This is a genomic window from Alteromonas sp. G4i13 (genome assembly GCF_054960505.1).
The window spans coordinates 1-57671 of record NZ_JBHNYX010000008.1; the positions used below are offsets into that span (position 1 = coordinate 1).

At 45.5% G+C, this 57671-nt stretch carries 46 protein-coding genes (1 of these 46 running past the window's edge); 7 read left to right on the forward strand and 39 right to left on the reverse strand.

Annotated features, from left to right (window positions below; genetic code table 11):
• Window positions 1-52: 52 nt before the first annotated feature.
• The 29 genes from tldD to ACFI6J_RS05450 form a co-directional block, all read right to left on the reverse strand.
• Window positions 53-1495 carry a metalloprotease TldD gene (gene tldD, locus ACFI6J_RS05310; protein ID WP_348670412.1) on the reverse strand — a complete coding sequence of 481 codons (1443 nt, stop codon included), beginning with the start codon at window positions 1493-1495 and terminating at the stop codon, window positions 53-55.
• On the reverse strand, window positions 1488-2306 hold the full coding sequence (locus ACFI6J_RS05315) for a carbon-nitrogen hydrolase family protein (RefSeq protein WP_049588411.1): 819 nt from the start codon (window positions 2304-2306) through the stop codon (window positions 1488-1490). The genes tldD and ACFI6J_RS05315 overlap by 8 nt, the downstream gene beginning before the upstream one ends.
• Entirely contained in the window at window positions 2299-6294 is a 3996-nt protein-coding gene (locus ACFI6J_RS05320; protein WP_348670413.1) for a YhdP family protein, read from the reverse strand. The genes ACFI6J_RS05315 and ACFI6J_RS05320 overlap by 8 nt, the downstream gene beginning before the upstream one ends.
• 26 nt (window positions 6295-6320) lie before the next feature.
• Window positions 6321-7787 carry a ribonuclease G gene (gene rng / locus ACFI6J_RS05325; RefSeq protein ID WP_014947913.1) on the reverse strand — a complete coding sequence of 489 codons (1467 nt, stop codon included), beginning with the start codon at window positions 7785-7787 and terminating at the stop codon, window positions 6321-6323.
• Window positions 7784-8374, reverse strand: coding sequence for a Maf family protein (locus tag ACFI6J_RS05330; protein WP_348670414.1), 591 nt, complete (start codon window positions 8372-8374; stop codon window positions 7784-7786). Before ACFI6J_RS05330 ends, rng begins: the two co-directional genes overlap by 4 nt.
• A 36-nt stretch (window positions 8375-8410) precedes the next feature.
• Window positions 8411-8887: a rod shape-determining protein MreD gene (mreD, locus tag ACFI6J_RS05335; protein ID WP_014978011.1), complete on the reverse strand. Its 477-nt coding sequence runs from the start codon at window positions 8885-8887 to the stop codon at window positions 8411-8413.
• Entirely contained in the window at window positions 8880-9782 is a 903-nt protein-coding gene (gene mreC, locus ACFI6J_RS05340; RefSeq protein WP_014978010.1) for a rod shape-determining protein MreC, read from the reverse strand. Before mreC ends, mreD begins: the two co-directional genes overlap by 8 nt.
• Window positions 9783-9819: 37 nt before the next feature.
• Window positions 9820-10863: a rod shape-determining protein gene (locus ACFI6J_RS05345; RefSeq protein WP_014947909.1), complete on the reverse strand. Its 1044-nt coding sequence runs from the start codon at window positions 10861-10863 to the stop codon at window positions 9820-9822.
• Window positions 10864-11218: 355 nt separating this feature from the next.
• Complete coding sequence (locus ACFI6J_RS05350) at window positions 11219-14917, reverse strand: H-type lectin domain-containing protein (RefSeq protein ID WP_348670415.1); 3699 nt, start codon at window positions 14915-14917, stop codon at window positions 11219-11221.
• Complete coding sequence (locus ACFI6J_RS05355) at window positions 14917-15405, reverse strand: agglutinin biogenesis protein MshP (RefSeq protein ID WP_348670416.1); 489 nt, start codon at window positions 15403-15405, stop codon at window positions 14917-14919. The genes ACFI6J_RS05350 and ACFI6J_RS05355 overlap by 1 nt, the downstream gene beginning before the upstream one ends.
• A complete protein-coding gene (locus ACFI6J_RS05360; RefSeq protein ID WP_348670417.1) occupies window positions 15395-16138 on the reverse strand; it encodes a type II secretion system protein in 744 nt (247 codons plus the stop codon). The genes ACFI6J_RS05355 and ACFI6J_RS05360 overlap by 11 nt, the downstream gene beginning before the upstream one ends.
• A complete protein-coding gene (locus tag ACFI6J_RS05365) occupies window positions 16138-16659 on the reverse strand; it encodes a type IV pilus modification PilV family protein (RefSeq protein WP_348670418.1) in 522 nt (173 codons plus the stop codon). The genes ACFI6J_RS05360 and ACFI6J_RS05365 overlap by 1 nt, the downstream gene beginning before the upstream one ends.
• Window positions 16649-17110: a type II secretion system protein gene (locus tag ACFI6J_RS05370; protein WP_281716045.1), complete on the reverse strand. Its 462-nt coding sequence runs from the start codon at window positions 17108-17110 to the stop codon at window positions 16649-16651. The genes ACFI6J_RS05365 and ACFI6J_RS05370 overlap by 11 nt, the downstream gene beginning before the upstream one ends.
• Window position 17111: 1 nt before the next feature.
• A complete protein-coding gene (locus tag ACFI6J_RS05375) occupies window positions 17112-17612 on the reverse strand; it encodes a type II secretion system protein (RefSeq protein WP_014975389.1) in 501 nt (166 codons plus the stop codon).
• A 22-nt stretch (window positions 17613-17634) separates the two neighbouring features.
• A complete protein-coding gene (locus ACFI6J_RS05380; protein ID WP_156077752.1) occupies window positions 17635-18222 on the reverse strand; it encodes a prepilin-type N-terminal cleavage/methylation domain-containing protein in 588 nt (195 codons plus the stop codon).
• Window positions 18223-18266: 44 nt separating this feature from the next.
• Complete coding sequence (locus ACFI6J_RS05385) at window positions 18267-18761, reverse strand: hypothetical protein (RefSeq protein WP_014975387.1); 495 nt, start codon at window positions 18759-18761, stop codon at window positions 18267-18269.
• Between the two features lie 27 nt (window positions 18762-18788).
• Window positions 18789-20024, reverse strand: coding sequence for a type II secretion system F family protein (locus tag ACFI6J_RS05390; protein WP_156085771.1), 1236 nt, complete (start codon window positions 20022-20024; stop codon window positions 18789-18791).
• On the reverse strand, window positions 20024-21736 hold the full coding sequence (locus ACFI6J_RS05395; RefSeq protein WP_156085770.1) for a GspE/PulE family protein: 1713 nt from the start codon (window positions 21734-21736) through the stop codon (window positions 20024-20026). The genes ACFI6J_RS05390 and ACFI6J_RS05395 overlap by 1 nt, the downstream gene beginning before the upstream one ends.
• Window positions 21736-22962, reverse strand: a complete 1227-nt coding sequence (locus ACFI6J_RS05400) for a tetratricopeptide repeat protein (protein WP_462585768.1) — start codon at window positions 22960-22962, stop codon at window positions 21736-21738. Before ACFI6J_RS05400 ends, ACFI6J_RS05395 begins: the two co-directional genes overlap by 1 nt.
• On the reverse strand, window positions 22959-23861 hold the full coding sequence (locus ACFI6J_RS05405) for an ExeA family protein (protein ID WP_462585769.1): 903 nt from the start codon (window positions 23859-23861) through the stop codon (window positions 22959-22961). The genes ACFI6J_RS05400 and ACFI6J_RS05405 overlap by 4 nt, the downstream gene beginning before the upstream one ends.
• A gap of 2 nt (window positions 23862-23863) precedes the next feature.
• Entirely contained in the window at window positions 23864-25612 is a 1749-nt protein-coding gene (mshL, locus tag ACFI6J_RS05410) for a pilus (MSHA type) biogenesis protein MshL (RefSeq protein WP_377948672.1), read from the reverse strand.
• Window positions 25596-25916, reverse strand: coding sequence for an agglutinin biogenesis protein MshK (locus ACFI6J_RS05415; RefSeq protein ID WP_101563273.1), 321 nt, complete (start codon window positions 25914-25916; stop codon window positions 25596-25598). The genes mshL and ACFI6J_RS05415 overlap by 17 nt, the downstream gene beginning before the upstream one ends.
• Before the next feature lie 9 nt (window positions 25917-25925).
• Window positions 25926-26573, reverse strand: coding sequence for a type II secretion system protein M (locus ACFI6J_RS05420; protein ID WP_061439059.1), 648 nt, complete (start codon window positions 26571-26573; stop codon window positions 25926-25928).
• Window positions 26548-27174 carry a PilN domain-containing protein gene (locus ACFI6J_RS05425; protein ID WP_061439056.1) on the reverse strand — a complete coding sequence of 209 codons (627 nt, stop codon included), beginning with the start codon at window positions 27172-27174 and terminating at the stop codon, window positions 26548-26550. The genes ACFI6J_RS05420 and ACFI6J_RS05425 overlap by 26 nt, the downstream gene beginning before the upstream one ends.
• Complete coding sequence (locus ACFI6J_RS05430) at window positions 27171-28085, reverse strand: type IV pilus biogenesis protein PilM (RefSeq protein ID WP_156085765.1); 915 nt, start codon at window positions 28083-28085, stop codon at window positions 27171-27173. Before ACFI6J_RS05430 ends, ACFI6J_RS05425 begins: the two co-directional genes overlap by 4 nt.
• 166 nt (window positions 28086-28251) lie before the next feature.
• The gene (locus ACFI6J_RS05435; protein ID WP_239240361.1) at window positions 28252-28755 is read right to left on the reverse strand and encodes a hypothetical protein; all 504 of its coding nucleotides are present in this window, start codon (window positions 28753-28755) and stop codon (window positions 28252-28254) included.
• Between the two features lie 135 nt (window positions 28756-28890).
• On the reverse strand, window positions 28891-29475 hold the full coding sequence (locus ACFI6J_RS05440; RefSeq protein WP_462585773.1) for a phosphoglycerate mutase family protein: 585 nt from the start codon (window positions 29473-29475) through the stop codon (window positions 28891-28893).
• Window positions 29476-29583: 108 nt separating this feature from the next.
• A complete protein-coding gene (glpD, locus tag ACFI6J_RS05445) occupies window positions 29584-31131 on the reverse strand; it encodes a glycerol-3-phosphate dehydrogenase (protein ID WP_377948678.1) in 1548 nt (515 codons plus the stop codon).
• A 304-nt stretch (window positions 31132-31435) separates the two neighbouring features.
• The gene (locus ACFI6J_RS05450; protein ID WP_377948680.1) at window positions 31436-32194 is read right to left on the reverse strand and encodes a DeoR/GlpR family transcriptional regulator; all 759 of its coding nucleotides are present in this window, start codon (window positions 32192-32194) and stop codon (window positions 31436-31438) included.
• A 160-nt stretch (window positions 32195-32354) separates the two neighbouring features.
• Here ACFI6J_RS05450 and glpK point away from each other — a divergent pair, with 160 nt between their 5' ends.
• The 4 genes from glpK to ACFI6J_RS05470 all read left to right on the forward strand — a co-directional run bounded on the left by glpK (window position 32355) and on the right by ACFI6J_RS05470 (window position 40849).
• A complete protein-coding gene (glpK, locus tag ACFI6J_RS05455) occupies window positions 32355-33839 on the forward strand; it encodes a glycerol kinase GlpK (RefSeq protein ID WP_014947887.1) in 1485 nt (494 codons plus the stop codon).
• Between the two features lie 305 nt (window positions 33840-34144).
• Window positions 34145-36889, forward strand: a complete 2745-nt coding sequence (locus ACFI6J_RS05460; protein ID WP_014947886.1) for a TonB-dependent receptor — start codon at window positions 34145-34147, stop codon at window positions 36887-36889.
• Between the two features lie 66 nt (window positions 36890-36955).
• Entirely contained in the window at window positions 36956-38410 is a 1455-nt protein-coding gene (locus tag ACFI6J_RS05465; protein WP_075177610.1) for an SLC5 family protein, read from the forward strand.
• Window positions 38411-38719: 309 nt separating this feature from the next.
• Window positions 38720-40849, forward strand: coding sequence for an alpha-galactosidase (locus ACFI6J_RS05470; RefSeq protein WP_014947884.1), 2130 nt, complete (start codon window positions 38720-38722; stop codon window positions 40847-40849).
• Between the two features lie 78 nt (window positions 40850-40927).
• On the opposite strand, the gene ACFI6J_RS05475 is transcribed toward ACFI6J_RS05470, so the two are convergent.
• The 7 genes from ACFI6J_RS05475 to ACFI6J_RS05505 form a co-directional block, all read right to left on the reverse strand.
• Window positions 40928-42253 carry an alpha/beta hydrolase family protein gene (locus tag ACFI6J_RS05475; RefSeq protein ID WP_014947883.1) on the reverse strand — a complete coding sequence of 442 codons (1326 nt, stop codon included), beginning with the start codon at window positions 42251-42253 and terminating at the stop codon, window positions 40928-40930.
• Window positions 42254-42393: 140 nt separating this feature from the next.
• Window positions 42394-43347 carry a hypothetical protein gene (locus tag ACFI6J_RS05480; RefSeq protein ID WP_014975375.1) on the reverse strand — a complete coding sequence of 318 codons (954 nt, stop codon included), beginning with the start codon at window positions 43345-43347 and terminating at the stop codon, window positions 42394-42396.
• Between the two features lie 208 nt (window positions 43348-43555).
• The gene (locus ACFI6J_RS05485; protein ID WP_014947881.1) at window positions 43556-44140 is read right to left on the reverse strand and encodes a single-stranded DNA-binding protein; all 585 of its coding nucleotides are present in this window, start codon (window positions 44138-44140) and stop codon (window positions 43556-43558) included.
• 267 nt (window positions 44141-44407) lie between these two features.
• A complete protein-coding gene (locus ACFI6J_RS05490; protein WP_014947880.1) occupies window positions 44408-45970 on the reverse strand; it encodes a sodium/sugar symporter in 1563 nt (520 codons plus the stop codon).
• Between the two features lie 356 nt (window positions 45971-46326).
• Window positions 46327-47466: a galactokinase gene (gene galK, locus ACFI6J_RS05495; RefSeq protein ID WP_014947879.1), complete on the reverse strand. Its 1140-nt coding sequence runs from the start codon at window positions 47464-47466 to the stop codon at window positions 46327-46329.
• Window positions 47459-48514, reverse strand: a complete 1056-nt coding sequence (locus ACFI6J_RS05500; protein WP_014947878.1) for a UDP-glucose--hexose-1-phosphate uridylyltransferase — start codon at window positions 48512-48514, stop codon at window positions 47459-47461. The genes galK and ACFI6J_RS05500 overlap by 8 nt, the downstream gene beginning before the upstream one ends.
• A gap of 172 nt (window positions 48515-48686) precedes the next feature.
• The gene (locus tag ACFI6J_RS05505) at window positions 48687-49706 is read right to left on the reverse strand and encodes an aldose epimerase family protein (protein WP_462585777.1); all 1020 of its coding nucleotides are present in this window, start codon (window positions 49704-49706) and stop codon (window positions 48687-48689) included.
• Between the two features lie 328 nt (window positions 49707-50034).
• Between ACFI6J_RS05505 and ACFI6J_RS05510 the strand changes: the two genes are divergently transcribed.
• On the forward strand, window positions 50035-51036 hold the full coding sequence (locus tag ACFI6J_RS05510) for a LacI family DNA-binding transcriptional regulator (protein ID WP_014947876.1): 1002 nt from the start codon (window positions 50035-50037) through the stop codon (window positions 51034-51036).
• A gap of 411 nt (window positions 51037-51447) precedes the next feature.
• Here the strand turns inward: ACFI6J_RS05510 and ACFI6J_RS05515 are convergent, their stop codons facing one another.
• Window positions 51448-52311, reverse strand: coding sequence for an alpha/beta hydrolase family protein (locus tag ACFI6J_RS05515; RefSeq protein ID WP_014947874.1), 864 nt, complete (start codon window positions 52309-52311; stop codon window positions 51448-51450).
• Between the two features lie 232 nt (window positions 52312-52543).
• Between ACFI6J_RS05515 and ACFI6J_RS05520 the strand changes: the two genes are divergently transcribed.
• Complete coding sequence (locus ACFI6J_RS05520; protein WP_462585779.1) at window positions 52544-53158, forward strand: hypothetical protein; 615 nt, start codon at window positions 52544-52546, stop codon at window positions 53156-53158.
• Between the two features lie 74 nt (window positions 53159-53232).
• On the opposite strand, the gene ACFI6J_RS05525 is transcribed toward ACFI6J_RS05520, so the two are convergent.
• Both ACFI6J_RS05525 and ACFI6J_RS05530 read right to left on the reverse strand, forming a co-directional pair.
• Window positions 53233-53817 (reverse strand): HAD family hydrolase, encoded by a 585-nt coding sequence (locus ACFI6J_RS05525; protein ID WP_014977981.1) that lies wholly within the window; start codon window positions 53815-53817, stop codon window positions 53233-53235.
• Between the two features lie 65 nt (window positions 53818-53882).
• Window positions 53883-55220, reverse strand: coding sequence for an MFS transporter (locus ACFI6J_RS05530; protein ID WP_061439035.1), 1338 nt, complete (start codon window positions 55218-55220; stop codon window positions 53883-53885).
• A 344-nt stretch (window positions 55221-55564) separates the two neighbouring features.
• On the opposite strand from ACFI6J_RS05530, the gene uvrA reads away from it, so the two are divergent.
• Window positions 55565-57671, forward strand: the 5' portion of a protein-coding gene (gene uvrA, locus ACFI6J_RS05535) for an excinuclease ABC subunit UvrA (protein WP_014975365.1). 725 nt of this gene lie beyond the right edge of the window; the window shows 2107 of its 2832 coding nt (coding positions 1-2107); it begins with the start codon at window positions 55565-55567; the stop codon falls past the right edge of the window.

Consider the following 57671-nt stretch of genomic DNA (forward strand, 5'->3'; position numbering starts at 1 on the left):
GGTGCCTAGGCCCAACCTTTTTTAATTTTCCAGTTTACGGGTTTGAGCTGAATTAAGCCGTACCACCCACCGTCAACTCGTCAATTTTAAGCGTAGGCTGACCTACACCCACCGGCACGCTTTGACCGTCTTTACCACATACACCCACGCCTTTATCTAGGGCAGTGTCGTTGCCAATCATTGAGATTTTTTGCATAACCTCTGGACCGTTACCAATTAAGGTAGCCCCTTTCACCGGTGCGGTAATTTTACCGTTTTCAATTAAGTAGGCTTCCGCGCTAGAAAATACAAATTTGCCAGACGTAATGTCTACCTGTCCGCCAGCAAAGTTCGGCGCGTAAATACCTTTGTCGATAGACGCGATAATTTCCTGCGGTTCATGTTGGCCTTCCAGCATATAAGTATTCGTCATGCGGGGCATAGGCAAGTGTGCATAAGATTCACGACGACCGTTACCGGTAGGCGCAACGCCCATAAGCTTGGCGTTATGTTTATCCTGCATATAACCTTTCAAGATACCATCTTCAATAAGCACGTTGTGCGCTGTTGGTGTGCCTTCATCGTCTACCGACAACGAGCCACGACGGTCGTTTAATGTGCCATCGTCAACAACCGTCACGCCTTTTGCAGCAACGCGCTGACCAATACGGCCACTAAATGTTGATGCACCCTTACGGTTAAAGTCGCCTTCAAGACCGTGCCCAACCGCTTCGTGAAGTAATACACCAGGCCAACCGTTACCTAATACTACAGGCATAGCGCCTGCCGGTGACGCCACTGCCTGCATGTTTACGCGTGCCATGTGAAGGGCATCTTCTGCCAAGGTTTCGTAATACGGTTTTCCGTTTTCGTCTTGCTTAAAGAACGAGTAGGCATAGCGACCACCAGCCCCCGCTGAACCACGTTCACGTCTATCGCCTTGTTCTAGCAATACCGAGCAGTTCAAGCGCACCAGCGGGCGAATATCAGTTGCTAAAGTACCGTCACTGCCTGCAACTAAAATTTCTTCATACACACCGCTTAAGCTCACCACTACCTGATTGGCGGACGGCTCTTGTTTGCGGATATAGGCATCTACTGCTTTTAAAAGCGAAATTTTTTCAGCGTCTTGCATCGCAAGAATAGGGTTATTTTCGCTGTATCGCGCTTGCACTGGTTTTTGTCCAAGCGAAGCAACTTGTTGTGAACCGCCGCTTGGCGCAATGCCGCGAGCCGCTTTACACGCTTTGGTCAACGCTTCTTCGCTTATTTCGTCTGAATAAGCGAACCCTGTTTTCTCGCCGCTAATTGCACGCACGCCTACGCCGCGCTCTATGTTATAGCTGCCTTCTTTAATAATGCCATCTTCCAACACCCAGCTTTCGTGCTGGCTTGACTGAAAATATAAATCGGCATAGTCGGTATCGTGACGATGAATAGTCGCTAAAGCACGCTCTAGCTTAGAGATATCTAGCCCTGAGTCAGATAATAAATGACGCTCAACAGATTTAGACAAAGTGACTCCTGAACCGGTTATGTTCGGCAACCGGCATATTCTGTTTAATGGTTTCTCTTTCTGCAATATCTACTTTTGCCGAAACTAACCCTACGTCGGTTTTGCGTTCGGCAAGGGTCTCCCCCCAAGGCGACAGTACAAGACTGTGACCGTATGTTTCACGGCCATTTGCATGCACGCCACTTTGATTTGCAGCTACCACAAAGCACTGCTTTTCAATGGCTCTGGCTTGCAACAACGCATGCCAATGCGCTTCTCCGGTGCGCTGGGTAAAGGCCGCTGGCAACACCAAAATATCGATATCGCCCATTGCAGTAAATAATCCTGGAAAGCGTACATCATAGCACACCGCAAGACCAATGTTGCCTATTGGCGTTTCAACAGTAACCACCTTGCTGCCCGCTTCGGTTGTCGCCGATTCACGATAACTGCCCGTGTTGTCGTTAACTGATACATCGAACATGTGAATTTTTCGGTAGTCTGCCAACACATCACCATTGGGGCCAAACAGCATGCAGGCTGCGGAAAACTTCTCTGGGCTATTGGTTTTCACTGGAAACGTACCCGAAACCAGATAGCACTGATATTGTGCAGCAAGCGCTGACAAACGTCGCTGAATCTCACCTTCGCCCTTTGTTTCTGCCACAGCAAGTTGGCCTTTGTCTTTACCGCCGAAATAAGCAAAACACTCTGGAAGCACAACTAAACTGTTTTTCTCAATCTTTGCCGATGCCATTTCGTTTGCAACGGTGTCGAGATTTTCTTCCACGCTTGGCGCAGATGTCATTTGTAATGCAACTAAATTAACCATCGATCACCTCCATTTTAAGCCTGCGTACGTCATCTTCCGTTAATGGCCTGTCTTGCGGGTTGGCCGGTACAGGCGCATTTTGCGCAGGTAAGCTGATGTCTTTGCTGTTGCGCTCAACTTCGTCGAACTTAGGATCTTTTATGGTGCCTGTAACGCGATAGTTCACATTCGAAATAACTTTCGCAGAGGTCAGCACCTGGTCTATGGCAAGAGCAGCGAGTGCAGTAGGCGGCGTAGCCAAGAAATACACTAAAAACGGTAAGTTCCCGGTTACGTTCGGTGCGAACGATACGTTGTAATTTAATCCACCGGTATTGAGATCGGTGAAGCCCGTGATCTCTATTTCACCAGCGCCGCCGTCAATTTCAGTATCGTCGGTATACGCTTTGCCATCAACAATACTTAACGTGCCGCCCATATCGTCGTAGAAAAAACCCTTAGCAAAAACGTCTCGAAAATCGAGGCTGAGCTTCCGCACTAACGAGTTCAAGCTAAACAGGGTAAAGATACGTGACCCCTTATCACTCAACTCAGTTAGATACCCATCTGAGAGCGACCACTCAACATTACCGTTTAGCTGTTCAAACCCGAAATCCATCGGCGCATTTGGCCAGTTGATATCAAACGCCACATTTGCGCTAGAATCTTTTATACCTGATTCAACACCGTACTCTTTTAGCATCTGCCCAACGTCGGGAGACGTTAATGTTCCGTTTAACGCGCTTTGAATCTCGCCTCCCATGTGCTTCCAATAACCCGTTGCGGTAACGTTAGTTTCATCAGATTTCACTAGAAGCTGGCGAATGGCTAAACCATTCTCTTCCTTCGCGATGTCTAAGGTAATTTCACCTAAATCGATGCCGTGCACGCCACAGGACTGACAATAAAAATAAATGGGCGGTAGCGTATTTGGGTCAATATTGTAGGGCGACTCGCCTTCCTCACTTGGCATAGCACTATTCGTAGCTAACTCAACGCCGCTCTCTGAACCGGTTTTTGTCGCCCCCCCGGCTTGAGCAGGCTTCTCTAGTGATAAATAGTCGGCATTTATCTCAATGCCCTGCTCGTCTAAATCACTATTAATACGAATAGTGGCTCTTGCCTGAGGCGACGCTAAGTCTAGGATCCAATCTTTATTGCGTTCTGTTGCACTGAGCTGCGCATCTTTAATACTGTGGCCAGCAAAATTTAGCTTGTCGGCTTTGGCGAATATCCGCGAGGGAGTGCCAAACAAATTCGCTTTTTTACTTTCGTTTGACTGGATACTCGATTGAGCATTTGTTTTTGCAACGGCGGAGCTAGTGTCTTTCCCTTTACCGGAAAGTAACATATTTATAGTGGTAAACCATTCTTGCACATCAGCTTGAGGTAGATTCGCACTGATACTAAAACCTGTACCAATGTTGGCTATATCGCTTTCGCCAAGTGCCAAGTGCGCACGTGAAAACTGCATTTCTTTGTGCGGTAGTACGCCATCAAAACGAATGTTATCACCAAGTGACGCCTCCACATTTGATGCTTTGCTATCGCCTTTACTGGTAATAAGCAGCGGTAAACTGCTGCCCGCTGGCGTATCGAAGGGAGCAGGCAATACACTTTGTGTCGCCGTCAAATCTGCAGTTAAATTGGCAGTATAGTTAAACCCACTGTTTGAAAGCGACAGTTGAACTGTAGTGTTCCAATCACTTTCGCCGTCGATGTATTCGGTGAGATCCGTGTTCACATAGTTAGCGAGCGGATGTACATGCCACCGTCCACCTAACTCTACATTTAGGTCGTACGTGTCGCCCTGCCTACCGGATAGCGACAAGTTCACCGGCTGTTTAAGAAACTGCGCCTGAAGCCCACTTGCGTCTATATCGCCATTAGCAAATGACACCTCTCCCGATGCCTTATCAAATAGCATATTTGTGGTCGCAACAAAAACGGGGTTATTCGACAAGTGCGCCGTTCCCGATGCCACCACATCTTTGCCTTTAAACGGGATATCAAGCTTTATATCGGCAGATAGAGGCCCGCCAATTTGCACGTCTTCGTTAAGTACTTTGCCCAGAGATTTTTTGAGGGACGAATCCATCATTAACGCGGTTAGCGCGTCCCCAGTGCCAGTACCATTGGCATAAATAATCAGGCGGGCATCTGGACTAAAGCTTGGAATGGCAGCCGACATATCACTGATTTTCATACCAGCAAGCGTCGCACTAGGGCTCTCCATCACTAATGCATTATTCACAAAATACAAAGATAGGTCTAAGTTATTAAGTGCCGGCCAGTCTGGCGCAAAAAGAAAATCCCCCTGCTCAATATCGACATACGCCTGAAAAATGCCTGTGTTGTCGTCAAACGGGAAGTCACTCGTGCGACCGTGCCACAGCACGCGCGCATTTGCGATTTCACCTTCTCCTGTAAACGCACGAGTAAGGTATTTGTCGGTATTGGCCCCCATTAAAGAAGGGGGAAATAAACTGCTCACCTCATTTAGCGCCAATGGGCTTACATCCACATAAAGCGACATAAACCCTGTCGACGTATTCAGTTTAAACTGCGGATGAAGAGTAACGGCATCACTATCAAGCAGCATATCGCTGCCTTTTACTACCCACTGCTTGTCTTCACTATCTATCTGCTCTGGGTAAATATAAAACTGAGATTTAAACAGCTTTATATTGACGTCTTTCTTAATTACGCCGTTGGCACTGAGTAAGCTATCCGCACTCTCTAAGTAGATAGCGCCATTATTTTTATACCAGAAAAAGTCTGCGTCTAGCGACGAAAGACCTGGTACCTTATCTGTTTTGTCCCACTGCAAATCTAGCACTTTAGCAGCTAAAGAAGGCTGACCGTTGTGCCATTGAATCTGCAACGTGGCCAACTCGCCTTTTGGATTAAGCCCGCGTATTTCTTCTTCACTGGTATCATCCATGAAAAGCGGCAACAGCAGCAGAAAGGGGTTAATTTGCACCGGCTTTACGGTGTTTATCAGCGCATCACCATTTGCACTTATACTGCCAATTAGGTCTGTTGTAAGGGTCTCGTTGCTTGAATTAAGCACCAATTGATCCACTCGGACATTCCAGCCTCCCTGTCTGTTCTCATCGTTAGGCAACGCCTGAAGACTACCTCCGCTGATACCTGTTACCGTTTTCGCGCGGCCACTGCCCCACTCTAAAAGGCTTTCACTAAGCTCGGCTTGTACGCTAGTGACTTCACTTTGAGAAAAGTTAGTCCATACTTCAAAGTTTGCGCGGCTTTGCGCTAGTGGACGCTTGGTTTTGATGAGATCGCTAACCCACGGAGAAATATCGAGCTCTTCTGCTTTGGCGTAAAACACGCCGTCAAAGTCTTCCCGCGTGCCCGTGATATCAATGATAAACGACGCCGAGTTAGCCGCTAAATCTGCAACCTTAAGCTGACCTAAACCTTGGTGTCGCTCTTCATGGTTGTTCCACGATAAACTTTCAATATCAAATGAATTGGTTTCATTAAGATGAGTGACAGATACCACCCCGTCTTCTAACGAAAAGCTTTGAAGCTGCTCTAAAAACAGACGCTCTAGCGCATTTACTACAGGGAAGTTATTCTTGTCGCCTCCAGAAAGGCGATCGGCGTCAATATCAAGCTTAAGACCACGCAGCTCGAAACGGGTAGATGAGATAAGTTGGTGGCGTAGCGATTCCCAAAAATCTAGCTCGACGTAGATTTGCCTGATATCCAATGCAACAGGGGAAGCATCGTTTTTAGCCAACGACACCGAATTGAGCACAATACTTGGACCATTGCGCTGCCAAACAGCATGCACACTTTGGATGGATAGGTTTACGCCATACTGCTCATTAATATAATTTTCCAACAGGTGTTTGTTGTGCTCAATATGCGGCAGAGCATAGCGTGCAGCGCTTAAAACAAGCGCGAAAAGTACAAGCAATACGGCGAGTAGCAGCCAAAACTTCTTAAGTAGATAAGCGGCTACCGACGAAAAATTTGTCACATTTTGCCTTTGTATACGTTAATGCATTACATCATGACGACGTCGTACTTATCCTGATTGTACAATGTTTCTGTTTGAACCTTGATTTGTTTAGACACAAATACTTCCAGTTCTGCCAGCATATGAGACTCTTCACCCATTAAGGCTTCCGCCACTTTTGGTGAAGCGTAAACCACAAACTTGTCTGCGTCGTAGGCGCGATTCACCCGTACAATTTCACGCATAATTTCAAAGCAAATGGTTTCAATGGTTTTTACCGTGCCTCGCCCTTTACACACCGGGCATTCTCCGCACAATATATGCTCAATGCTTTCACGGGTGCGCTTACGGGTCATTTCAATTAGCCCTAGCGCAGTAAAACCGTGAATATTTATCTTGGCTCTGTCCTTGTTCGTCGCCACCTCTAATGAGTGTAAGACACGTCGTTTATGGTCTGGTTCAATCATATCGATGAAGTCGATAAGGATCATCCCACCCAAGTTGCGCAATCTTAACTGACGGGCAATTGCCTGCGTCGCCTCAATATTGGTGTTAAAAATTGTTTCTTCTAGGTTCCGGTGGCCAACAAAAGCGCCCGTATTAATGTCGATTGTGGTCATCGCTTCGGTTTGATCGATGATCAAATAGCCGCCAGATTTTAAATCGACACGGCGTTCCAAGGCTCGCTGCGCCTCGTTTTCCACATCGTATAAATCAAAAATAGGTCTATCACCCGGGTAGTATTCGAGCTTGCCGTTCATTTCAGGCACGTACTCTTTGGTGAACTGGTGAAGTTCATTGAATGATAGTTTCGAGTCGATACGAATTCTGTCGAGCTCTGTACCAACAAAGTCGCGTAGCACTCGTCGTGCTAGCGGTAAGTCTTCGTAAAGCACGTTCGACTTACGCTTTTTCATACGCGACTGAATTTTATCCCACAGCCTTCGCAAAAATGCTGCGTCGGACTGCAGTTCGTTTTTGCCCACACCTTCAGCCGCAGTACGCAGAATGAAGCCACCGTTTTCATCACAAAACTCTTGCACCAGCGACTTTAAGCGTTCTCTTTCTGCTTCTTCTTCAATGCGTTGAGATACGCCTACGTGAGTGACCGAAGGCATAAATACAAGATAACGGCTGGGGATAGTAATGTCTGTGGTAAGGCGTGCGCCTTTGGTACCGATAGGATCTTTCACTACCTGAACCACAATATCTTGACCGTCTCGCACCAACTCGCGAATGTCTTGCTTTTGAATATGGCTTGCCGAGACTTCTTCAGCAATTTCATTGTGAATGACAATGTCAGATGCATGTAAGAAGGCGGCCTTTTCTAAACCGATATCAACAAATGCTGCCTGCATTCCCGGTAATACACGGCTAACTTTACCGCGATAGATATTGCCAACCAAACCGCGTTTGGTATGACGCTCTACGTGAATTTCTTGCAGTATTCCGTTTTCAATAAGCGCCACCCGTGACTCTGACGGGGTAACGTTAATAAGCAGTTCAGCACTCACGACACAACTCCAAATGCATTAAGTAATTGGCGGGTTTCGTACAGTGGTAGGCCTATTACGGCACTTGCACTGCCGTTAATGGAAACTACAAACTCACCACCAATACCTTGAATAGCGTAACTCCCTGCTTTGTCGGCAGGTTCTCCTGTTTCCCAGTATGCGTCAATTTGCTCATCCGTCAATGCTGCAAAAGTCACAGATGTGGTAATTACTTGAGTCTGTTGCTGAGCGTTATCAAGCACACAAATAGCGGTAAGGACGTCATGAGTTTTACCAGAAAGCATAGTGAGGATGCGCCTAGAATCTGCTTTATCTTCTGGCTTGCCAACACTTTGTCCGTTAAACGATATTAGCGTGTCGCTGGCCAGAATAACCTTGTCGTCGGTCATTGCCTGCTGATCCTCAAGGTATGCTTTCACCGCTTGGGCTTTTTCACTGGCTAGCCTTGTGACAAGCTCCATCGGTGGCTCGTTGTCACGGGGCGACTCGTCAATATCGGCAGGCTGTATTGTATGGGCTATGTTCATTTGCTTGAGCAAAGCGGTGCGTCGTGGAGAGGCTGACGCTAACACTACCGATTTTGTCATTGGCTTACCTTTGGTTTAATCGAGAACGTGTTCGGGTTACGAAATTGAAAACTGTCTGCGCGTGCGTCGAAGCAGCCAAAATACCCACGGCCACAACACCATTGACGTTATCACTGGCCACAGGTAATCGACTTGGAAATAAATATCAGTCAGTAGATGCTGCACCCAAAATGTAAGTAAGTGATATAGCGCCGATAGTAGGCCGATAATAATGGCTTGCTGCCATACAGAATAATTACGCAACCGCTGGTAGTTAGCCGCTAAAACGTATACGCATATACTCAACCCAAGACTATGAATACCTAAGGTCGTGCCTACCAATACATCCATGGCTACGCCCGTTAAGAAGGCTACACCCACATTCACTCTGTGGGGCAACGCCATGCTCCAATATGCTAATACAACCAGCACCCAGTCAGGCCGGTACACATCTACTTGAGTGGGCAGTGGAACAATTTGCAGTACCAGAGCAACTAACAGACTAATCCATATAACGAGGTTACGTTTACGCATCTGAAGATTCTTCCTCGTTTACAGCTGGCTTATCAGTGTCGTCAGTTGAGTTAGCATCAGACTCATTTTCTGACTCAGGCGTGTGCCATAACAGCAATAGGTGTCGAAGCCTGTCTAGGTTTGCTAAAGGTGTAACAATAACACGAGCAAAAGGTCGGCTTTCATCTCGGACGACTTGTGACACTCTTGCCACAGGGTAACCTTCTGGAAAGACCTTTCCTAAGCCAGACGAAATTAATGTGTCACCTTCTTGAATATCGACACTATGAGGAACATGCTCTAGATACAGCTCGTTTAGTGCGCCGCTTCCGGTTGCGATAAAGCGAATATCATTTCGAAGAGATCGCACAGGAATAGCGTGGGTAACGTCGGCAATCAGCAATACACGGCTGTTTGTAGACCCAACTTCCATTACCTGACCCACTATGCCCTTATCATCAATAACTGGCTGAGACAGATATACGCCGTCTATCGCACCCTTGTTGATAACCACCTGCTGGCTATACGGGTTTTTATCCACCGCCATTAACTCAGCAACCATTTTTCGAGAAGAAACCCGAATAGGTGCCTGCAGTAACTCTCTTAATTGTGCATTTTCTTTTGCAATTACATCGAACTGCTGGAGCTTTTCGCTCATTAACAACAGCTGATTATTAAGTTTCTGGTTTTCGGCCAGCAATTGCTCTTGAGAGGTAAGACGCTGGGCACTTTCATTTAGCATTAAACCGGGAAGGTTTGCTAAATACTGAAGTGGGCTCATTAATGAGTTGAGATAAACCCGCGTTGATTTGAAACCGTCTAGCTTATGGTCGACAAATATCAGAATCACCGACAGCACAAGCGCCAGTGTAAGCCTGTTATTTAACGAAGGGCCGCGGGTAAAAATAGTATCCATGATACAAATAAGGCAACCTTACGGTTGCCTTTCCTGTTTATTCGTAGCTAAACAGGTCGCCACCGTGAAGGTCAATCATATCGAATGCCTTACCACCGCCGCGTGCTACACAAGTAAGCGGATCATCAGCAATAACAACTGGAATGCCCGTTTCTTCCATTAGCAATCTATCTAAGTCTTTAAGTAACGCGCCACCACCGGTAAGTACCATACCGCGCTCAGAAATGTCTGAAGCAAGCTCTGGCGGAGACTGTTCTAGCGCCACCATAACGGCTGAAACAATGCCGGTTAGTGGTTCTTGAAGCGCTTCAAGAATTTCGTTTGAGTTTAGCGTGAACCCGCGAGGTACGCCTTCTGCTAGGTTGCGACCGCGCACTTCAATTTCGCGCACTTCTTCACCTGGATAGGCAGCACCTATTTCATGCTTGATGCGTTCAGCGGTTGCTTCACCAATTAGTGAACCGAAGTTACGACGAATGTAGTTGATAATAGCTTCATCAAACTTGTCACCACCAATACGAACAGATGATGAATAAACTACGCCGTTAAGTGAGATAATGGCAACTTCTGTTGTACCACCACCAATATCGACCACCATTGAACCTGTTGCTTCTGATACAGGTAAACCCGCACCAATAGCAGCCGCCATTGGCTCGTCGATAAGATAAACTTCGCGGGCACCTGCACCCAATGCAGATTCTTTAATTGCGCGGCGCTCTACTTGTGTTGAACCACAAGGAACACACACTAATACACGAGGACTTGGGCGCAAGAAATTATTGTCATGCACTTGTTTAATAAAGTGCTGAAGCATTTTTTCAGTGACGTAAAAGTCGGCAATAACACCGTCTTTCATCGGACGAATTGCACGTATATTACCCGGCGTACGACCAAGCATTCGCTTAGCTTCTGCACCTACCGCTGCAACACTTTTTGGTCCTGCTGCGCGCTCTTGACGAATAGCTACTACTGAAGGCTCGTTCAGAACAATACCTTGGTCTTTTACATAAATCAGCGTATTAGCTGTTCCGAGGTCGATGGACAGATCGTTAGAGAACATGCCTCGAAGCTTTTTAAACATGAAGAGTGTATTCCTGTTTCTGTGTTAACGCGTATTTGCAAAGGTGAGATGGCGACGCTTTAACGTGAAGTCGATATTTATTCGCACACTTTAACAATGGGGGCTATTTTGGGCAAGTAATGCTGTAATTAAGTGACGAAATAACTGCATTTTTGCTTAGTAGTTTTAGCGCTTTACCCATGAAGGGATACCACACACGCGTTTCCAAATAATTTTAAAATTAGACCCACATAGTGACCCTGTGAAAATTAGAAGGTTCAAAAACAATTTGCTAATAATTTACATCTCTTTATGTTGGCGCCACTACGGTGTGCTACGCAACCAGCATTAAGACCAAACCGGATAACCTTCTTTGCTAATTATTAATTTGCTCGCGCTTGTAAATGATATTGTCGTTTCCTCGATACACACCATACGTAAGCGTTGCGTTTGGAGGGTTATCAGCTTCACCATCTCCATCCCAATCCCACAATAGCCAAGCATCAGGCGTATAACTAACAGGGTAATTGCCAGCACCGTTTGGTGATGACAGGCGAATTCCGTCACTATTCCTATAGGCTCCTTCACTTAACGACTCTTCCCCCGAAGAAACCAATTCACCAGATTCGTCATTCACATTGTCGTGATCATAAGCCGTACAACTGTCATACTTATTAATCCGCCAATTACTTCCGTCCCAGTATTGAGTGCGAAGCGGTAACAAAAGCGCTTCGTCGGCTGCACCGTAGTTATTTATCAACGTTGCACGACCGTAGGCGAAGCTGATTGAATCACCAAAATCATCAACGCACTGACCGGAACAAGAAAGTCCATTGAAGTTTGCGCCCTCAATTTGTGCTTGGTCTGCCACCAGCGCAATGTGTGCTTCGAGGTAAGGCCCATCTACGCTGTTATCAGCAAGGCGACTAAATACGATATCGTTGTCAGAAAATGAAATAAGACCAGCACTGGTATTTTGCGGCCAACTTATTGAATTAATGTTTTCAAGCCTATTTAGCAAGCTTGTGCCGTGCTCGACTTGTAAGCTGATATTGACCAGTTTATCAAAACCATCGTAGTAGTTTGTGGTGCGGCTGCCATTTTGGTTAAGTGCGGTTAGCGAGAAGCTTACTTCGCTAATGGGTTGATCAAAGTAATTAAATGCGCCATTGACGTTACACGCCGCTTCAACACTTCCGCTCAAGGCAAAATTAGAAGGTGCGAAACGCCCAACGTTTTGCACCAGCCCTTGCACGGTGGTATCTGACAAATAAGTACTCTGTGCCGCAATGGAAATTGTACCTACCTCATCGTAATTAATACCAACGTTAACTTTACCTTCATCGCTAAATAAAACACTGGGCACGCTCAATGTACCCGTTGCGCCGCCACTAGGAAGTATATTTAAGGGTGTTAACAACGCGCTACCTGAAAAATGCTCCGCGGTATTATTATTTTCCAGTGCTGCAAAGTTATCTGGTATTCCATCGTCGTTACTGTCTTCACCATCGACCCACTGTACTGTTCGCAAGCCTAAGACAAAGTCTTCCCCTGTCAGTTTGAGCAGCGAACCATTCGCACTATTCGCGTAACCGTTAAGATTGGAGCTCGTGCCGCTATCATTTAAGATATTCATAGCAAAGCCGAACGGACGCACTTTAAAAGTATTAGAAGAACCTGCAATACCGCTTCGATTTGTTATGTCTGCTGACAACGACAACTCTCCCGCATCTGGGTATTGAATTGTAAAGGCAGCTCGCGAGTCAGCATCAAATTGAATAGGAAAGGTGCGTGGGGTTAGCCCCAGTTGATGTTCATTACCGTTATTGATAAGCAGTAGGGTGTTAGAACAATTACTCGAACTAGAACAGTTATAATTTAATTCAACATCGACAATTTGATTTTTTAGCGTGTCAGAATTCCCACATGCTTCGATAGCATAGGTCTTGCTGTTAAAGCCAGTGTCTGAAGGCTTACCAGAAAGCTGAGTAACGATGGTTTCTGAATCATCAGTGATATTCTTAAACACCAGCCCGTCGGATTCATACTTTATTTTACAGCTACCTAAATTCACTTCTTTACCACCGATAAAGCAACGCAATTGAGAAGATGGATTTTCTCCCGAAGTAGCAAGTTCAGGATCTGCGCCTCTAAGGCTATCGAGTGTTAGCGAGGTCTGCCCGATAAACGTTACGCTGTCGTCAGGCGACCATCGATAGTTACCGCTATTAACGGGCACTAAGTTGACTGTAGATGGCTGAGAGTAGAGTAAATCACAGTTGACGTCTGCACAGGCTTTTAGGGTAACTTCTTTCGCGGCGCAGCTGCTACCCTTGTTATCAGCCAGTTCAAAACGATAGTGATTCAGTACTTCAATGACTTCCCGACCGCAGATGCCAGGAATATTGTTTGGCACTTCATTAGCCGTCACCCTCAGAGTAGCAGGTGAGCCGACGCCACCTCCTGCGGTAAAGCGGCCTCTCAATGTGCCTTCAGACACATTGGCAAAGGTTATTTCACCTTTTGCTAAAACCAATGCGTTCGGGTTTGAGCCATCGATGACCACATCTCCATCGACATAAATCGCGAGATAAGCCCCTTCAGCGACAGTGATATTTGCGTTCACCATGGTGAACTTTGTAGCAACGCCACCTATATTGTCCCCCGGGTCAGAAACATAAATTCGCGTGGGTGCAATTACGTCGTAGTTACCCGCCGCCATGGTTACCAGTTGACGGTTAAAATAGTAATCCCCCGCTAAGTCCCCTTCTGCTATCTCTGGGCCGCTATCGTCAATGGTAATTGTTGGTATCGCTCTCGCTTGTGAGTCGGTAAGCGCATCTGTGTTGTTCACGGTACAGTCGACAGGGTTCTGTCCGCATTTTGGGTAGTCTGCAGATCCGCTTGTAGCGTCGGTGATAAACTGCTGTGCTGACAACACACCTGCATTTTCATCAATCATTCGGCTACCAGCTGCGAGTGAAATTGCGGAACCACTAAAAGCGGCAACCGCGCCAGGAAAGGCGTCATCACAACTAGGAACTTCACCACTAAACACAAACTCTGAAGTCATAGCCAGAATGCTAGCGTCTTCTTCAGTGTGGTTGCGCTCAGAGTCTAAGCTTCTATCCTCATCTACACGCAGTCCAAGCCTATTTTTGTTTACGCCGCAGCTGCGAAGCCAACCGCCGTCGCCGCCGTTTCTACTTATTTTACTGGCTGCAACCAAAGGAGTTTGCGCATAGTTATTTTTAAAGTCATTTCGAAAGCAACCATCGTCCCACCCCTGTATGCGTACGTCGGCAAAATCGGCTTCCCAAACCACTTCAATACCATTGTCATCGAAAAATCTACGATTGAACCCCTCTGTTGTCGCCATGTAAGCTACCGTTTCATTGCGTGTAACTGGCGCATAATCTGTTTCAGACGCTTCCAACGCCATAAAATAAGATGGTGCTTCATACTTTGCTGCAATGGTTAGAAACGGTAACAAATGTTCGTTGGGTGGCTTCTTTCCATTAACGTCAACTTGGTTATTTAACGTTTGAATAGAGTGAAAGAAAACAGGCTGTTCACCAAAATCAGTTTCAAGTGAAACGCGAGCATATCTCGCATTTTCTTCGCCCACCTTCAAGGGGCCGTTAGGTTCATACCAAGGAGAGCTTGTCGATGCCTGAATAGTCCCCCCTCCGAGCTCCATCTTACCGACTTCAACAATATCACCGTCAGGAAATTCATGAACGCCATACGCAATCGCTAAGTAATGTGCTCCCATCGTGATATGCGGACCATCTTCTCCAGAAGGCTCAAGGGGCAAAGCTTCAAAACCTGTGCGGGTTACATTGCGAATTTTGACAATGGCAGGGTTGCCCCCCTGATTAGTAGACAGCATAAACACCGCTGGCGGCTCGTCGTATACCTGTGAAAAGCTAATGGTTGTCCACTCTGCTTTATTGTAGGTGTTTTGAAGCTCGATGAACCTGCCTTCGATTTGAGGGACGGCTTGCACAGCTAACGCTTGTATAAACAAGGCACAAATCAAAAAGAGTCGAGCAACAGAATTACAGTATGTCATTATTCTTCCTGCCTTACTTCAACAAGAACGCGTTTTGAGGTTTCGAGCTGGCCGGTACTGCACTGCGCTTCGGCCCCTAACGCATAAACCCTTATTTCACCAGCGGCAACTTCAGGCTCTTCGACTTCAGTTTCCACCTCACAAGATAGCGTAATCGTACAATTCTGCATGTTGGCCACATTAATAACTACCGGCTGTGTTATGACTGTGCACGCCGGATTATCGCCGTTAATTAGCCTAGAAATAGCGACTTCCATCCCACTTTGCGCCGCTAAGTAAGCACGAGCGCCATAATATTCAATGGATTGCTGGCGAATATTCGATGAGATTTGATTAGACAGCGCAATACCAAGACCTAAAAGTATAATACTAATGATAATTGCTACTATGGTGGTTGAGCCTTGTTGGCGCGCAGGAGAACCAGACAACCCAACAGGACGTTGGCCTATACGATACTTTTTTTGTTGGCGTGTTTTACTATGGCACATTAGGGAAATGCACCTCGTGTACAACCGATATCTGTTCATCGTCACTGCTTTGTAATGTCATTTGCAGTTCGATTAAGCCATTTTGCCGTAACCCTGCAGTGACCACATTCGCACTCCACGAAACCACATTAGTACCAAGGACGCCCGACGTAGCACCTTGCGTCCTAATTAAGCGTTCACCTTGAACGGTAGATGTTCTACAAACGGTTACTTGCGCTTCAGGAATAAAGAAGCGTTTTCCTGGTGAAGATTGTGTATTGGGGGCACTGAGTGTGAGGTCATATTGATTATCGCTAGTGGGATCGGAAGCAGCGTCGGCAATAGCATCTATTATTCGCCCGCTATCATTCACGCTCTGTGGGTTTGTTGGGTATATAACAAGAGTGTCGTCTTTACTCAACTGACTATTGAACACGACTACGTGCATAGGATTATTAAACGCGTCGCCCACATAGGTGCCACTTTCCTTAATTGGGTAGTAAGAAAGACACCCCAAACTCGAATCGAATGACACAGAATTTGGCACCACATTACGCAGTTCTTTTTCGAGCCGCAAAATAATAAAGCGCGCATCTGAAACAAGGCGGTTACGCTCTGCGCCGGTTATATAGATTTGTGCACTTAAAGAAATCACTTGAGCTACAGATACGCTTATCACACCTAAAATAGTGATCACTAAAATAAGTTCTATTAATGTAAAACCATGTTGTCGCTGTGCTTGTCGTGGAGACATTAATAGCTCCCTCGATAAGCGCTAAAATTGTAAACTTGGCCGTCTGGTGCCGTAACTGCGATGTCAATACGTTTAAACATTAGGCCGTCTGTTGGCGTACTGTCGTTTAGGTCACTGTCGTAATCTACCGTTACGGTAAAACCGAAACTGCTATAGTTTCCGCCCACGTCGTTAACTGTGTACCCGTTGTAATCGTCTACATCGTCGTAGTCGTCTTCGTTGGCTTCTTCTGGACCAAGTGTTGTTGAGCAATTTCCTTTGGCATTACAGGTTTCAAATGGCGGGCTTCTGTCACTATTTTCATCATAAGAGCGACTAAGAATATCATTCATTAAAGACTGCCCTAGCTTCGCCGCTTTCACCTGACGAAATGGCTCTGCGGTTTGTTCAGCTTGCGGGACAATAAGCGACAGAACTACGGTTAGGCTAATCGTAAATACAACAATACCAATCACCAGCTCTAACAGGGTAAAGCCGTTCACGCATTTTCTATGTACAGGCAACGCAACCCTAGCACGCATAAACTGCCCCTTCGCTTTGTAAACACATGGCAAAGGTACTTATTTGAATTCTACAATTCGTTGAACACGCGATATTTCGCGGCCTGCCAAACCCATCAAACTGAATTTGAGAAAAGCTATCGCCATTTTCATCGGCCGTTTGAAAAGTAAAGTCGGTGCTTGATGCATCGACTACCTGATCGGCATCAAAAGCGGTAGAAAGGGCGTTTGCACAATCGTGGCCAGCGGGAGGGGCAATGATTGTGGCGGTTATTTTCACACAGCTAGTGTTTTGCACATTTTGCATAGCACGAAACTGCATGTTACGAACGACTTGAAGTGTGCGATCGCGAAGGGCGATAGCTTCTTCCGTATCGTTACCAAGAAAGCGAGGTGCGGCGGTTACCGCCAGCACCCCAATAACCAATATGGTTATGATAAGTTCTACTAATGTAAAACCGGTTTTCTTCACATTACTGAACGCAAGAGTTGACTTTAATTACAGGGCGTACACCTTCACCAGTAGAATTAAAGTATTCTACTGAACAAGGTGCCTCAGTTTCTGTAGGTGCTGTCGAAGAGTAGTCACTGAATCCGGTTGCATAAACTAACACAGAGTTCGAAGCTGAAATCTCTTCTGTACCAAAGTCTGCAGCATCTATATCAAGCAATGCTGCCATATTATCTTCAGTCGCTTGCGGGTACCCGTTTACAATAGTCACGTTATCAGATCCAACATCTAACGTTACTGGTGTGTCTGTGGTACCCAAAACGTCGTTGATCAAAGCTTTACCATTAACAACCGACGCCGAGGTTTGAAGAGAGGCTTTAATTCCTTCAAGCGTTGCGTCACGCGCATCATCTTGAAGGTTCAAAAACTTAGGTGCTGCGGTTACCGCTAGAATACCCAGCAGCACAATAACAATGATTAACTCGATTAGGGTAAAACCCTGTTGTGTTGATACTTTTTGCATAGTTAAACTTCCTAGGTATTAATTAAAAAACAGTAACCTGGCCAGTGGCTGGGTTGTAAGTGAAACCGTCGTACGCTGTACCGTCTGGCGTACCGTCTGCCGGTGCTGAGCTATTAGGTAAACCCATAGATTCAACTAAGTAGTAAACACAGAGAGTGTTTGCACCTGAATCGTCCTCTCGAACGGCATATCTGAAATCAGCAACAACGGTGTCGTTCGTCGACGTTGTATTTGTTGGTGCTGACTGAAGAATTAGGTCAAAGACGTTTTTGCATTCAGTGTCGTTAACGGTAGAAATAAGTGTGTTGCCTGTAGAACTTCCCGTTGGGTAACCAATGGTGCCGTCTACCCCTACTTGCGTTTGATCGTAAGTGATTACTGTGCCGTTCCCATTTCCATTATTCCCGCTCGGACGGCCTTCAACTTCCCACTGCGCTCTTACAAGACCTACCGCTGCGGCAAAACCACCAGCGACACCTTCAACACTTGCTTCCCGAGCTTCATCAGTAACATCTATAAAGCGTGGTAATGCTGTGGCCGCAAGCAACCCTAGAATGATTACAACAATTATCAGCTCGATTAGCGTAAAGCCTTGTTGTTTGGTGTTCATAACATCTCCTTGATGACGATAAGGCGAATTGTGCCGCCGTTTAATCAACTATTTCTTTGCCTGACAACGCCGCTACCAGCGTTATATTCAAACCAAATCTCTTTTCCCCAAAAGAATGCACATTGTAAGTAACCGTTTGCATACTGGTCGCTTACGGTCACTGTTGACAGCGCTTCACCTTCTCTTAAGGTTGCAAGTGTCAGCATGTATTCGCACGCATTCCCCTGTTCTTTTTCAAGTCCTTCGGGCCAGCCTTTTTCATTAATGTATAGCTCTGCCGCCACATCTTTGTGCTGTTTAACTTTGCCACCAGCGTCAAACTCAGTTTCGTAAATAAGCACAGTATCTTGCTTAGTCTTTATCCATTGTGCCCTGGCTAACATCACCACTCGCTGAAACTGTGCAACCGCGTTCTCTTTGTTAACCTTTTCCGCTTCATCAATAATTGGTGTCGCGTAAAACACGTATGTTGTCCCAATAACAGCAAGCAATACGCCTATAACAACAAAATTAAGTAACCCCGTTTTGGTGCTTGCCACGCTTTTCCCCAGTTATAAAGCGCTTTATCAGCCGCCTTTCACCGCCGACATCATGTTCCACATTGGCGTAAATATGCCAAGCGCCAGGATCAATACCATTACCGCAACAAAACCAATCAAAATAGGTTCGATTTTGGCCGTTAAACTTTTCAAGTCGAAGTCGACTTCACGTTCGTAATAGTCAGCACTTTCTTCTAACAACGGTTCTAGTCGCCCCGTCTCCTCACCTACTGCAATCATCTGTAGTACAAGTGTAGAAAACAGTTCGCTATTTTTCGAAACTCTCAGCAAACTTTCGCCTTTTTCGATCCCTTGCCGCATTTCTTTAATGCGCTTTTGCATGTGCGCGTTGTCAACGGCGTCGGCAGTAAGTGAAAGGCCTGCGGTTAACGGCACGCCTGCACGCAAGATCATTGAAAAACTTCGGCTATATCTTGAAAGTAATGATCGCTCAATAATGCCGCCCACGACAGGCAACTTTAGTTTAAATTTGTCCCATTTGAGTCGTCCATTAGTCGAATTAACGTATTGTTTAACTGTGAAAATCCCTCCCACAATCACAATAATTAGCAGCCACCAATAGTTCACAAAGAAATTGGAAGTACCAATTAACACGCGGGTCATAATTGGAAGTTCAGTGTCAAAGCGCTCAAACATTTGGGTGAACACTGGCACAACAAATAGATTTAAAATAAACATGGCAATTGCTAGCGCAATTAACACAAAAGTGGGATAGCGCAGCGCCGATTTTATGCGCTTGCGGGTTTCTTGCTCGCGTTCGAAATAGAGGGCAAGCTGTAGGAATACGTCGTCTAATTTACCGGTATTTTCACCTACCACCACCACGGATATGGTAAGTCTCGTAAACACCTTTTCATATTTAGCCATGGAAGAAGACAGACTTCGTCCCTGCTCTAACTGGTCTGCAATATCTTTCAAAATCTCTTGAAAGCGTTTGTGCGATGCATTTTCGCTTAGGCCTTTAATGGCGCGAATAATGGGAATACCGGCCTTTAACAATGAGTACATTTGGCGGGAAAAAATGATCATTTCATCCAGTCCCACCTTTTGTTGAAATAAACGCGTGATATCGAAGCCGTCTCCTTCATTTTCTGCACTGCGCTTTTTTGATTCAACAATGGTAAGAGGCACAATGTTTTGTGACAGCAAGGCTTGTGCTGCGGCTTGCGCTGACGCGGCTTCAATAACCCCTTTTTGAGGCCCGCCTTGCGTTGACTTACCTGCGTACTTGAACTGTGGCATTAGTGATTCACCACTTCAGGAACAAATTCAGCGACTTTGAACACTTCATCTAAAGAAGTTTTGCCCTGAGCTGCGTAGTCCAGTGCCATGTGAGATAAAGGAACAAAGTCTTTATTCGCCTTAGTCGCATCTACGAAGCCCTGCGTGTCGTCTTCACGCAAGGCCTCCATCATGTCCTCGTTCATTTCCAGAAATTCAAAAACACCTATCCGGCCTTTGTATCCTGTGTGATTACAACTGTTGCACCCGCGCCCTTTATAGAAGGTGGCAGAGGCTAACTCAGGTTTCAAGAAGCCAACCCACGCTTGTTCTTGGGCGGTTGCAGGCTTTTCTTCTTTACAGTTTTCACACACCCTACGAACCAGACGCTGTGCAAGCACTCCTCGTAATGAAGTAGCAACCAAATACGGCGCCGCGCCCATATCGATAAGGCGAATAGCGCTGGTTACTGAGTCGTTGGTGTGAAGCGTACTTAATACCAAGTGGCCGGTTAATGCACCTCGAAGACCAATCTCTACGGTTTCTTGGTCACGCATTTCCCCCACCATGATAATGTCGGGGTCTTGACGTAACGTAGTGCGAAGAATGGCGGCAAAGTCCAGCCCAATTTTGGCATTAACCTGAACTTGGTTGATTCGCGGTAGACGGTATTCAATGGGGTCTTCAGCCGTTATGATTTTAAGGTCAGGCTTATTGAGTTCGCTAAGTGCCCCATACAGAGTCGTAGTTTTACCGGAACCCGTAGGCCCCGTTACCAGGATCATACCGTGGGGACGATTAATGGCAGCTCTAAATTTCTCTGCCATAGCATCGGGCATACCGGTTTGGTCTAGCGTTAGAAGGCCAGCAGACTGGTCTAATAAACGCATAACTACCGCTTCTCCATTGGCTACCGGCATGGTCGACACACGCACATCTAAGGTGTGTCCTTTCACTTTAATATTAAATCGTCCGTCTTGTGGAATTCGCTTTTCAGATATATCCAAGCCAGACATGAGTTTGAGGCGTAGTACCAGCGCCGACGCTATTTTCACTTGGTTGAGCGTGTTTTCTTGCAAAACGCCGTCGACACGTTGACGAATGCGCAGGATTTTTTCATCGGGCTCGATGTGAATATCTGATGCCCTAACTTGAACGGCATCTTCAAATATGGAGTGAAGCAGCTTAACGACCGTAGCATCCGAGGTGGTGTCATCAAGTGCTGACAACTCAAAATCAGCCTCGTCTGCATACTCTTCACCTAGTTTTTCAGCAAACGACGCAATGTCCTGGGTACGGCGGTAAACAGAATCAAATGCCTCTAGCATTTGGTTCTCTTGCACAATAGCCAGCTCAATGGTTCGAGGAGCGACTAACGGGCCGAGTTGGTCTAAGCCTCCCAAGTCCGTTGGGTCGCTCATGCCCAGCAGCACTTCATCGTCGTCCGCCTCTAACACTAAGGCACGGTAGCGACGTGCGTAAGTCTCTGGGATAAGCTGAGCTTGCTCTGGATCTATACGGCGCTGTGTTATATCCAAGAAAGGAATATTTAGCTGCTGTGCCAAGAAGCGAAGAAGCTGGGGTTCGCCGATAAAGCCCAAATCGATAAGTGTATCCCCTAGTTTGCGCCCTGACGTTCGCTGCGCCGCAAGCGCATTGTCAAGCTGCTCACTGGAGATAATGTTTTCGTGAACGAGTAAGTCGCCAAGGCGCATCTTTAATCGAGGTCGCATTAAGGCTGCTCCTGTAAATCAGTTAGACGCGAGTTTGCATATTGTGCAGATGCAGAGGAAAGCCCGCCAATGGCGAGTGCCCTGGAATAAGATGATATCGCCAGGCGCTCATCTGCCAATGCGTCATAATTCACCCCTAGTGCCAACCACCATTTCGCATTATTAGGCTGTAGCGATGTCATAGCGCTGAATGCTGATATCGCTTGCTCTGACTTATTGATGGTTTGAGCAGAGGTGCCCTTTAAAATTAGATAGTCGGCACGGCCTTCGGCTAACGCTTTAGCATCCAAGCTATCAGGCATCAAATTCAATACTTCTTCGAAGCGGCTTTCCTGCACCAGAATTTTGGCCATTAGCTCTCGCCAAATTAATTCGCTAGGCGAGATCACAATGCCCTCTGAAAGTACCTGCAGAGCCTGTAAATTATTGTTTTGTCCAAAATAAAGTGCAGCCAGCTGCTTGCGCGCCTCGTCATTTTGCGGAAAGGTTGCCAGTGCTAGCGTGAAGCTTTTTTGAGCCTCATCAAAAATGCCAAAGTTATACGCTTTAAGTCCTGCTTCTAAATGCACAGCACTTTGTTGTTCAGGTGACTTAGGTGCTACCTCAACTACAGGCTCTCTGGTTATGATATTTGTGGGTTTAGGCTCTGCGGCCTTCGAGCTTGAGGGTTGTGTTTTGCTAACCGCAGACAGTTCTGATTGAGGGCTACTGGCGTTTGCGCTGTTATTGACGTTTGACGCCTTCGCTTCATCAGCTGTGCTGGTTGCTGATACCGTAGTTGTAACCCTTTTTCTGTATTGAGCTTCATCATCCTCTAATGACTCATCAACGGTATTGAAAACAAGCTCAGCCACATCTGACTCACGGTTTTGTAGCGCCATATCACTTTCAGATAACGGGGTTGATTGCATTCCTTGTGACGGAGCATTTATATCTGCTGTGCTATCGGCAACGCGCTCTGATATTGTACTCTCAGCAGACGGGTTGTTAACGCTTGGGGCACTTGAAACGGCCGTTGTGCTTAACCCATCTTCATTTTTTTCGCGATGGGAAGTACCAGATAAAAGTGTAATTACTAACCATACTACAAACACCAAAACGGCGATGATCATGAGCGCTTTTGGCCAAACTGGACGTTGACTGACTTCAACGGTTGGCGGCAAACCAAAGTCTTCACTTTTATTGCGTTCATCCAGTGACTTTAAGGTGTCATTCAAAATACTCATATGCCACCTGCGCCGTATACATGGAGTACACTTGCTACTGCCACCACAGCAAGCGACAAAATAACAAGACTCTGCCTTGGGACAAGTCGGCGTTTACAGTCATGTGTATCGAAAACGGCGCTTAGGGTATGTGACCAGGTCGCCGACGCCTTGCCCTGACCATATGCGCGTAAAAGAATCTTATGACAAACTATGTTAACCAAGCGAGGCGTGCCCTTGGTAACCAACGCTATAAATGCGCGCAGCCCTCTAGATATCAACTGTTCGTCACCACCTGCTGTCGTCAACCGGTGACCAATATAGTAATCGACTTCGGCTGACGTCATTGTGCGTAAAGTGTAGGAAAAACTTATTCGCTGGCGGATTTGTCTTACTTTAGGGTTTGCCAGGTTGTCATCAAGTTCAGGCTGTCCAAACAAGACAATTTGAAGCAGCTTACTTTTTTCCGTTTCCAAATTGCTGAAAAGACGCAGCATCTCAAGAGCATCCCAACTCAGCGACTGCGCTTCGTCAATGATTAATACCGCTTGTCGTCCCTCTTTTTTAAGGGCTAATAGCTTTGTCTCTATTGCATTATGTAAGCCTTGATTATCACTATTTCCCTCCGGGACAATACCTAATTCCCTCGCAAATGCTTGGCGTAATTCATCAGGCGAAAGGTATGGATTGGGTAAATAGCAGGCTACAAATTTATCAGACAGATGATTAATTAATTTACGGCATAACAATGTCTTACCTGTACCGACTTCACCGGTTACTTTTATAAAGCCTTCAGACATACTCAATGCTGATAAAATGACTTTTAACGCTTCATTGTGTGGCGCAAGCGCACAAAAGAAATCCGTATTCGGGGTAAGCGAAAACGGCATATCTGTGAAGTGAAAAAAGCCCTGATACATAATTAGTTTCTATACCACTGATCAAGTAATGACTGAGTGCGAAGACGTTGTTTTTCCCACGTGTCCGGTTGCACAACTGATGGGCGTATCAAGATCACCAGCTCGCGCTTACTTTGCGTTTTGGCTTTGTTTTTAAACGCATTACCAATGAATGGAATGTCACCCAACAAAGGCGTTTTTGATTCTTGCTCACTGGTAACGGTTTCCATCAAACCACCAATTACGACAATTTCTCCATCGCGGGCACGAATTACCGTATCTGACTCTCGGATATTACTTTGTGCCAGTGGCAGCAAGATTTGCTGATCGCCCACCTGAATAACTTTAGTCTGCTCTGCCGTTTCCGTTACTGATGGGTGAACGTGCAATATAACCGAGCCGCTTCTGTCAATTTGAGGGGTAACATCTAAGGCAATACCTGAAAAAAACGGGGTAAGTTCGATGTCATTTTCGTTTTCGGTTTGAGTCGCGCTTTGATCTTCACTGGTCGACACATCGGTGACAAAGTACTCGTCTTGCCCGACTTTAATCACTGCTTTCTGGTTGTTAGTAACGGTGACTCTGGGGTTACTCAACATCTGAACATCACCTTGGGTTTGCAGCATATTGATAACGCCGTCAAAGTCACCTCGTGAAATTCTCAAAGTAGAAACGCCGCCAATATCTGTAGAGATTGAGTTCCCTATGCCATTAACTGCATTAATGGCTGGATCTATACCTGCAGCGGTATTTGCAGCAAAGTTTGACGCTATAGCCCCGCCGCTGAAGCCAAAGTTCACACTGCCCGTCAAGCCGCTTGCAATACGATCCCAGCGCACGCCTTGCTGATAGCCGTCGTTTAGCGTGACTTCAATAATGCGCGCCTCTAATACCACCTGTCGCTGTAAGCTCTCTTGGCTTTGGTTTAAAAAGTCTTTCACCACTGCGATTTCGCTGGGCAATGCTCGAACGGTCACTAAGCCTGCTTGGGGTGAAACCACAACTTGGCGACCTTCTGTTGGAGAGACCAGTACTTTTAGTGCCTCTTTTAAATCGCTCCAAAAGTCGTTTTCACTGGTAGTCTGAATGTTTGAGCCATTGAGCTGTTGGATGTTATTGCCGCCAAGTCCGCCTTGGCCTCCAAAACCACCCTGACCACCTAGCGCGTTCCCGCTAATGTTGTTATTGCCGTTAATTCCACCGTTGTTGCCACCATTGTTTTGGTCTTGCTCACTTACCCCACCGGCAATAACGCTTACGTTAGATACACCGAAGCGCTTGATCATAAGAAAGTTAACCGGGATAGATTCCGTCTTTAGTTGAGAAGGCATAACCTGAATTACTTTCCCTTCCAAAAACACGTCTAACGGATACATTCTCGAAATAATGGTTAATACATCTTCTAACGCCACTTCTTTGAGCGTTAAGCTAATTTGCCCCGACACGGCTGGATGAACCGCGACACTGTAAAGTGTGTCTTCAACTAACGCGTCGAAAAACGGACGCACGTCTACATTGTTAGCAGAAACTGCAAACATTTTCTGTGATGTTGGCGCAGGTAACGCTTGATAACGGGCAACCTCTGCCAGCAGTTCTTGATTAAGCTGCGGGGGCGGTGTTGGTTTACTTGATGTCGTATTCTGAGAACGTGCTAGTTCATCGCGAATATGAGGTTTTACTTCCTCGCCAACACCATAAGATTGGCAACCTGCCACAACTAACGCTGCAGACAAAACCAATGTGTTAACAATGAGGCTATTTTTTAATTTCATATGCATACATTCTTAGTATTTTCTGCTGACGTCCGTCAGTGATAACCACGTTCTTGGGGTTAATTTTTGATACGGTGTATTCGTTAAGTGTGTCGCCCACGCGGTAGGATTTACCCGATATGATGGCGCTATAACCTGTACTGCGTTTAAAGATAGATTGAAGTGCTAGTTCTCCTGCTACAGCATCATCATTGCTAGACACTGATGCACTGGCGATTGCAGGCCTAGTCGGGTCGACAGACGCAACTGTAGGTAAGCATGTTGCTATCGCTAAAGCTGTGACCACAATTCTTAACCGTTTCACACTCTCTCCTTACAGCGAGATAAAGGTTTCATTATTGCTTACCGTTGCTAACCCCAGTGCTAACGTGGCACTTGGGTAAGCTTCAACGTTGTAAGCAAAATCTGTTACTACGACTTTTTCAGGCGCGGCTTGAAGGCGCGCTAGGTAGCTACGCAGGTCAAAGTAACTTCCCTCAATAATTAAGCGCATGTTATGACGGTAAAACGGTGTGCTTTGAGACTCACCGTCACCAAAGCGTACTGTTTCGGTAGGCTCGACCTTAAAATTCACTAAACGTACGTTGTCTTCTTCGTTTAGAAGCGTCATAAGCAGCTCGGGCATTCGATCGGCTGCGACAAACCCTTCATTAAGTGAAAGTAGTGCCTCATCAATTGATAGTAGGTCTTTTCTGGCCTTATCGAGTTCTAGCTGCGTGCGCTTTGTATAATCGATGGTTAGCGCTTCTTGAATAGCATCTCTTTGAATGACCAATGCTTTGTGCTCGCTCTCCTTTCTGATGACTGCTTTATCGGTTGCAGACAAGTCATCAAGTGCAGGCGAAACACCGAACCAGAAGAATAGATAGATAATGAGAGCAAAACTCACCCATGTAATTAGCTGTTTTTCTCTGCTTTCAAGAGCGGAGAATTTCTCAGAGAGCTGCTGGTACTGATTCATCAGCGTCTCCTTCAAAATCTGTGGATATCAAGAATTGTTTCACGTTTTCTTTGCCGTCTACTTCATCAAACTGCACTGAAGAAAATGACTTACCTTGGAAAAACGGAGACTGCTGCAACTTTTTAAGCCACACAGGTATAGATGAAGGCGCCAAGGTTTGGCCTGACAGGCGAATGGTTTGTGTATCGATATCAATACTCGTCAGCCATAGGTTCTGATTGTGGAAATTAGCCAAGTCGTCCATCACCTCGCCGTACTTTGTTGCGTCAAATGACAACTCTCCGCTATCAAGATACGCTAACAGACGTCTTCGGTTTTCAATTTTGGCGTTCACCTTTTCAAGCTGTTGCTGAAGCGACTGGGTGTCTCGTTTCTTCTCGAGTGCAGCGCTTAAGGTTTTAATTTCGCTATTCAGTTGGCTAATCGCGTTTGTTTTTTCATTTAACTTTTTCTGCTTCGCCCCCAACGTAATATTGAGCGCGATTACCACCACCAACATGACACCTATTGCCGCGCCATTAAGCCAAAGTACCTTCGAGAATGGTAACCGCTCTTTCTTTGGTTTAAGAGAGTCCTGATAGAGGTTTATCGTTCTTTTCATGCCACCTCTCTCGCTGCAACAAGTGCACTTGCTAACGCAAAGTGGCAGGCAGGTTCAACTACATCGGCTAAATTAAGCTGTGAAGTAAAGACATTCATGGCAACGGGCTGAAACGGCTTCAGCCGTTCGATCACTGGCACACAGTCAAATTGAGTTTTAAACAGAATTTCTTTTAAAGGTGGCTGCTTAAGTTGCGACTCATAGAAATCCATTGAGCGTTGAATTTCTAACCCCAAAGTATCACTTAGCTGTGACAGGTCTGTCTGCTCATTAACTTTGCTTACAAATCCACGTAAGCGACGTGCCAACCAAATAGCCTGAGAGCGCACTATCATTAAAAACGGTTCACTGTTGGGCTCTTGGATGATGAGTAGTCGCGCATAGTCATCATTTGGCACCATTTCAGTTGCTAACACTTCTTTGGTGTGGATATGTGTAAGCTGCTTGTCTTTCTTTTTTGCCATGCTCGCTGCGACGGCAGCAAGTGAGGACCTTTCGGCAGCGAATACATTTATCTTTTGGCCGCCACTCCGACTTTTAACCGGGTAGTCGACATAGTCTAAAACCATGTTGCTGGAGTCATAGGGAACCAGCTCTCCGAGAGTCCACGGTAACGCTGTTGTAATATCCTCTTCTGCCATTTCTGGCTTATCAACCTGTACCATGTGGTACATATGCTGTGAAAGCACTATAGAAACATTACAGGTCGACTTAGCAAACGGGCTTAACGCCGCCGATAGCTGTTGCTTGAGAGGCTGATGCTGATCATAGGGAATTGAAGAAACAGAATTAAGTGAAACAGCGTCGCCACTGCGCTCTATAGCCACAATGTGTAGCTCAGAAGCACAGACCGATACGCCTACAGTGACGCTAGTTTTTTTACTTTTCGAAGAAAATAAGCGTGAAAGCATATATCTACTTAATTCGTTAATGCCGAGTATTATCTTATAATCAACAATACCTTATGGCGCCAATAAGTAACATGGCATTAACTCAAAAGTAGACTAATTATCTAAATAGAACAAATACCTATATAAGCATAGGCCTATATTGTGCACCCTCGTTTATGTGGCCAGTTTAATCGCTTAAATTTGTTACTGTTCCATTTGCAGGAAAATAGTCGAAATACGCGCCGCTACTTAAGCTGAAGCGACACCAATAGTTGTCTTCGTTCTCTTCAAGTTCAGCATAGTAGTCTGCATGGATCTTAAAGCCGTCCACGCGCAGTGGTGTCGCCATTAGCGACGTCCATATTTTTTCACACCCTTCACTAGAAAGCTCTGCGGTCGGCCATCCGTTGTGATTCATTCGCACCGGAGTACGATTCGTTTCTTTGCCCGACTCGTTGTAGTGAATCAGCATTATCATAGTGGTGGGTTGGCGGACTCGCCATTGCCAGTGAGACGAGACGACGTGACGCTTAAACGTATCTAGATTTAGTGCAAATGCGGTGATTGTGGTGTCTTGCTCGTCGGTATGAAGAAAGTTGATAGTGACGCCAAAGGTAATTGCAAAAATAGCTGCAATAGCCGCTTTAAAAACATTAGACGTGGAAGGTTTCTTTTTGTTGGTTTTATTCATTGTCGATTCCCCATGCCTTTGTTCAAGTCGTTAGCGCTTGTTAGGCATTGTTCTATTTTATCGACATTTTGAAGAAAAAATGAAGTAGGTATAAATAAACCTTAAGAATTTCTGGTTAAAAACGAAGGCTCAGCATTATGGCAACGGCTTGTGCAATATCGTAATTCCCCAAAAATCACCGTCTTTTTGCTTTAATTGCCAGCCATTTTTTATGAGTGTTTTTCGGGTGTAATAGTTAGTCATACCATGCCCGAATAGCACTATCCGCTCGTGTTTCTCACACAGTTTTTCAATACGCTCGGAAACAAGATTAACCCTTTGCTTGGCAGCTTTGAAACTTTCAAATCGACCTTTAAATCCTATAAACCATAATGCACGGCTTAAGACGACCCAGTGCCAACTGCGCAAGGTGAACGGAAGTTTGTAATAAGGAATATCCATTTCTTTAAGATGGGGCAACTCTTCATCAATTTGAGTCGCGCCGTAATAAGCCGCAGACAATTTAGCCCTTAGTAACGGGCTAACCACAATGTAGCTGTCGTCGATATGGGTCTTCTGCTTTGGGTGACTTGTTGGATCGAGTATCGATTTATCATAGTTACGCACCCACTGAGCATATTGAGCTGCGTTTACTTTGTCATTATGCGCCGAGAGAGGCTTACCGTGTCTAATAAGTACGACTTCCTTGATGGAAGTATTGTTTATCACGTCCATGTTCATTTTAAGTCGTCTACTTTATCCTGTTGGGCTAGCTAATCAATGGCGATTGAGCCACCTTATCGCTTTTCAAGCAAAGATGGCTCCTTCTAATGCGTACCTTTTCATGGGTTAGGCGCTTGCCAATACAGCATCCACAGACTCATCCGATTGAACTGCGCCAGAAACTTTCGTTGAGATATAAGAAGACAGCGCTTCCTGTTGGGCTTTGTCCAAGCGTAATCCATGTTTTGTTCTGCGCCAAATCACGTCTTCTAGACAACAAGCCCACTCGCAATCTATAAGGTAGTCAACTTCTGCCTGATACATACCAGCCCCGAAATGAGTCCCCATAGCATCGACTGACGCTTTACCTTTAAGAAACTTATAACATAGCAAACCATACTGTCTTGCGTAGCGTTCAGCGATAGCGTTGTCCAGCCAAGAAAACTCGGAATTTAGTTGAGCAACTAGCGATTCTTGACTCTCAAACGCACCACCTGGTAGCGGTACTTCTTTGGTCCACGCTTTTTTCGCTTTCGGGAAACATGAGACAAGTTTATCTACTGCGTGCTCTGAAAGCTTTCGATAGGTTGTAATCTTGCCGCCGAAGATATTAAGTAATACGGGCTTTCCAGCCTCACCCTTAAGCTCTACTTTATAGTCCCGAGTAAGTTCTTGTGCTGACGCGTTTTTCTCTTCTAAGAGTGGGCGCACGCCACTGTAAGTATGGACTATATCTTCGCGCGTTACTTTGGACTTGAAGTAGTTGTTTACGACATCAATTAAGTAATCAGTCTCTTCGTTTGAAATTGCAGCGTCAGACGGATTACCTTTAAAGTCTTCGTCTGTCGTGCCCACAAGTGAGAAATCACCTTCGTAAGGGATCACGAATACAATACGCCCGTCTTTATTTTGCAGAATGTACGCTTCATCAGAGTTATATAGCTTGGGAACGACAAAGTGACTTCCCTTTACCATGCGCATCGCATTGGGGTTGTGAATATTTACCAAGCGATCTAGAAACGATACTGCCCACGGTCCAGCCGCATTGACAATTGACCTGGCCTTAACTGTAAACGTTTTCCCTTGAGACGTTTTAAGCTCCACATTCCACAAATTATCTAACTTTTCAGCTTTAACGCATTCAGTAAGCGTATATATCTTCGCCCCCTGATCTTGGGCAGCTAGTGCATTTAGTACCACTAAGCGTGCGTCATCTACCCAACCATCTGAGTATTCAAAACACGTTGAAATATCGCTAACCAGCGGGCTTTCACTGGTGGTCGTTAGCTTACGTGAGCGCGGTAACATATTGCGCTTAGCCAGCGAGTCATAGAGGAATAAACCAATTCGTATCATCCACGCAGGGCGTAAATGCTTTTGGTGAGGCAAACGAAAGCGTAGCGGCCACATGATGTGAGGCGCTTTCTTCAACAACACTTCACGTTCTGCCAGCGCTTCTTTCACTAGGCGAAATTCATAATGTTCTAAATACCTAAGTCCACCATGAATTAATTTGCTGCTAGAAGAAGACGTTGCGCCTGCGAGGTCACCTTTCTCGCACAAAGCAACCGAAAGCCCGCGTCCCGCAGCGTCAAGCGCGACGCCTACGCCGTTAACACCGCCGCCAACGACTAAAACGTCGACTGTCTGTTCAGTTTGATTGCTTTGACTCATACATTGCCTCTAGTGGTATTTATATGGATATCCTCATATGGTTGTCTATTTGACAAGCAAAAAGAAAACATGTCAACACAAAACGAACATTTACGAACATTAAAGAAAGTTAAAATTCGTAATTAAAAGGAATGAACAAATCCAATCGCAACAATATTTGACTGATTTACATTGAAAAATACGTGGTGTGTAAGTGCGCTTGCGGCAACAGTGCGTAATGTTTAAAGAAGGCTGCCAAAAAGTAGAATGCGACCAAAACCGAGAACAGGTTTAAGAGTAGTGGAAAACTATGGTAAATAGATGGTCACGCTTTGACAAAGGAGATGTTATTTTCTTCGATTATCTTGCTTATGCTGGGCGGCGGCGTTTTATCACAAACCAAGCAATCAACCTGTGAAATGTGCCCCTGCTCCACCATTGCGCGGCGTTCAAACTTACTGTAGTCCGCAGCTAATATAACGTGTTGAGTATGTTCCAAAATGGCTTGGGACACTTTCACTTCTCTGAAATCAAAGTCAAGTAGTGCACCGTCCGAACTAATACCACTGATACCGATTATGCCGTAATCCATGCGGAACTGGCTTATAAAATCGCAGGTTGCCTCGCCAATGATTCCGCCATCGCGATAGCGAACTTCACCGGCAGCAATTATGACGGAGAAATCCTCTTTAGCCGAAAGAATGGTAGCAACGTGAATATTGTTGGTTACCACGTGAAGATTTTTGTGGTTGAGCAACTTAGTTGCAATCGTTTCCGTCGTCGTACCGATATTAATGAACAACGATGCGCCGTCAGGGATCATTGCAGCCACTGCTTCAGCAATTTTCTCTTTGACTTCGCTGTTTTGGGTTTTCCTTTCCTGATATGGCGTGTTTTCCCAACTTCTGTTTAGGCCAGCACCACCATGATAGCGGCTCACCACACCGTTTTCGGCAAGCTGGTTAAGGTCTCGGCGGATTGTTTGCGGCGTAACTTCGCAAGCACTGACCAAATCGTCAATAGACATAAAACCATGTAGCTTTATAAGCCCAACAATTTTTTCGTGTCTTTGCGTTTGATTCATCGCGAGTCCTCAGAATTAGAAAATTACATCAATTATACGTGCTTAACTTCAATGTTCCCATAACAAAACGAAACGCCAATGTTCGTTTTCGAAAATATAGCATTGTTAATCCTGTGTAAATGATGCAAACTCTATGAAAACTATCTTCAGGAGTGACCTTATGGGACAACATATCCTTGCCATTGACCAAGGTACAACAAGCTCTCGCAGCATCATTTTTTCTCCAAAGGGCAGTATAGACGCTATTGCACAGCAGGAATTCTCTCAAAAATATCCGAAAGATGGCTGGGTTGAGCATGATCCAGAGGAAATTTGGGAAAGCGTTGTCTCTACCCTCAAAGAAGTTTTCAATAAATGTTCATTAACACCATCAGATATCGCAGCCGTTGGTATCACTAACCAGCGCGAAACAACCTTAGTGTGGAATAAAAACACTGGCGAGCCTGTCTACCCGGCTATCGTTTGGCAAGACAGACGCACAGCCCAGCTTTGTCGTGATTTAAGTGAAGACGAAGAGCTCGTCTCACACATTACTGAATCGACAGGGCTTCTGTTAGACCCTTATTTCTCTGCCACAAAAGTAGCTTGGATATTAGACAATGTAGAAGGTGCAAGACAGCAAGCCGAGGACGGAGAGCTGCTGTTTGGAACCGTAGACACGTTCCTTATATGGCGCTTAACGGGTGGTGAGTCACACAAAACTGATGCCACCAATGCCTCGCGTACAATGCTGTTCGACATCAATAACCAATGCTGGGATGAGAAATTACTTAATAAATTCAATATCCCACGCTCAATGCTACCCGAGGTGATGGATTGTGCGGCTGACTTTGGTGTAACGAAAGAAGACATCATAGGCAGAGCTATTCCTATCCAAGGCGTAGCAGGCGACCAGCAAGCAGCATTAGTAGGCCAAGCGTGCTTTGAAAAAGGCATGGCCAAGAGCACCTACGGTACCGGCTGTTTTATGATATTGAACACTGGTGACGCCCCTTTGCAATCGAAAAACCGATTACTCACCACCGTTGGGTATCGTTTAAACGGCAAAACGACTTATGCGCTTGAAGGCAGTATTTTTATGGCCGGCGCAACCGTTCAATGGCTCAGAGATGGTCTGAAGCTTATCGACGATGCCGCCGAATCTGAGGCACTTGCACAGCGAGCAAGACAAGATAACGGCGTCTTCCTTGTCCCGGCATTTACTGGTTTAGGCGCACCTTATTGGGATCCAGATGCCCGTGGCGCAATTTTAGGTTTAACCCGCGACACAGGCATTAGCGAAATCGTTGCTGCGGGACTTCAGTCTGTTTGCTACCAGACTAAGGACCTGCAAAAAGCAATGGAAAGCGATGGCGCTCGCCCCACAACTATTCGTGTAGATGGCGGTATGTCGCGTAATGATTGGGTAATGGGCTTTCTTTCAGACATATTGGGCGCTGAAGTAGAACGCCCTGAGATTACGGAAACCACCGCTCTTGGTGCTGCCTTCTTAGCAGGATTACAGGCTGGTGTCTTCAATTCAATCGACGATTTAACCCATTGTTGGAAGAGTGATAGCGTTTTCACTCCAAGATTGACCAAGCAAGAACGTGATCAAGCCTATGATGGTTGGAAAGCCGCCGTCGACCGTATCCGCTGCAGCTAATTTTCCTTTATTTTTCTGATTGTTAATAAAGTGCGGCTATAGGCCGCACTTTTTTTATACAAAAAAATTTTTTATAACATTGTAATTACATTGTCATTTTGTGCTAGTATTGGATCCAAGGTAAACGTTTCACCTTTTACCTTAAATCAGAAACGCTATATTTTTCATAAAGTTACAAATAATAATCACGAAAATATAACGTTAAATGTGTAAAAGTATTGTTAATAAGCTTGATCCGCACATACTAAAAACGTAATTTAAGTGCAAAGTACGTTAAAACGTAGCCTACTCACGGAGAAAACACAGTGACACATAAAATTAACACATCACAGTTAGGCCCTATCGCGAAACGCTCACTTTTAGGTGTTGCTATCGCCTCTGCCCTACACGCCCCTATTTCACTGGCACAGGAAGCAACTACTGCTACTGATAAAGAAGTGGAAGTTATCGAAGTTAAAGGTTTTACCAGCTCTCTGAAAGCATCAATGCTAGATAAGAAAGCATCTGATGTTGTTTACGACGGTATTACGGCTGAAGACCTAGGTAAATTTCCAGACCAAAACGTAGCTGAATCACTACAAAGAATTACTGGTGTTGCCATTGATCGTTCAGGTGGTGAAGGTCAATTTATTACTGTGCGTGGTTTCGGCCCAGATTTTAACACCGTACTTGTTAACGGCCGCCAAATTGCTACAGAAAACCAAGGTCGTGCTTTTAGTTTCGATACGCTTCCAGCTGAACTTATTAGCGGTGCAAAAGTTTACAAGAGCCCTCTCGCGTCTATGCAAGAAGGTGGTATCGGTTCAACCGTAGAAATCACAACTGCTCGCCCATTCGCATTTGACGGCTTTAAGGCCGTTGCAAGTGTAAAAGGCATGTACGAAGACATTTCTGAAGAAACAACGCCACAAATGTCGGGCTTAATTACCAATACCTTTATGGATGGTAAACTAGGTGTGTTAGCTGCTGCATCATTCCAACAGCGTAAGCTACAAACAAACATGCTAGAAACTCGCTACTGGCGTCCTGAAGTTAGCCTAACCAATCGTTCTGAGCTAGATAACCCTGATTACGCTGACAATGCTCAGTTCAACGGTGTGTACATTCCGCAGAACTTTGACCAAATCGTTGATTTAGTCGATCGTGAAAGAACATCTGGTAACCTTGTTGTTCAGTATGCTCCTAACGATGACATGACGCTTACTTTAGATGGCCTTTACTCTAAATTTGAAGTTGACTCAGACGCACACAGTGTTGGCCATTGGTTCTCTGATAGCAACCTCGACAACATGTCTTTTACTGACAACGGTAGTCTATCAGGTGTAACAAGCACCGTTGTAGACGGTGTTGGTGGTGCGACTGACTTTATTCGCCGCCGCTACGGCCGAGATGTTGAAATCCAAGCATTCGGTGCAAACTTTGAGTGGTTAGTAAACGACAACTTAACTGCAAACATTGATATCTCAACTTCAACTGCCGAAGACAGCAGTGGCGGTGACAACTTCTTCACTGTTGTGGGTTATAACAATGAATACAGTGTAGATTTCACAGGTGCTACCCCATCATTGACTGTTGCCGGTGGTGATGCCGCTTTGCAAACACCGTCACTAGGTCGTATGCACTACAATGAGCGTAACGGTTTTGACACGGAAGATACCATCAGTGAATACCGTGCAGACTTCTCTTGGGTACCTGATTCAGACAATGCGTTCTATAAAGCAGATTTCGGTATCTATTTCCAAGATCGTGAAAAATCTAATACTCGCTTGTTCGCTTCTGGTTGTGACATTTATTGTGGCTACACATTCGATCTTCCTGACGAGCTTCTAAGTGTATTTACTGCACAAAACTACTTCGGTGGTGTGCCTAATCAGTGGCTAACTTACGACCCTGAAGCGTTCTTTGACTACGCAACGTCTGATGCAGCAGTACAGCAAATTGCAGACGCTACAGGTGAATCGTTTGATGACGTTCGCGCAGCGATTGATGCAACAAATATTGGCAACCCACAGCCAAGCAATGACTCATTCGTAGTGAGCGAAGAAGTATTAAGTGCGTACGCACAATTCTACTTCACTACTGAAATCTCAGAGATGCCACTTGATGTGAATTTTGGCTTCCGCTACAGCGAAACTGACACTTCAGTAGACGGGACAAGTCAGATTGTAAGAGATCTTCAGCCAATCCCTAACGATCCGTCAGACCTTAATGTAGTTTATGAAACAGAAGTAGGTGCGCCGGTTAACGAGAAAAACAGCTACTCTTCGCTGCTTCCTAATTTAAACGTTAAGCTACAGTTAACAGACGATTTATACCTACGTTATGCGTTTTCTGAAACGCTAACGCGTCCAATGATGGATGACTTAGTGCCTGTATTTAATGTTACTGTGAGCCGTCCGGGTAACTTGCAAGCACAAGCGGGTAACACTGAACTTAAGCCATATAAAGCGACCAGCTGGGATGTATCTTTAGAATGGTACTACGATGATACTAGCTACTTCTCAGCAGCAGCCTTTAACAAAGAAGTGGAAGATTTCATTGCAGGTGATGTTGCTGATGAGTCTCTTTTCTTAGAAAGTGGCGAGTATGTATTTAGCGTTCTGCGCCCTCGTAACGGCGATACGCTTGAAGTTGAAGGTCTAGAGCTTGCTTGGTTGCACACGCTTGAAAGCGGCTTCGGTATCCAAGCTAATGCTACTATCGTTAACTCAGATGCAGAATTTAGCCTACCAGGTTTAGGAAACTCACAAAACATTACATTGTTCTACGAAAAAGATGCGTTCCAAGCGCGTGTTGCACTGAACAATCGTGAAACCTTTATGCAAGAAGCGGTAAGTACTCTTGGTGGTACCGAGCCTCGTTTCACTGAGACTTACACCCAAGTTGATATGAGTGTAAGTTACGATGTAACTGAGTCTCTTACGGTATTCTTCGAAGGCATTAACATTACTGACGAAGAGCTAACGCGTCGCGGTCGCTTATCAGAACATTTCGTTCAACAAGTTGCTGACGGTGCTCGTTACGCTGTAGGTGTTCGTGCTAGCTTCTAATAACAACTAGTCTATCAAGGGGGCGGTGTTGCCCCCTTTTGCCTTTATTCTGCTGAGGAGTTTTTCGTGTCAGGCAGCTTAACCCAACTTGTCGTTTTTATTTTCATCACCGCACTTATCGGGCTTCTTACCTATATAAAGTGTCGCGGTCATGGGCATAGTAAAGCCAACGAAAACAAAGAATATTTCTTAGCTGGCGGCGGACTAACATGGATATACGTCGCGGGCTCAATAACGTTAACTAATTTAAGTACCGATCAACTTGTAGGGATGAACGGTAACCAAATGGCACTGCTTGCGTGGTGGGAATTTGCCGCGGTGGCGGGCCTAATCATTCTCGCGCGAGTTTTTCTTCCCGTCTATTATCATTATCAGTGCACCACAACCACCGAATTACTGGAAATGCGCTATAACAACAAGCATATAAGAGCACTAATAGGCCTTCTTTTCTTCCTAGGTAGCAGCCTTATTTTCATGCCTGCCGTAATCTACACCGGCTCGCTTTTCATGATTAACATGTTCAATGTAGACATTCCACTTATGTATGTTGCCACCGCTTTTGCATTGATTGGTGCTTTCTACGCTATCTTTGGTGGGCTTCGCGCGGTTGCAGTTTCAGATACCTATTCTGGCGTATTGCTTTTGACTATGGCGATTGTTGTTGTCGTTCTTGCACTATTCGCAATCGATTTTGATTTCTCGGGCATACCTGCCGAACGCTTAACCCTAATTGGTGATAATGATTCACCTCTACCATGGCACACGTTATTAACCGGTATGGTGTTTATCCAGACTTTCTACTGGAGTACGAATCAGGTAATCACTCAGCGCGCCATGGCTGCACCTAATTTAAAAGAAGCACAGAAAGGCGTATACGCTGCAGCGATCATCCGCTTTATCGTTGTTCCTACCATTATCGTAGTTCCAGGTATCATTTCGTATAAGCTGTACGGCGATATCAACGATGCCGCTTACGGTACGTTGGTAGGTGATGTTTTACCTAGCTGGCTATCAGGTGTATTTGCAGCGGCCCTCGCTGCAGCAGTACTCACTACTTACAACAGTAACCTCAACTCTGCGACTGCACTTTATGTCTGCGATATACACGAGGCGTATTTTCAGAAGAAGCCAAACGTTGCGCGCTTGAGCGGCTTTGTGACCGCGGCGCTTACTATTGTATCGCTAGTTATGGTTCCTGTGTATGCGCAAGCAGAAAGCATCATCAACCTGCTTCAACAACTTTTCGGGTTGTTAAGTATGCCTATTCTTTCCATCTTTATTGTTGGATTACTATTTAATAACGTAAACGCCAACGCGGGAATAGCGGCAGTTGTCTTTGGTGTGGGTCTATACGCTTTCTTTAGCTTTGTACACGCTCCTTTCGGCCTGCACTACATTCACCTGATGTTGGTCACATTGGTTTGCTGTATTGCCCTCGCCCTTGTCTTAAATCGGGTTGTATTTAAGCAAAAGGCAGAATGGCGTGGTCGTTTGATAGAGAGCGAAGAAGCACACGGCTAATAAGGTCAGCCATATATTGGCTGGTTCAGATAACTAGGATTACTACGGTTGTGGCGGAGCAAAAGTACGGTTTGTTGCTTACTTTTGTTCCGCCACACGCTGTGAAGTAGATGAAAGCAGAGAGAAGACTCTGTAAGCGTGATTGAAACAGATTTAATTACTCGACGACCGTGCAAGAAAGCAGGTATTAAGCTCGATAAACCGTTGTAAAACCATAAAACCGTACGGATGTTCCTTCTGTACTTTTCAGTCATCTTTTCTTTTAACAACATGCGCTATAAACATCTAGGCATGTAAAATGAGGTTTTTATGTCGTCACTCACATCATTCGTTCGTTTGTCGAACGAGAAAGCCACATTAATATTCGACTGCCAGGGTCGTATGCCCAAAGTCATTTACTATGGTGCGCCATTAAGTGACAGTACAACACCAGAAATGCTGAGCGTTTTAAACACCCGTCAAGAAGCAAAATGCGCACCCGTAATTGAACCGCCGATTACGTTGGTACCGACTCACGGTGACGGCTGGACGGGTCAGCCAGGTCTTGAAGTGTCGGGCGATGCCGACCAGTGGTCAGCAGGCTTTAGCCTGACCGAAATAAATGAAGATGCACAGTCTGTTGCTTTCGTAAGCGAAGACGCTCGCCGCGGTATGCGTCTTATCACAACTGTTGAGCTCGATAACAAAACGAGCGTAGTAAAATACGTTTCTCGTCTCGAAAACAGTGGCGAAACACCGCTCAATTTAGGCTATTTAAATGCTGCTAGCCTGCCCTTGCCTACTTCCGTAAGTAAAATTAAAACATTTGAAGGCCGCTGGTCAGCAGAGTTTCAAACCAAAGATCACGATCTCTTCTTTGGAAGTTATGTACGTGAAAATCGCCGAGGCAAAACATCTCACGACACCTTCCCTGGCCTGATTGCATTCCCTCAAGGCACGGGTGAACTTAACGGTGAGTGCTATGGCTATCACCTTGGCGCTTCTGCAAACCACAAGCTTCGCGCCGAGCTTATGGCTGATGGCAGAAGCTATGTGCAGTTTGGTGAGTTATTATTTCCAGGTGAAGTGGTACTTAACGCTGGCGAAAGCTATACATCCCCCGTGCTTTACACAGGCTATGGCTGTGAAGGTTTCTCTTCGCTATCACAACAGTTCCATAACTTCATTCGCAGCAACGTGCTAAACCACAGTGCTGAATCGAAGCCTCGCCCGGTGCACTACAACACATGGGAAGGAATTTATTTCGATCATAATGAAGATGAACTAAAAGCCTTAGCCGATAAAGTTGCACCATTGGGCATTGAGCGCTTTGTGTTAGATGATGGTTGGTTTAAAGGGCGCAGAAACGACAAGGCTGGGCTTGGCGACTGGTTTGTTGATGAAGCTATCTATCCTGAAGGACTAGACGGGCTCATTGACCATGTCACTGGCCTTGGCATGGAATTCGGTATTTGGTTTGAGCCAGAGATGGTAAACCCTGACAGCGACCTGTACCGCGCACATCCTGAGTGGGCGCTGCAAACCGAGGATAACCCCCACGTCCCTTTCAGAAATCAGTACGTATTGGATTTAACCAACCCCGAAGTGGTTGAGTACCTTTACAAAGTGATTACTGATGTACTGAAGGCGTACCCCAAAATCAGCTACATCAAATGGGACATGAACCGCGACGTAAACCACCCCGGCAACCTTCACGGTAAACCTGCGATGCATGGTCAAATGGCTGCGCTTTACAGCTTAATAGACCGCGTCAAGGCAGCTAAGCCAGGCATTGAGATAGAAAGCTGTTGTTCAGGCGGCGGCCGTGTAGATTTAGGTATTTTGCCACACACAGATCGTTTCTGGACGTCGGATTCTAACGACGCACTAGACCGTTTGTATATTCAGCGTGGTTGTTCTTATTTCTTCCCGGCTGAAGTAATGGGCGCACACGTTGGCCCGCGCGACTGCCATATAACGGGTAGACACTTACCTATTGAGATACGTTCGGCAGTAGCCTTGTTTGGCCATATGGGTATAGAGATGGACCCACGTGAACTTACTGACCACGAGCAAAGCGTGCTTACTGATGCTATTTCACTTTACAAAAAGTATCGTCATATCACCCACGGCGGCGATCTATTCCGCATGGACGATGACGGCATGAACGTAAAATTTGGTTATGTATCTAAAGACAAGCAAGAAGGTATTTTTGCATATAACAGCGTTTTGGAAACTGTTCGCACTACGCCAAACCGCTTCTACTTTGCAGGTCTTGATGCTAATAAACAATACACCATTGAGCGTGTATGGCCTGAAAAGCTAAAAGAATACACCCCGTCTATTTTGCAACAAACTGATGGCCAAGTATTCTCAGGTGAAGTATTGATGAAATACGGCATGCAGCTGCCGGTATTGTTCCCGCAAACTGCACTAATTTATACCGTTAAAGCGGTATAGAGCTGAAGACTCGACTCGAAAGCTAGAAGCTAAAGCGAGCTAAGCGGTGTTACGCCGCTGCTCGCTTTTTTGTGGTGCTTACTTGCTTTGCATCTCCAAGCCTAACGCCCAGCGATCGTCAAACCCTTTCCAAGGCTCTGGCTTTTTGCCATCTACGGGTACTTGGGCACTACTGCCACTCACGTTCAGGTATTCACAATCATCTTTTAAACCTTTCACATGGCAGTTCATAAGCGCAAGCGCAAAATGCTCGTTAATGGCATTAAGCTTTTGCACTTCCCATGCTGGCTCAATGTAACTTCCCAAATCAAATTCACTGCCATAAGCTTCTTTAGGTGCAGGGTGAGGTGCAACATTGTGGCGTGCATTCTTGATGGTTAGTAACTTAGATTCTTTACTGCCGGTATTATCGAATAACCACTTTATACCGTCGTAGCCAGAAATATCGTCGTTATCCCCAGCAACATAAAGAACAGGAACTTTAATATTGTTTAGCGATTGCACATCAAATAGCTGATGTTGCCCGCCCCATGGCGCAAGTGCTAGCGCCGCTTTCCAGGCTGGTAATGCTTCTTCGCTACTGGCCTTGCCACCTGCGCAGGTGTTAAGCGCTTCTTTAATTAACGCCGCCGTTTTAGGATCTTGTGTACCAGTGAAGGTTGCGGCGGTTTGGTCGTTAAAAGCATAGCATCCTCCTACCGTGCTAACTGCGCCGTAGCCCCCCATTGAATAGCCAATCACTCCCGCTTTGCTTGCATCCACACTCTCTTTAAAAAAGGTATTTTCGCTGATGCTGTTCAATGTAAGAACTTGGTCTCGTGAACGATTTAATAACGTACTTGGAAAACCTGAATACGGATTTTCTGCAAAATTAACATCTTTGTTTGTGGAATCTGTGTGGTCGATTGCCGCTACTACATAACCGTGAGACGCGAGGTGTTCGCCTAAATAAAACATAAGGGTGCGGTAACCGGTATAACCATGAGAGATAACTATTACCGGAAAATCAGTGTCAGCAGCGGCTATAGGCGCATCACGGCTTGCATCAGCTTGTACCTCAAACACCTGACCACTTCTTGTTTCATTAATGTACGTGGCCTTTTGAGCCGAGCTTGCTGCAGGATACCAAACCTCCAAAGTAAGTGATCGCTCGACTTCATTACCAGCAATGTCTTTTACTTTAACAGGATAAGCCGCTTCGATTGTCTTTACGCCAACATCATAGTTACCTTTGTCACTTAACGATGGCATTACGTCGGCTGGAAACGGCTTATAAAGCGTTTGAGCAGCTGATACCGAAGGAGATATGGCCGCGGTCGCTGAAGCCAGAACAGCACCGCCAAAAAGTAGGGATAACGTTTTCATAATTTGGGTAATTTTCTCGTTATTAACAGGCAAATTCATAATACCTCGTCACGGGTATCGCACAAGCCAAACACTATTATTATTGTTGATTAAGAAGAATAAGGGGCGGTAATAAAACAGGGCGCTTTAAGCATGAATTGTCATGAAAGTAATGGTAAAACGTAACACCTTGAAAGCCTTTAATTTGAAAGGTATTGCTTCCACCTTTCATCAAAAAGCGGTTTAAGAAATAAAGGGTATCCATCTGCCACAAAGTTAATGTCTCTTAAGGTTTGGCTTTTCATAGGCGTGGATGTAATGTGAGTTAGCGCGCTGTCTAGATCACTCGTTACCGCTTGTCCTAGCTCACTCTTAGAACACAGTAAGCGCTTTGTTCCTCTTAGCTGCTGTGACAGTTCACTGATTTGATAAACATTAAGCGCATCGAGTTCTTCTTCTGGTAATGCTGAAAGCTCGCGGTGCCCTACATAGCCAAAATCTATTCTCCCACTTTCCAGAAGGGCAATGGTATGCATGCCTAAGTCTTTGCTTAACCCATTTAAACGAACCACATTGTTTTTTGTAGCCCATTGCTCAACAGTATCGGCGTATACGTTATTCACATCGTTGTAGAGTACCGTTCTCAAATTTTGCTGAAGCAGAGCGCGTAAAGAAATGGACTCAAAATATCCCTGCGTTGGCTGAGACTGCGCGGTATCTAATTCATTTTTCAATGAAGGCTGAAGCGCTTTTCTTGCAACAATGAGTAGCGGTAAGTTTATAGAGGTTGGCAGGGAGTAATATCCCCACTCAGCGCGTTCTTCTTGGTAAGCGGCGCCATAAAAACAATACACTTTTTGTGCGGATTGTTGATGCTGTACCAACGACCATGCGCGTTTAACCGGATAAGCTTCAAATTGGTGTTCATAGTTATGCAGGTGTGTAGAGAGGTACGCCATGACGTCATAGATCGGCCCTGAAGTGATACTGACACCACTGCCTTCAATTCCAAGCTCGGGTGGTCGCAACCATACTACTGTAGGCTTTTTGAAGGCGCAGCTTTCCCCTTCACATTCGCCGTCTGTTTGCGCAAACAGCACGCTGCTTTTAAGACACAACAAAACAAAAGCCACCAAGGTTACTACTACTGACACTGCAAAAACCCAACCTTTTACACGTAATTCTTAAAGCTCACTCATCGCGTTTATGGGAAAACAACAATGGGAATATGATGAAATTATTTTAAGGTAATCGGGGGAAGAAAGGCGGGCACCAATCTCATAATTGGGCGAACTTAGCTCAAAAAAAGAGCCGCTATTAAAGCGGCTCTTAGAATATTTTCAACACGTGAACAGTTTTTTCTTAAAACGGAATGTCATCGTCGAAGTCAAAATCTGGCTCAGCCATTGGTGGGTTCTTTGGCTGACCTTGATTGCCACCTTGAGGCGCTTGATTGTAGCCGCCACCTTGGTTTGAGTTGTAGCCGCCCTGCTGGCCACCACCTTGCTGTGGCGCTTGGTTATAACCGCCTTGTGCTGGCGCCTGGTTGTAACCACCTTGGTTGTTCTGAGGACGTTGGTAACCACCGTTACCGCCACCGCCTTCACCGCCGCGACCGCCAAGCATTTGCATTTGGTCTACGATAATTTCAGTGGTGTATTTATCTTGGCCTTGTTGATCTTGCCACTTACGCGTCTGCAATTTACCTTCAACATAAATTTGCGAGCCCTTTTTCAGGTACTCTCCGGCAATTTCTGCTAAGCGACGGTACATTGTAAGGCGGTGCCACTCAGTGCGCTCTTGAACCTGACCCTGTTGGTCTTTCCAGCTTTCGCTAGTTGCTAGGCTTAAGTTCGCAACGGCGTTTCCGTTAGGCATGTATCTAACTTCAGGATCATTGCCAAGGTTTCCAACAAGAATAACCTTATTAACGCCTTTCGTTGCCATTGATGTCTCCTGTAACGTTTTTAGTGGCTTGCTGTATAACTCTTCTTAGTAAGACATCAGCAAGCGCGAAAGTTCATCGAATATTAGCCGGTTAGTATACCGTATTTTATGAGGGAAAATTGAAGTTTTTCGCCACAGGTTTACGTTACTAACTGCAACACGTTCTAGAACTTAACAAAATTTATTGTCAGCGTCTTCTGAACTTTCGCGTTGTTTTTAGCTAATTTTAGCAAGGGCGTTGCGATTAAAAACGCCTTTCTTTGTCTGCTACCACCACGTAATGTAAAACGCCGCTGTAAGGATAACTACAGCGATAGATGCTACATTAAATCCGCTTGTGGTTTTGAACTGCACTTCGTTTAGGTCGACAGCGTTTTCACTGACACCTTTTTTCTCTAGCAAAGAAACAACCACAGCTAAAGCAATACAAAGCAGGAAGACAAGTCCAACACGGTCAATAAACGGCAGTTCAGGCCAGAACTGTCTAAACGCAATGCTTAAAACAAATGAGCCTAATGCGGCCAACAGACCACCGTTTGCTGTGGTTTTCTTCCAGAACATACCTAAAACGAACAATGCGCAGATACCTGGTGTAAAGAAGCCCGTGAATTCCTGGATATACTGGAATGCTTGATCAAAATTACCCAACAGCGGCTTGGCCACCACCATAGCAATGATAAGCGCGACCAAGCTTACGATACGACCCACTTTCACATAATGCTGCTGCGACTCGTTTGGACGCTTATCTTTATAAAGGTCCATGGTAAAAATAGTAGAAACGCTATTTGTCATCGACGCTAGCGAGGACACAATCGCCGCCACCAAGGCTGCGAAGATAATACCTTTAAGGCCAACAGGCATCAGCGTCATTAGGCTTGGGTATGCTTGGTCCGGTTTAGCTAAGTCTGGCACAATTAGCACTGCTGCAATCCCTGGCAATACCACAATTAGCGGCATTAGCAGTTTTAGGAAAGCCGCAAACGCAATACCTTTTTGCGCTTCTTGAACGCTCTTTGCCGCCAACGTGCGCTGAATGATGTACTGGTTAAAGCCCCAATACGACAGGTTCATGATCCACATACCGCCAATCAATACAGAAATGCCCGGCAAGTCCATATAGTGCGGGTTGTCTTCTGACAAAATCATGTCGAATTTCTCAGGGAGCTTGTTAGTAAGGTCAACAAAACCTTGGATGGCACCATTGCCGTCGCTGATTAGGTTTAACGCCGTATACGACAGGAACAAGCCACCAATAACCAACAACACGACTTGAATAATGTCGGTGAGTGCTACCGCTTTCAAGCCGCCGTAAAGTGAATAGGTTAACGAGAAAAGACCTAAGAACATCATGCCGTAAACCATATCAACACCCGCGATGGTATTGATGGCCAATGCACCTAACCACAGCACAGCCGTTAGGTTTACAAAAACATAAACACCTAGCCAGAATATTGCCATTACCTTGCGCACGCGATGATCATATCGCTGCTCAAGAAATTGAGGCATGGTGTAAATTTTATGCTTAAGAAAGATAGGTAAGAAGAACTTGCCGACAATAAGCAGCGTAATGGCGGCCATCCACTCATAAGACGCAATGGCAAGCCCCAACTGGTAACCTGACCCCGACATGCCGATGATTTGTTCGGCAGAAATATTGGCAGCGATGAGTGATGCGCCAATTGCCCACCATGGCAAGCTTGAGCCCGCTAGAAAGTAATCATTTGTGTCTTTTTGATGACCCTGCTTTTCGCGAGAAACCCACCACGCAATTCCGACAAGCGCGACGACGTATACCACGAACAACGTGATATCTATTGATGCTAATTTCATAGTTTTTCCCAAAGTTCTTATTTTGGGTGCGGCGATTGTTATGCAGGGTACACAGGTGAAAAATTGTTTTTATTATTATATTGGTTGTTGCCACACCAGTGTCACGTTATTAAAACGCGTTTCGCAAAGCACAATAAATCATAAATGGGTGAAAAACTCACCGTTAAACTTATCGCGTTATTGCGGGTAGTATTAGTATCACACTTTGTTTACTTTTTTTAACTAGAAATGTGCACTTTTTGTAAAAAAAAGCCGCAACCAATGGATGCGGCTTAAGGGACACAAACAATTCTAAAGAATAGGATTGTTTAGAAAGGGGAGAGGTTTGTGTATAAAGGCTGTATTTAAATCGATAATTAGGCGAACGCGCCCTGTGTAGCCGTACACACATAAATGTCAGCACTGTATCCTGTTTCATCAGAGTACTTGTCGGCCACGACTTGCTTCACCGCTTCAACTTTGTCGGTAGGTACAAGGGCCACTACGCAGCCGCCGAATCCACCGCCAGTCATGCGAACACCACCCGATTTACCCAGCACTTCACCAATGATCTCAACCAAGTAATCGATTGGGCGAACGGTAATTTCAAAGTCATCACGCATGGAGATGTGAGATTGCGCCATGGCTTCACTAACCGTTTCGATGTCGCCAGCTTTTAAGGCTTGGCTTGCTGCCAGTGTTCTAGCGTTTTCGGTAACAATATGCTTCGCGCGGCGATAAACCACCTCTGGCATATGTGCTTTAGCGCCTTCTAGCATTTCCATAGTTGCTTCGCGTAACGATGACACACCCAATAACGACGCGCCTTGTTCACACTGCTGACGACGCAAGTTGTATTCACTGTCAACCAAACCACGTTTAACATTCGAATTGATGATAACGATTTGATGCGAGTCTGGTAGTGGTGAATGCTCAATGGCTAGCGACTGGCAATCAAGCAGCATTGCCATGCCTTCATTACCCATAGCAGAGATTAACTGATCCATAATTCCGCATGAGCAGCCTACGAACGTATTCTCGGCTTTCTGCCCTAACAGTGCAGCCTGTACGCCATCGAGGGGCAACTCATACAGCGCGCTTAACGCTTTTAATATAGCCACTTCAAAAGATGCCGAAGAGCTTAACCCAGCGCCTTGTGGCACATTGCCCGTAACCAATAAGTTAGCTCCGCCAAAATCTGGAATGGCCTCTTTAAGTACTTTCACTACGCCGCGAACATAGTTTGCCCACCCTTGTTCTTCGTCATAGTTAATGTCTGACAACGAAAACTGGTTTTGTTGATTTTCGTAGTCCATCGCGGTAACCACGATGTCGTTATCTGCGCGCTTTGTTGCCGCAACCCACGTTCCAAAGTTGATTGCAGCCGGAAATACGAACCCTTCGTTATAATCGGTATGCTCACCAATAATGTTCACTCGACCCGGCGCATGTGCGATTAACGCTGGCGCCTCGCCGTAATGCGTTTCAAAATTAGAAGAAAGTACTTGATTATCCATTCGCATTCTCACGTTTCTTATAGTGCACTGTGGATAGTGCTTTTAATCTGTCTGCCGCTTGTTCAGGGGTCAAATCTCGCTGTGCCTCTGCCATCATTTCGTACCCAACCATAAACTTGCGTACACTTGCTGAGCGCAGAAGTGGTGGGAAGAAATGCGCATGTAGCGTCCATTCAGGGTGCGCTTCACTATCAAATGGGGCACTGTGCCATCCCATAGAGTATGGGAAAGACGTTTCAAATAAGTTGTCGTACTTCGCTGTAATTTCGCCAATGATCTTAGCAAGAGATAGCGACTGAGAATCCGAGAGCATGTGCATAGATTGCACGTCAAATCTGGGTAACAGTAGCGTCTCAAAAGGCCAAGCGGCCCAGTATGGTACAACTACAACCCAATCATCATTTTGACACACGACTCGCTCTTGCTTCGCTACTTCTTGTTCGGCATAGTCCAACAGCATAGGCGTGCCGTTATCACCAAAGTATTGCTGTAGCTGCACGACTTTTTTCGCTGGGTCGGTAGGCACATGCTGCTGCGCCCATACTTGACCATGAGGGTGAGGATTTGAACACCCCATCATTGAGCCTTTGTTTTCAAAAACTTGTACCCAGCGATAGGTTTCACCAAGTTCAGCGGTTTGTGCTTTCCACGTGTTGACTACGTCTACGCGTTCTTCATCGGAAAGCTCAGGTAACGTTTTGCTGTGATCAGGGGAAAAACAAATAACACGACTGCAGCCTTGCTCAGTTTCGAACTGAAACAGCCCCTTTTTCTCACTGGCTTGTTCTGTATCTTGCTTAAGGGCAGCAAAATCGTTTTGAAAAACAAACGTACCTTTGTAATCAGGGTTAACTTCACCATTCACGCGGGTGTTTGTTGGACATAAATAACACGTAGAGTCGTAAGATGGCTTTTGTTCGTTGTTTGGCTCTTCTGAGGCTCCCTGCCAAGGGCGCTTCGCTCTGTGAGGCGACACTAACACCCACTCACCCAACAAAGGGTTGTAACGGCGATGTGGATCGTTGGTAGGGTCGAAAGGGGTTCCCATAATCACTCTCTCTGAATTAGCCTGCTACGCTCTAATGCGCAACATCAAATAGGGTTAAACGTTTACCCTGATAATGATATAGCAAGCTTCTACGTTTATCAATTGCGTAACAAAGAAAATTAATTGTTAAATTGATAACAAATAATTTTCTTTTGTCACTACATAACGATTTCTATGCGCTGAACTTGTATCGCATACTTGCTTTGAAGGTTTCCCCGGCTTTTACGAAACAGTTTGGAAACTCGGGCTTATTGGGTGCATCCGGGAAATGCTGTGGTTCTAAGCACAAGGCACCAAGCTGATCGTCGGTTTTCAACCCGCCAGTATAAAACTGCAAACCCGGCAAGTTAGTAAATAACGACATAGCAATACCAGTATCAAGTGCCTTTACGGTTGCTTGTGGGGTATGCTCAGGCGTATCACGGAGTACATAGTTGTGGTCGTAGCCTCCCACCCTATCAAATAATGGATGGGAATTAGATTGCTCTGCCCTTTCTTTTATTGCTGTAGGTTTCGTGAAATCAAAGGGAGTATTGGCAACTTCGACCAGTTTTCCAGTTGGCAGCAAGGTGCTATCTGCGTCCGTGACTTTGTCAGCATCTATATGTAGCAATGTATTACCCACTTGCGGGTCGTTGCTCAACGTGAAGTAAGCATGCTGCGTGAAACTAAGCGGGGTTTCTTTGTCTGTGTTTGCGGTGATCACAAGAGATAACTCATTGTTTTGATCAAGGGAATAGCATGCCTCTACATTAACAGTACCGGGAAAGCCACCTTCCCCATCGGGACTAGTTAAGGTAAATGTTACAGCCACACTGTCTGTCGTCTCTTGGACGCTTGCCGCCCAAACTTTCTTATGAAACCCAGCTAGGCCGCCGTGTAGATTATGTTCACCGCCATTTTTATCTAAGGTGTACTCTGTTCCATTTAACGCAAACGAGCCATGTCCAATTCGGTTTGCGTAGCGTCCTACGATCGCACCGCGATAGCTCGGGTCATCTATATAGTCTTGTAGAGTCTCGAAAGTTTGGACACAACTTACCGATTCACCTTCTGCATTTGGGAAGTGAATTTCTTTAATAATTCCGCCGTAGTTAAGCAAAGTAACTGACATGCCGTTGTCGTTAGTTAACGTAAAGGCGTTTACGACTTCGCCTTCAACTTCACCAAATGCAGATACATTTATTTTCATAACAAAATTTTTACCTTAAGACGTGCTTAGTAAACTGACGCTTTCCAACCTACCACACATTTTTTATACATTAATGAATAATGCAATCTTTCAGAATGTCTAGGAGGTTATACGTTTTCCATTCTTTTTTACAGCGGTTTGATTAACAATCATAGAAGGTAAAACCACTTAGGTAATCTAACGCTCTTCATCTCTCTAATGCATCTCAGCCCCGTGAAAGACACCACAAGCTAAGCGTTAGAATTTTATCTTTTTTTGTAAATATAATGTACGCTATGGCAATCAGGTCAATCGACACTCCACGCAATAAAACGAAGTTTGAAAGAAAATGGCAACAATAAAAGATATCGCCCAAGCCGCTGGCGTTTCATTAGCGACCGTATCAAGAGTTATTAATAATGGTCCTAAAGTGGGCAATGATACTCGCAAGCGTGTCAAAAAAATCATGGAAGAAATGGGTTATCGTCCCAACGCTAATGCGCGGGCACTTGTAACCAAACGTAGCGCATCTTTAGGCGTTGTCATTGCTGAGCTCCACGACCCATTTTTCGCTATGTTAGCCCACGGGGTGGAATCCATTACCCGCAAGAATAACGTTCAAATTTTATTAAGTGCCGGCTCTATTGAAAAAGAGACTGAACTTCGCGCTATTGAAACACTGCTAGAGCATCGAGTAGAAGCCATGGTAGTGCACAGCAAAGCACTTGATGACGAGACCCTGATCGGTTTTGCAAACCAAGTTCCAGGCTTTGTATTAATTAACCGCTATATACCAGAGATAGCAAATCGTTGTGTATGGCTTGATAACGTAACCGGTGGTCGCCTTATGGCGGAATATGCCATCAACCAAGGCCATGAACATGTCGCGGTGATAAGCAGTCAGTATCGCATAGACGATCCTAATCATCGCCTCGAAGGGATTAGAAACGCAGTTAACAATGCGAATTTAAGCTTGCCTGAAAGCATGATTGAGTATGCTACGCCCGATCAGGAAGGTGGTGAACTGGCAATGCAAAACTTGCTTGCTACTGGTGCAAAATTCACTGCTGTTTTGGCTTATAACGATGCTATGGCATCTGGTGCTATGACCATGCTGCAGGACCATGGTATTTCAGTTCCAGAACAAGTTTCTGTGATGGGATACGATGATGTGCTGTTAGCAAAGTACTGTCGTCCTAAATTAACGACTCTGCGTTATCCAGTAGAAATGATGGCAGCAAAAGCGGCGGAACTTGCATTGAAGTATGCATCGGGAAGCAAACCAGAAGATGGGCTTACCTTTAAATATACTCCTACAGTAGTAAAACGAGATTCAATGGTTAGGGTTTAGCTGTTCGTTTTCCTTTCAAAAATTAATAGACCAAAAAAATACCCGCCTATGGCGGGTATTTTATTTAATCACTTACAAGCAAGTTTGATGGATGATTAATCGTAATTCGATGTATAGTTAAGCAACTGTGTTCTAAAAATTTCATGACATGAAACTATTGACAAAAATACCCGCTTGATCGTTTTGCCTCGAACTTTTATCCCCAAAGAGCAAAATTGCCTGATCCTGCACAGCTTTACGATCAAAAAAGATTAAGATCGAGCACAGTTGCTCTACAGCGCTTGATTTAACTGACATTTCGTGATCCGACCAGAAAGTGATGAAAAGATCGTGATCTGTTGTTCTATATGGCTATTAACAGACTTACCAACAAGGTTTTCCACTACTTATCCACAACGAGTAAGGTTTCTATTACTGAGTGAATCTTGCTAAAAACTGCTTGTACTCTTGTATGGCATAGTCACTTTTTAGCGTTGCGTTGTGCGTCGCACCAGGAATGACCGAAATATACTTTTCGCTACTTGATGCATCTTCTAATAGCTGCTGACTAATCGGGTAAGGCGTTATTTTGTCTTCCTCACCCACCACCAGCCATAGCGGTCCCTCATAGTGACGCAAGATTGGGGCTATTTGCATACTATGAACTTCATCGTGAAGCTTCATGTTTGTGAATGAATTAGAGAAGCCTGGCACCATGTTGGCAATTAAATCAGAGATATTATTGAAAGCGCCGTCTAATACTAAAGCGTCTATCTTTCTATTTGCAGCAACATAGCTTGCGAAATAGCTGCCTATACCTCGGCCGTGAACGATAGTGGGAATTGAGGCGTCAAACGCACTTGCTACATAGTCAAACTGGGTTAACGCATCTTGTTTAATAGCGTTAATACTTAAGTCCTTCGCTTTATCACTGGCTCCTACTCCCTGATAATCGAGCCACAATATATTAGCGGGCAACTTACCCAGTCTATGAATAACGCTGTTGTTTTCGCTTACAGGCATACGATTGTCTGCAAAGAAAACAATGTTAACAATAGGGTCAGGGTAAGAAACAGCAACACCTCTCAAAGTTAACCCAGCGTCATTTTTAACTTCAACACGGGTTATGCCCGCTGAGGTTTTGTCTTTTTGAATTGCCGCGTGTAGCTTCGTAGTATCAAGGGGCTTTTGCTGAGTGTCTTGATAAAAGAAGGCCGAAGGGGACACGTTAATTGCGCACCCAATAAGTGACACACTTGCAACTACACTAATTACCGCGTTTTTTAAGCTCATCATTAAAGAACTGTCCGTGTTGAATGGTTATGGCGAAATTTTTATTCAGGTTACATAGGTGTAATGGTTGTGTCGCTGATCAAAAACTCGCTCAGCAAAATCAACAGTCCCACACCTATGCTAAACAAGCTGTAACAGTTTGCAACAGTTGTTCTGTTTCTTAGCGATACAAACTTTCTTATACTAAAGACAATATTACTTGCATAATTTATCTGCATAAAACAAAAATAATTTAATGAAAAGTAGAACATTTTCCATGTCTTACGCTACATCACCAGCTCGACTTATTGTTGCCTGTTGTGTCCTACCCTTACTTATTGCCTGCGAGTCTACGCCACCCGAGCTTGACTCATCATTAATTCCTGCGTCGCAGAGAAAAGACTATCAGCTAACCATGTCTAAAGCGAAAGCTTGTCCAATCAACTTGGCAGAACTAATCGACATACGGTCGAGTAAAGACTTGCTCGTTGGAAGCAGTAATGTAACAGAAGACACGCTCTATTCACTGTTACAGCAAAGCTTAGAAGCGATGAATGTCAGCCCAGATATTGAAGCAGCCAACAGCGTGAAAGTAGTACTAAACCGCGCGTTTATAAAAACCTTAGGCAGTAATATGGTTGCCACCGTGGTGCTTAATGTTAAGTACAAACCTGACTATGCCGAAGAGTATTCACCCGCCACCACCTTCAGAGGGCAAAGCATGAATGTGAACGCCAGTGTCAGTGAAAAAGAGAGCAATCAGATTGCTATCGATGCAATGAAAACCGCCATTGATGATGCCACCAAACGTATAAAGTCTTCACTGTTACACAACTGCGGAAATGCGCTAAGCGAACTAGAGGCGGTATAAGCCTAAGAAACTATAAAGTGAACGCGATTGAGTGAGCGTAAGCCCTAAGCTCGAACTTTCAATCAGGGTAAGATTCAGTAGATAAGCCGCGTATTGTCGACCATAAAGCACGCCATGCCACCGTCAACCGCCGCTTTTCGTCCCATGTCGGTATCTTCAAACACCACACAATGCTGTGGTGCTACACCCATTAATTCTGCCGCACGCACAAAGGTTTCAGGGTGAGGTTTACCTTGAGTGACGTCATCGGCTGTAACCAGCGCAGATAATTGGGCTAGCAGGCCGTGTTCATTTAACACCATTTGCGCGTGCTGCCTATCTGAACCTGTCCCCACTGCAATGGGCATGCTTCCCTTATAATGGTTAAACACGTCCAGGGTATCTTGGATAAGCCTTGGGACATGGTCTAGCCCTTCAAACGCCTGTTTTTTATATAGAGCAACCTCTGCTGGATCGTGGCTTTTTCCATACTTTGCATTCATAAGATGTACGGTTTCAAAGGTAGGAACACCACCTAAACTGTATTGGTAGTCTCGGTCGAAGGGATAACCAAACGCATCGCACGTAAGCTGCCACGCATCAATATGCGCCCCCATTGAATCGACCAAGGTGCCATCCATATCAAAAATAATGGCTTTGTAGCTGCTTAGGTCAATCATGGTCTTCGCTTCCTTTTCAAAAATAGTGTGATGCTAACCTTTCATGGTTGCAATGAGATAAGCAACTATGCAGACAACACGTCTCGCGCTTTTACCGCATCAAAATCACGATCAACTTTCAGGTATACCGCGTTATTTTGACTGTTTAATGTCACTTCCAATACACCAGGCACTAACAGCAGCTCGGCTTCAATGCTGGAAACATTTGAACTATCAAAATCTCCATTCATCATCACACGCTTAACCCGGCTCACTTCTTTAACACCAAGAATAATAAAAAGCCAAAGCAGAGTGCTAGCGGCACCAATGCCATAAGCTAACTCTTGCGACCAAATATCGGTGACGAAACCAGAAATTACACCGCCCAAAAACGCACCGAAAAATTGAAAACTGGCGTAGAGGCCCATGGCCGTTCCTTTTTGTCCCGCAGGCGCAATGCTCGACACCAATGCAGGGAAATTCGCTTCCAAATAATTAAAGCCAGTAAAGAAAAGCACCACGGCAGCGGTAACCCACCACCAGCTATGGTCCTCTAAACTCAGCGCCAAAAACGCGCCGCCCATTAATACAACGCCGGTTACAAGGAGCGATTTAGGCGTACGGCCTCTTGCTACTCCCATCATTATAATTAGGCCTACAATTGACGCGCCTAAAACGGGTAAGTAAACCGTCCAGTGACTGTCTAGCGTCATATCAAAGTTCAGTAGCGTTACGGGCAGTTGAACAAACAACAGCGTTATCATCATGTGTAGAATCATCACGCTGATATTTAAACGCCATAACTGAGAAGAAAAAATTAAGCGCTTTAGCTGGTCTTTTTGTGGGAGTGTATCGCCACTGCTCAGCTGCACACCGTTTGGCACTACCCATTTAACCAGCGGCATGCAAAGAATGGCCAGAATACCAGTAATACCAAACACACCTGCAAGCCCGTAGCTGTTCGCAATGAGAGGTCCTAAAATAACGGCTAAATAGAATGAGAAGCCAATGGCTATGCCTATAATAGCTAACACTTTGGCTCGCTGACTTTCCCGGCTTACATCGGTAGCTAGCGCCATTATCGCACCTGCAATAGCCCCAGCGCCTTGAAGAATACGCCCAACAATCATCATGGCCATACTGTCGGCGTTTGCTGCTACAAAGCTTCCTAATGCAAATACAGCAAGCCCTAGCAAAATAACGGGTTTACGCCCCCATTTGTCAGACATCATACCCATAGGAATTTGCAGCGCAGCTTGGGTTAGGCCATATCCACCCACGGCAAGTCCTACCAACAGCGGCGAGTAATCTGGGTAGTCCATTGCGGCTACAGCCAACACGGGCATAACCATGAACAGCCCCATCATGCGTAATACGTAAACGGAGGCGAGTGCAAGCGCAGCGCGTAATTCCAAAGCGTTCAAAGCGTCTGTTTCCCTCAATATATAAAATCAAAAAAACATAAAAGCGCGCAGAGAACACCTGTTTCTGCTGCATTAAGAATAAGGTCGCGAAGTGTAGCATAATACAATTGGTATTTTCTTCTGCTCGCGAGGTAGATTTAGCCCACTCGCACTACCCTTTTTCTTAATAGGGGTTTAAAAGTGGGGATAAAATCACCACTTTGCAATGTCGATAAGAGAGATCTAATCGTAAGCTTATGTCCGTGAGGTGATCTGCTTACTCCGCTTACAGTATAACTTGAATGTCATATCACTTTACTTGACACCTATGGCATACTGATTCTTTTTCTCTCATTTAGGCTTCAATGGATAAAATCGAAATTCGCGGTGCTCGCACCCACAACTTGAAAAACATCGATTTAACACTGCCACGAGACAAACTGGTGGTGATAACCGGCCTTTCTGGCTCGGGTAAATCGTCTCTTGCATTCGACACGCTTTATGCAGAAGGCCAGCGTCGTTACGTTGAGTCTTTGTCTGCCTATGCTCGTCAGTTTCTATCTATGATGGAAAAACCAGATGTTGATCATATTGAGGGTTTATCACCAGCAATATCCATTGAGCAGAAATCAACATCGCACAACCCTCGTTCAACGGTGGGTACCATCACTGAAATATACGACTACCTGCGTTTAATGTTCGCGCGAGTGGGTACGCCACGCTGTCCAGACCACGATGTGCCGCTAGATGCACAAACGGTCAGCCAAATGGTCGATAAAGTGTTAGCGATGCCCGAGGGCAGTAAGTTAATGCTGCTAGCGCCTATTGTTAAAGAGCGTAAAGGCGAGCACGTTAAGACGCTGCAAAACCTATCTGCTCAAGGCTTTATTCGCGCGCGTATCGATGGTGAAGTGTGTGATCTATCCGATCCGCCGCCTCTCGATTTGCACAAGAAGCACACCATCGAAGTTGTGGTCGACCGCTTTAAAGTGCGCGACGATATGGCACTACGTTTGGCTGAATCATTCGAGACGGCGCTTAGCCTTGCTGGCGGCAACGCGGTTGTGGCTGATATGGACGATAAAGACGCAGAAGAAATTGTGTTTTCTGCTAATTTCGCCTGCCCACACTGTGGTTACAGCATCAGTGAATTAGAGCCGCGCCTGTTTTCATTTAACAACCCAGCGGGCGCCTGCCCTACCTGTGACGGCTTAGGCACAAGACAGTTCTTTGACCCCGCACGCGTAGTCGGCAATACCGAATTGAGTCTGTCTGGCGGCGCTATTCGCGGATGGGACAAGCGCAGCTATTACTATTTTCAAATGCTACAGGCAGTAGCAGACCATTATAAATTTAGCCTTACCGCGCCATTTGAAGAGCTCGATAAAAAGCACCAAGACATTGTGCTTTACGGGTCTAAAGGCAAGTCGCTGTCGTTTAAGTACATAAACGAGCGTGGCGACGTGATGGAGCGTAAGCATCCATTTGAGGGCATTATCCCTAATATGGAGCGTCGCTATCGCGAGACCGAGTCGAACTCAGTGCGTGAAGAGCTAGCAAAATATTTAAGCCAGCAGCACTGCAGTAGCTGTAACGGCACCCGTCTGCGTGTTGAAGCACGTAATGTATTTATACAAGACACCAACCTGCCAGCCATTGCTGACATGTCGATTGCCGATGCGTACGGCTTCTTCGAGACACTGAAACTTGAAGGTCAACGTGCTCAGATAGCCGAGAAGATTTTGAAAGAAATCATGGACCGCTTGCGCTTCTTGGTAAACGTAGGTCTTAACTATCTTTCTATGTCGCGCAGCGCCGATACCCTATCGGGCGGTGAAGCTCAGCGCATTCGACTGGCAAGTCAAATTGGCGCAGGCTTAGTGGGCGTTATGTACGTGCTGGATGAGCCCTCTATCGGTCTTCATCAACGGGATAACGAACGCTTACTTGGCACGCTTACGCACTTGCGCGACCTGGGTAACACCGTACTAGTTGTAGAACACGACGAAGATGCCATTCGCGAAGCCGATTACATTGTAGATATCGGCCCGGGGGCGGGTGTACATGGCGGTGAGATAATTGCCGAAGGTTCGCTGGAAGATATTAAGAACAGTGAACACTCACTTACTGGAAAATACTTATCTGGTAGAGAGAAGATTGATATTCCTGCAACACGCACACCGGTTAAAGACGACAAGTGGCTAGAGCTTTTAGGCGCTACCGGCAACAACTTGAAGTCTGTTGATTTACGTATACCTACCGGTGTAATGACCTGTGTGACGGGTGTATCGGGCTCGGGTAAATCAACGCTGATTAATGACACCTTCTACAAAATTGCGCAACGCGAGCTGAACAAGGCGACCACGTCTGAACCGGCACCGCATAAGTCGATGACAGGATTAGACCAGCTCGACAAAGTGGTCGATATTGACCAAAGCCCTATCGGCAGAACACCGCGCTCTAACCCAGCGA

Coding starts and splice junctions, on each gene's coding strand:
- ACFI6J_RS05315 (WP_049588411.1), bottom strand. CDS start 2,306: ATGGTTAATTTAGTTGCATTACAAATGACATCTGCGCCAAGCGTGGAA.
- ACFI6J_RS05330 (WP_348670414.1), bottom strand. CDS start 8,374: ATGACAAAATCGGTAGTGTTAGCGTCAGCCTCTCCACGACGCACCGCT.
- mreD (WP_014978011.1), bottom strand. CDS start 8,887: ATGCGTAAACGTAACCTCGTTATATGGATTAGTCTGTTAGTTGCTCTG.
- mreC (WP_014978010.1), bottom strand. CDS start 9,782: ATGGATACTATTTTTACCCGCGGCCCTTCGTTAAATAACAGGCTTACA.
- ACFI6J_RS05345 (WP_014947909.1), bottom strand. CDS start 10,863: ATGTTTAAAAAGCTTCGAGGCATGTTCTCTAACGATCTGTCCATCGAC.
- ACFI6J_RS05350 (WP_348670415.1), bottom strand. CDS start 14,917: ATGACATACTGTAATTCTGTTGCTCGACTCTTTTTGATTTGTGCCTTG.
- ACFI6J_RS05355 (WP_348670416.1), bottom strand. CDS start 15,405: ATGTGCCATAGTAAAACACGCCAACAAAAAAAGTATCGTATAGGCCAA.
- ACFI6J_RS05360 (WP_348670417.1), bottom strand. CDS start 16,138: ATGTCTCCACGACAAGCACAGCGACAACATGGTTTTACATTAATAGAA.
- ACFI6J_RS05365 (WP_348670418.1), bottom strand. CDS start 16,659: ATGCGTGCTAGGGTTGCGTTGCCTGTACATAGAAAATGCGTGAACGGC.
- ACFI6J_RS05375 (WP_014975389.1), bottom strand. CDS start 17,612: ATGCAAAAAGTATCAACACAACAGGGTTTTACCCTAATCGAGTTAATC.
- ACFI6J_RS05380 (WP_156077752.1), bottom strand. CDS start 18,222: ATGAACACCAAACAACAAGGCTTTACGCTAATCGAGCTGATAATTGTT.
- ACFI6J_RS05390 (WP_156085771.1), bottom strand. CDS start 20,024: ATGCCACAGTTCAAGTACGCAGGTAAGTCAACGCAAGGCGGGCCTCAA.
- ACFI6J_RS05395 (WP_156085770.1), bottom strand. CDS start 21,736: ATGCGACCTCGATTAAAGATGCGCCTTGGCGACTTACTCGTTCACGAA.
- ACFI6J_RS05400 (WP_462585768.1), bottom strand. CDS start 22,962: ATGAGTATTTTGAATGACACCTTAAAGTCACTGGATGAACGCAATAAA.
- ACFI6J_RS05405 (WP_462585769.1), bottom strand. CDS start 23,861: ATGTATCAGGGCTTTTTTCACTTCACAGATATGCCGTTTTCGCTTACC.
- mshL (WP_377948672.1), bottom strand. CDS start 25,612: ATGAAATTAAAAAATAGCCTCATTGTTAACACATTGGTTTTGTCTGCA.
- ACFI6J_RS05420 (WP_061439059.1), bottom strand. CDS start 26,573: ATGAATCAGTACCAGCAGCTCTCTGAGAAATTCTCCGCTCTTGAAAGC.
- ACFI6J_RS05425 (WP_061439056.1), bottom strand. CDS start 27,174: ATGAAAAGAACGATAAACCTCTATCAGGACTCTCTTAAACCAAAGAAA.
- ACFI6J_RS05430 (WP_156085765.1), bottom strand. CDS start 28,085: ATGCTTTCACGCTTATTTTCTTCGAAAAGTAAAAAAACTAGCGTCACT.
- ACFI6J_RS05435 (WP_239240361.1), bottom strand. CDS start 28,755: ATGAATAAAACCAACAAAAAGAAACCTTCCACGTCTAATGTTTTTAAA.
- ACFI6J_RS05440 (WP_462585773.1), bottom strand. CDS start 29,475: ATGAACATGGACGTGATAAACAATACTTCCATCAAGGAAGTCGTACTT.
- glpD (WP_377948678.1), bottom strand. CDS start 31,131: ATGAGTCAAAGCAATCAAACTGAACAGACAGTCGACGTTTTAGTCGTT.
- ACFI6J_RS05450 (WP_377948680.1), bottom strand. CDS start 32,194: ATGAATCAAACGCAAAGACACGAAAAAATTGTTGGGCTTATAAAGCTA.
- glpK (WP_014947887.1), top strand. CDS start 32,355: ATGGGACAACATATCCTTGCCATTGACCAAGGTACAACAAGCTCTCGC.
- ACFI6J_RS05470 (WP_014947884.1), top strand. CDS start 38,720: ATGTCGTCACTCACATCATTCGTTCGTTTGTCGAACGAGAAAGCCACA.
- ACFI6J_RS05475 (WP_014947883.1), bottom strand. CDS start 42,253: ATGAATTTGCCTGTTAATAACGAGAAAATTACCCAAATTATGAAAACG.
- ACFI6J_RS05485 (WP_014947881.1), bottom strand. CDS start 44,140: ATGGCAACGAAAGGCGTTAATAAGGTTATTCTTGTTGGAAACCTTGGC.
- ACFI6J_RS05490 (WP_014947880.1), bottom strand. CDS start 45,970: ATGAAATTAGCATCAATAGATATCACGTTGTTCGTGGTATACGTCGTC.
- galK (WP_014947879.1), bottom strand. CDS start 47,466: ATGGATAATCAAGTACTTTCTTCTAATTTTGAAACGCATTACGGCGAG.
- ACFI6J_RS05500 (WP_014947878.1), bottom strand. CDS start 48,514: ATGGGAACCCCTTTCGACCCTACCAACGATCCACATCGCCGTTACAAC.
- ACFI6J_RS05505 (WP_462585777.1), bottom strand. CDS start 49,706: ATGAAAATAAATGTATCTGCATTTGGTGAAGTTGAAGGCGAAGTCGTA.
- ACFI6J_RS05510 (WP_014947876.1), top strand. CDS start 50,035: ATGGCAACAATAAAAGATATCGCCCAAGCCGCTGGCGTTTCATTAGCG.
- ACFI6J_RS05515 (WP_014947874.1), bottom strand. CDS start 52,311: ATGATGAGCTTAAAAAACGCGGTAATTAGTGTAGTTGCAAGTGTGTCA.
- ACFI6J_RS05520 (WP_462585779.1), top strand. CDS start 52,544: ATGAAAAGTAGAACATTTTCCATGTCTTACGCTACATCACCAGCTCGA.
- ACFI6J_RS05525 (WP_014977981.1), bottom strand. CDS start 53,817: ATGATTGACCTAAGCAGCTACAAAGCCATTATTTTTGATATGGATGGC.